This window comes from Nocardiopsis sp. NPDC055824, from assembly GCF_053616335.1.
Genome location: NZ_JBSHDN010000025.1, coordinates 1 through 49,499 on the forward strand (window position 1 = coordinate 1; position 49,499 = coordinate 49,499).

The following is a 49,499-nucleotide window of genomic DNA, read 5'->3' on the forward strand; positions in this document are numbered from 1 at the left end:
GTACCGGGCCGGGGCTCCGGCCGGGAGGGGCGGGCCGACCGCCCGCGCGGGCACGGCCCCCGCGGTGGGCGCGCTGTCCGGGTTCAGGCCTTGGCGATCGGCCACGAGCCGTCGACAACCGCCTCGGGGTCCCGCCCCCTCCGCAGGTAGGCCTGGAAGGACGCCGCCTGGTCGGCCTTCCAGCCGATCTGGGCGGCGTGCAGGTCGTCCACGCCCATCTCGGCCAGCTCGGGGTGGGCGGCGGCGAGCTTCCAGGCCAGGCGGGCCGCGGCGAGCGCGTCGGCGGAGGCCCCGTGGGCCTGCTGCTCGTCCAGCGGCACGCCGTGGTGCGCGCACACGTCCACCAGCTTGCGCCCGCCCCTGCGGTAGGGGTCCATCTGCTTGTCCAGCACCAGGGGGTCCACGACGCGCAGCTGCCCGAAGAAGCTCACCCCCGAGCCGTGCCGTTCCAGTTCGGCGGAGAGCAGGCCGAGGTCGTAGGGGGCGTTGTAGATCACCACGGGCAGCCCCTCCACGACGGCCCGCTCCAGGGAGGCGCCGATCTCGGCCACCACCTCCGCGGCCGGGCGGCCGTGCTCGCGGGCGTGCCCGGTGGTGATCCCGTGGATGGCCGCGGCCTCCTCGGGGATCTCGATGCCCGGGTCGGCCAGCCAGGTGGTGGCGTCCTTGGTGCGGGCGCCGGGGTCGATCCGCCACAGGGCGGCGGTGACGATCCGGTCGGCGGCCAGGTCCAGTCCGGTGGACTCGAAGTCCAGGGCGGCCATCGGTTGCATGTGCCAGGTCATGACGTCCTTCGGGTCGGCTGGTTCCTACCTTCCCGCACCTGGCGTCCCACACCGGGGACGCGGGGGTCCCGGGGCCGCCGCGGCCGGCCCTCCCGGGCGGGCGGCGCCTCCCGGGGAGGGCCCGCCCGTGGTCGCAGACCCGGGACGGCCTCCCGCGCCGGGAGGGGCCGCCGGGAGAACTCGCCGCCGCGCACTGCCGACGCGGGGAACGTCACCCCGGACAGGCGGGGGTGGCGGCCGGGAGCTGGGGTGGGGCCGCAGGGTGTGGAGCGCGGGCGGGGCCCGGGGCGCGCGACCGGGCCGGCCGTGCGAGGGCAGGCCGGAGCGGGCGGGCCCCTGGGGACCCCCCGTCTTCCAGTCAACCGGGGCGGGCGCTGGGGCGCCAGAGCCGGACGCGGCCTGTGGACGACCGTTGTCCGCGCGCTCACGTGTCCCGGCCGGCCCCTCCCCCCGTGAGCACCGCCGCGACCTCGCGCGCGATCCGGACCGCGGACTCCTCCGCGACCTGGGTGGACGCGCCCGCCAGGTGCGGGGTGGCGAAGACCCCCGGGCGCCGCAGCAGCGGGTCTCCCGCCGCCGGGGGCTCGGGGTCGAACACGTCCAGCACCGCTCCGCGCAGGTGCCCCGACTCCAGGGCCCGGTCCAGCGCGACCGCGTCCACCAGTTCACCGCGCGCGGTGTTGACCAGCAGTGATCCCGGCCGCATCGCCGCGAGCGCCGCCGCGTCCACGATGTGGCGGGTCTCCTCCGTCAGGCGGGCGTGCAGGCTCACCACGTCCGACCCGGCCAGCAGCTCGTCCAGCCCCACCAGGCGGGCGCCCGCGCGGCGCGCCGTCGCGGGGTCGGCGTAGGGGTCGTGGGCGAGCACCGTCGCGCCGAAGGCTCCCAGCAGTTCGGCCACCCGCGCCCCCACCGCCCCCAGCCCGACCAGACCCACCGTGGCCGCCCGCAGCTCCGTGCCGGTGCGCTCGTACCGGAACCCCTCCGCGTCCCACCGGCCGCGCGCCAGCCCGGCCGCGGCGTCGGGCAGGCCCCGCATGGCGCAGATCATCGTTCCGACGCAGTACTCGGCGACCGCGCCCAGGTTGCGCCCGGGCAGGTGGACCACGGGCACCGACGCCTCGGCCGCCGCCGCGACGTCCACGTTGACGGGGCCGCCCCGGGTCACGCCGATGACCCGCAGGGTGCCGCGCCCCGCCTCGACCACCTCGCGTGTGACCGGCGCCAGGTGGGTGACCAGGGCGTGCGCGCCCCGGGTCAGGGCGGCCAGCGCGGCGGGGTCCCCGGAGGCCTCCCTGACCCCGTCCACGTCGGCGAAGGGCGCGGTGGGCCAGTCGGAGTCGACGCGGTCGATCGTGGCGGGGAGGGCGTGCCGCCGGGCGCCGCCCGCCAGTTCGGCCTCCAGCGCCCCGGCGAGCAGGTCGGCGGAGATGAACCTGTCCCCGGCGCAGACCAGGCGAAGGGTGTCGGTCATCGCAGTCGCTCCCCCGTTCCGGGGTCGAAGAGGTGGACGTGTTCGGGCCGTGCCCCGATCAGGACGGGGGCGCCCGGGTCGAGGGAGGCCCCGCCGGGCGTCTGGACGACGAACCGGCCCGGGCCCCCTCCTCCCGCCTCCGGCGGGTCCTGCCCGGCGAGGTCGACCGTGGCCAGTCCGAACTCCATGAGGTACTCGAACACGCCGACGGTCGCGCTCAGCGCGGGCCGCGCCGACCCCCGCCCGACGAGCTCGCAGTCCTGCGGGCGCAGCCCCACCTGGACCCGGGTGCCCGCACGGGCGCGGGAGGCCGTGGGCAGGGTCCCGGCCCCGCCGATGCGGACGGCCCCGCCGCCGTCCGCGACCGTGCCCCCGACCAGGTTGATCGAGGGTTCGCCCACGAAGTCGGCGACGAACCGGTCGGCGGGGTCGTCGAAGACCTCGTCGGGGGTGCCGAACTGCCGGATCACACCGCCGTCCATGACCGCCATCCGGTCCGCGAGGCTGAGCGCCTCCAGCTGGTCGTGGGTGACCACGATGGTCGTGTAGCCGAACTCGCGCTGGAGCACCTTCAGTTCGCGCCGCACCCGCTGGCGCTGCCCGGCGTCCAGGTGGGACAGGGGCTCGTCCAGCAGCAGGACCGGCGGGTTGCGGACCAGGGCCCGCGCCAGGGCCACGCGCTGCTTCTGGCCGCTGGAGAGGCCGGCGGGGCGCAGGTCCAGCAGGTCGGTGATCTCCAGGCGCTCGGCGATCGCGGCCACGCGCGGCCCGACGTCGCGGGCCCTCCGCGCGCGCAGCCCGTACGCCAGGTTCTCCCGCACCGACAGGGGCGGGTAGAGGGCGTAGCCCTCGAAGCCGACGCCGACGTCGCGCCTGCCCGGGGGCAGGTCGGTGACCGCGCGTTCGCCGATGAGGACCTCCCCGGAGGTCACGGTCTCCAGGCCGGCGATCATGCGCAGGGTAGTGGTCTTGCCGCAGCCGGAGGGGCCGAGGAGGGCGACCATCTCCCCCGGTTCGACGGCGAGGTCGATGCCGCGCACGGCCGCGAACGGCTCGCGCCCGCGCGCGGTGTAGGTCTTGTGCAGGTTGCGCAGGGTGAGGCTCCGGGCGGCCCGGGGCGCGGTGTCCGGCGCGGCCGTCATCGCGTCCCCCCGACCGGCAGCGCACTGCCCACCCGGGGCGGGTGCGGGGACCCGTCCCCCGCCGGCCCCGCGAAGACGTGGACGCGTCCCCACGCGACCGCGAGGGTGACGTCGTCCCCCTCCCGGACGCGCGAGTCGTCGGTGACCGTGATGACGGTCCGGCCGGCCACGTCCACGCTCAGCTCGCGGGAGCGGCCGAGGCGTTCGACCAGGACGACCCGGCCGCGCATGGTGAGCTCCCGCCCCGCGCCGTCCGGAGGCGCGGACGGTCCTGCGATCCGCAGGTCCCGGGGGCGCAGCCCGAGCAGGACGCCGTCGGCGCCGTGCGCCTCCTCCGGGAGGGCGACGGTGGCTCCCCCTCCGTGGGTGGTGGCCAGTCCTCGGTGCACGCGGGCCTCCAGCAGGTTCGTCTCGGGCTGTCCCAGGGAGCGGGCGACGAAGGCGTCCGCCGGGGTCTCCCACACCTGGGCCGGGGTGCCGACCTGGACGAGCCGCCCCTCGCGCAGCACCCCGATGCGGTCGCCCAGGGCGAGGGCCTCCTGATAGTCGTGGGTGACGTAGACGGTCGTGGTGCGCGCCATCCCGCTGAGCTGCTTGAGCTCCGCCCGCATGGCGGCGCGCAGTTTGGCGTCCAGGTGGGAGAGGGGTTCGTCCAGCAGGTAGACGTCGGCCGGCCTGACCAGCACGCGGCCCAGGGCCGTGCGCTGGCGCTGGCCGTTGGACAGCTCGCGCGGATAGCGGCCGAGCAGGTGGTCGATGCCCAGGGTCCGGGTGACCTCGCCGATGCGTGCGCCGCGCTGCTCGGGCGTCCAGGTCCCCAGGCGCCCGGAGCGCAGGGGCGAGGCGAGGTTCTCCGCCACGGTCTTCTGGGGGTAGAGGGCGTAGCTCTCGAAGGCCATCGCCACGTTGCGCTCGTAGGGCTCCACCCCGGTCATGTCGCGACCGCCGATGAGGACGGCGCCGGTGGCCCCCTCCACGAGGCCGGCGACGCACTTGAGGGTGGTGGTCTTGCCCGCCCCCGAGGGGCCGAGGACGACGAAGAACTCGCCGTCGGCGATCTCCGCGTCCAGGCCGTGGAGGGCGGTCTTCCTTCCGTAGCGGGCGCCGAGCCCGCGCAGTTCCAGGGAACTCACGACTTCACCGCCCCGAACGACAGGCCGCGCACGAGATAGCGCTGGATGGACAGGGCCACCAGGAGCGGTGGCAGGGCCGCGATGAGCGCGGCCGCGGCTGTGAGGTTGTAGAACGCCTGCCCGCCGCCGCCGAGGAACCGGGTCACGGCCACGGTCACCGTGGGGTTCTGGCCGCCGGTGAGGATCAGCGGGAACACGTAGTTGTTCCACGCGAAGACGAACGCCAGCAGCGCCGACGCCGCGATGCCGGGCCGCACCAGCGGGAGCGCCACCATGAGGAAGGCGCGGGTGCGGGTGTAGCCGTCCAGGAGGGCCGCCTGTTCGAGCTCCTCCGGCATGTCCTGGAAGTAGGACCGCAGGATCCACACGATCAGCGGCAGGGTGACCAGCTGGAGCACCCAGATCGTGCCGGCGTCGGAGTCGAACAGCCCGAGCTGGTTGTAGATGACGAAAAGCGGCACGATCACCATCAGCTCCGGCGCGAACCGGAACGACAGGATGGTGAACATGATGTCCCCGGACCCCCGGTAGGCCCAGCGTCCGGCCGCGTAGGCCGCCGGGACGCCGATAGCGAGGGACAGCAGGACCGCGCCCAGCGAGGTGACCAGGCTGGTGAGCAGCGCCCCGGTGAAGTCGACGCCGGTGAGGCGGACCCCCTCCTCGCTCAGGACGGTGGCGAAGTTGTCCGGGGTCGGGGTGAACACGAAGTAGGTGGAGGTCTGGTCCGCCCTGGACTTGAGGGACAGCAGGACCATCCACAGGATCGGGAACAGCGAGAAGGCGAACCACAGGACCAGCAGGAGGTCGGCCCCGGCGGAGGCCGGGGAGAACCGGCGCCGTCCCGGTCGGCGGGTGGCGGTCACGGTTCAGTCCTCCGATCCGGCCGCGCGGCGCTGGGCCCGGCCCAGGACGGCGACCAGGTAGCGGGCGGTGATGAACACGATCACCCACAGCAGCAGCATGTAGGTGCTGCCGAGGGAGAAGTTCAGGTTGGTGATCGAGTTCTGGAAGGCGCCGATCTGGAGGGTGCGGGTGGCCCCTCCCGGCCCTCCGGCGGTGAGCACGTACACGTGGTCGAAGACCTTCAGCGAGTCCATGAACCGGAAGATCACGGCGACGAGGATGTAGGGCCACATCATCGGCAGCATGAGGCGCCGGAACATGTAGAACCAGCCCGCGCCGTCCACGTCGGACGCCTCGAAGGGCTCCCGGGGCAGCGAGCGGAGCCCCGCCAGGACGAGGACCGCGACGAAGGGGGTGAAGATCCAGACGTCGACCAGCATCACCGACCACAGGGCGCGGTCCTCGCTCAGCCAGTCGAAGGTGGAGCCGAGTCCGAGCATGTGGTTGAGCACGCCGAACTGGGGGTTGAACATCAGCCCCCAGATGACGCCGGCGATCACCGGGGCGATCATCAGCGGCAGGATCAGCAGGCGTTCCAGGAGCCTGCCCACGAGGCCGGCGCGGAAGAGCAGCAGCGCGATGCCGACGCCCAGGACCGTCTCGACGGCCGTGGCGGCGAGGGCGTAGGTGGCGGTCACGCGCACGCTGGACCAGAACACCGGGTCGCCGAGGGTCCCGGTGATGTTCCGGAGGCCGACGAACACGGGCTCGGGGACGACGGCCGCGTAGTCGAGGAAGGCGTAGTAGGCGCCCAGGGCGAACGGGTACAGGATGCCCGCGATGACGAGGACGGCGGGGACGGACAGCAGGTAGGGCCGGAGCCCGCGCCGCCAGGCGGGCACCCGGCGGACGGGGGCGCCGCCCCCGGGCCCGTCCCCCTCCGCCTCCGGGGGTGCGGTGGTCGTGCTCACGTGCTCGTCCCCCTCACTCGGTGTCGAGCGCGTCGGTGCTCGCCCGCGCCAGCGCGTCGAGCCGTTCCCCGGCGTCGTCGCCCGCGTAGATGTCCTGGAGCGCCACCGCCCAGTTCTCGGTGTTCTCGAAGAACTGCGTCTGCGGTGTGAAGTGGATCCTCGTGGAGTCGATGACCCTCTCGAAGGTCTCCTGGTAGCCGGAGAACTCGCCGAGGCCCGCCTTGAACGCGTCCTCGAACACGGACTCGCGGGTGGGGTCGGCGAACCCCAGCTCGCCGGTCTGGACGGCCTGGCTCTGGGCGTCCCTGCCCGTGGCCCACTGGATGAACAGCCAGGCGGCGAGCTTGTTGCGGGACGCGGAGCTCATGGCCAGCGACCACGTCCACAGGTTGGTGTCGTAGTTGCCGTCGGGTCCGGCCGGTCCCGGGTGCCAGGCGAGGTTGCCCGCCTCGGCGCTGTTGCCCGCGATGTTCTGGGGGTAGGTGGCCGAGTCCGCGTCGTAGACCATCATGGCCGTGCCCGACCCGAGGTCGGCGGTGCAGTCGGGGTAGTCGTAGGTGGTCCAGGAGGTGGGGCCGGCGTCGCGCGCGAGGTCGACCCACTTCCGGGTGAAGTCGACGGCGGCCTCCGAGTTCATGGCGGCCACGAGCCGGTCGCCCTCCAGCGTGTAGTCGACGCAGCCCTCCCTCGTGAACTGGGTCATGAACCCGGGGTGGATGGTCGCCCAGGAGCGCGATCCCCGGAAGGCGAGGCCGTAGGTGTTCTCCGAGCGGTCCGTGAGGTCGACGGCCAGTTCGCGGAGTTCGTCGAAGGTCTCCGCCGGCCGGATGCCGCGCCGGTCGAACTCGGCCTTGTTGTAGCAGATCACGTTGGTCTCGAAGCCCCACGGGACGGCCCACTGCCCTCCTGTGCCCAGCGGGCTCCCGGTGGTGAAGTCCCAGGAGGTGGAGGTGCGCAGGCCCTCGTAGATGTCGTCGAAGTCGTACTCGTCGCTCGTGGCGGACTCGTTGTCGATCCAGGGGCGCAGGTCCTCCATCCAGCCGGGCGGGCCGTAGGTCCAGATGAAGTAGGCGCCGGTCATGAACGCGTCGTAGTTGCCCGCGCCGCTGGCCAGCTCGGTGTTGAGGCGCGTGTAGTAGTCGGCCTCCGCGACGAGGTCGGCGTTGACGGTGATGCCGGTCAGCTCCGTGAACTGCGCGAGGAGGGGCTGGAAGGCCACCTGGTAGGGGTGCGGGGTCTGGAGCACGGAGATCTCGGCGCCCTCGGCCTTGCGCCAGTCGAACGCCCCGGTGACCTCGCCGGCCCCGTTCTCGCCGCCGGCGATGCTGCCGGTGCCCAGTCCGCACCCGGGCAGCAGGACCGCTCCCGCCGCGGCCGCGCCGCCCGCGCCCAGGAGGCCCATGGCACGGCGCCGGGACAGGTCCGGCGCTCCGGGCGGGCCGGGGACGAGGGGGGATCCGGGGGTACGCGGGGGGCGGCGGTTCCTTCTGGGGTTCATGGTGCTCTCCAGTCGGTGGTGGGGGGTGGCGCCGTCCGGCGGGGCCGCCGGTCGGCCGCGCCGGGGGTCAGTCGGAGGGGCCGGGGTCCCGTCGCGTGTCCGGACCGGGGCTCGCCGGGGGCGCGGAGGTCCGCGGACGCGCCGGGTCGGAGGGGCGCCGGGGGCTCACCGGGGAGGCGTGTGTCCGCGGGTCCGTGCGGGTTTCCCGGCGCGTCGGGAGGTTGAGCGCCAGCAGGGCGGGCGGTTCGGCGGGGTCGGCGGGGACGCGCAGCCGGGTGACGGCGCCGTTGTCCAGCCGGGGGAGCACGCGCCGGTAGTGGGCCAGGGGGATGCCGAGCCAGGAGCACAGGGCCAGGCGCAGCGCCGTGTTGTGGGCGACGACGAGGACGCGCCGCCCGGGGTACTCGTCGGCGAGGCTCCGCAGGGCCGCGCGCACGCGGTCCGCGACCGCGGCGGGGTCCTCCGCCCCGGGGAGCGGGTGGGCCGCGGGGTCGGCGCGGAAGGCGTGCGCCGCGCCGGGGTGGCGCGCGTCGGTCTCGGCGAGGGTCAGTCCCTCCGCCAGCCCGAAGCCGGCCTCGGAGAGGTCCCGCAGGACGACGGGCTCCACGCCGAGCGCCGCGGCGGCGGGGAGGGCCGTGGCCCTGGCGCGGCCGAGCGGGGAGCAGGCGACCGCGTCGTGGGGGTGGTCGCCGACCCAGAGGGCGAGGGCGCGGGCCTGGTCGCGGCCGGTGCGGTCGAGGGGGATGTCGGAACTGCCCGCGTACCGGTTCTCGGCGTGCCAGACGGTGCGGCCGTGGCGGACCAGGGACAGCTCGGTGTGCGCGGGGATCATGCCGTGGCCCCCTCCGGGGTCCGGGGGCCGCCGAGCCACCCGCGGTCGCGGAGGGCCTCGACGAGGCGCCGGTACCCGTGTGCGAGTTCGTCCGCGCGGGACGGATCGGGTTCGTAGCGGTGGGCGACGCGGACCATGGCGCGCGCGGTCTCGGCCAGGCGGCCCGCCGGGGCGCGGGCGATCACGGCGGAGCCGAACGCCGACCCGGTGTGCGCGGGGACCAGCACGGTGCGGCCGAGGACGTCGGCCCGCAGGGCGGTGAGCCAGTGGTTGCGGACCGCGCCGCCGACGGCGGTGACCGGTCCCGCGGTGTCGGCGCCGAGCGCGGCGAGGGCGTCCAGGGAGAGGCGTTCGACGTAGGCCAGCCCGTGGGCGATCCGGTTGAGGCGCGCGGCGGGGTCCGCCGGGCCGCTCCCGGGGCCGATGTCGAACCCCCGCGCGCCGGGGGCCGCGAAGGGGAACCGTTCGCCGGTGCCCGCGAGCGGGTACGTGGCTCCGCCGGGGACGCCGAGGCGGAGCGCCTGCGCGGTGAGCAGGTCGAGGTCGTGGCCGCCGAGGTCGGTGTCGAGCCGTCCGGTACCGGTGCTGGACGCGCCCCCGGGCAGCCAGCCGCCGTCCGGGTTGCGGTGGTTGTAGACCACACCGGAGGGGTCGCGGAGCGGGTGGGGGCTGGCGCCCTTGAGGACGAGCGTGGTGCCGAGGGACGAGCACCAGAGCCCCGGTGCGAGGGCGGCGGTGGCGACCTGGGCCGCGCAGCCGTCGGTCATGCCGGCCCGGACGGGGGTGCCCTCGGGGATGCCGGAGGCGCGGGAGGCCGCCGCAGTGACGTGGCCGACCGTGGCGCCGGGGGCGACCACGGGGGGCAGGACCGCCGGATCGATCCCGAGGCGGTCCACGAGGGTGTGCGGCCAGCTCAGGCTCCGCGGGTCGTAGCCGGTCTTGAGGGCCTGGCTGGTGTCGGTGGGCACGGCCGCTCCGGCGAGGCGCCCGGAGACGTGGTCGCCCTGGTGGGCGACGAGCAGTCCCGGGGCGAGGCGGCCCTCGCGGGCGAGTCCGACCAGGCGGGGAAGGGCCCAGGTGGGCTGGACGTGGTCGGCGCCCAGGGCGTGGATCGCCGCGGTCCGGGAGGCCGCCCTGGCGTCGTCGTACATCTGGGCCGGTCCGACGGGCAGCGCGTCGGCGGTCTGGAGCAGGAGGGTGCCGGAGGTGCCGTCGACGCTGACGGCGCCGACCGGGCGCCCGTCCCCGGGGTCCCGCGCGGCGAGGGCGGCGCCGGTGGCCCGGCAGGTGGCGCTCCACCACTCCTCGGGGTCCTGTTCGTGGCGGGGCCCGTCGCGGTGGTCGCGGAGCAGGGCGGCCTCTCCGGAGCCGACGACGGCGCCGTGGTCGTCGACGAGGACGGCGCGGACGCCCTGGGTCCCCAGGTCGACGCCGAGCCAGAGGGCGTCGCGCCGGTCGGCGGGGTCGGGGGGAGCTTCGCGTGGTGAACCGGCAGCGCGCACCGCGGATCCTCTGCTCGGAGGCGCACAGGGATGTGACCTGCTTCACCTTCGGACGTGGTGACGGCCAACGTAGAACCGGTCTCTTCTCATGTCAAGGTGTGTTCGTCACACCTTTTCCGGTGATGTTCACGGACGGCCTCGCCGGTTTCCGGTGGTTCCCCAGTTCAGCAGGGCGTGGCCCTCCACACCCGCCGCGTCGCGACGAGTGATCTTCACACCGAGGGTTGACACACGCGGGCCGCCCGGTTGAGATGTTCGGCAACAGAGACGACGAACGACGGGGGACACGCACCGTGGCGGCCAAGGCGGACCCGAGCGAGCACGACCGGGTCGAGGACGAACGGCCCCCGGGGCCGGGGGACCGGCGTTCCCTGATCACAGGCCTCGTCCTGGACAGCGGGTCGGTGTCCGCCCAGGAGCTGGCCGAACGCTTCGGGGTCTCGGTCATGACCATCCACCGCGACCTGGACGAGCTCCAGCGCCAGGGGGTGCTCCGCAAGGCGCGGGGGGTGGCCACCGCCCAGCCCAGCGGCACCTTCGAGTCCAACGTCGAGTACCGGAGACGGGTCAACGCCGACGCCAAGCGCGCCATCGCGGCGCGGGCGGCCGGGCTGGTCGAGCCCGGCATGTCGGTGCTCGTCGACGACTCCACCACCGCCGCGCACCTCATCCCCCACCTGGCGGAACTGGCCCCGCTCACCGTGGCCACCAACTACCTGCACGCCCTCACGGAGCTGTCCCGGCTGCGGGACGTGCAGGTCGTCGCGCTCGGCGGCACCTACGACGTGCAGCACGACTCGTTCCTCGGAACGACCTGCGTGGAGGCCATCCGCTCGATGCGCTTCGACGTCGCCTTCGTCAGCACCTCCGCGGTGACGGCGGGCCACGCCTTCCACCAGGAGGACAGGATCGTGGCGGTCAAACGCGAGATGGTCGCCGCCGCCGAGAGGTGCCACCTGCTCATCGACCACTCCAAGCTCACCCGTAGCGCGCTCCACCGCCTCCTGCCGCTGGAAGGGTTCACGTCCGTGATCGTCGACTCCGCGACCCCCCGCGAACACCTCGCCCGACTCCGCGAACACGACGTGCCGGTGGAGGTGGCGGGCGATGACGGCTGAACCCGGCCGGCGGGGCCCCTCCGGCCGGACCGGGTCCCCCTCCCCGGACGGGCACGGGACCCCGGTGGGCCGCCCCGTGGTCGTCTTCGACCTCGACGGGGTCGTCGTGTGGACCGAGCACCTGTGGGAGGAGTCCTGGGAGGTGTACTGCCGGCGCCACGGCGCACCCTGGTCCCGCGACGACACCCTCCGGGTGCAGGGCATGAGCAGCCCCGAGTGGTCGCGGGACGTGGCCGGGCGGATCCGGAGCCGCACCGGCGCCCGGGTCGACCCGGAGCACGTGTACGAGTCCTGCGTCGCGCACATGCGCGACGCCCTCCTGGCCGGCCGCGGCCCCCTCCTCCCCGGCGCCCGCGACCTCCTCACCGACACCGCCGCGGCGACCGTGATCGGCCTGGCCTCCTCCGCGGCCCGACCCGTCATCGACACCGTCCTGGAGCGCGAGGGGCTGGCGGGCCTGTTCGCCGCCACGGTCTCCAGCGAGGAGGTCGCGCGCGGCAAGCCCTCGCCCGACGTCTACACCGAGGCCCTGCGCCGGCTCGGCGTCCCCCCGTCCACCGCCGTGCCGCTGGCCGTGGAGGACTCGGCCAACGGCATCCGCGCGGCCGACGCGGCGCACATGCGCGTCGTCGCCCTTCCCAACCGCGACTACCCGCCCGGCGAGGACGCGCTCGCCCTCGCCGAGCACGTCGCGGCCGACCACGACGACGCCCGCGCCTACCTGCGGTCGGCCCTGGATGCCGCGCCCTGACGCCGCCGGGGCCCACCGGACACGGGCCCCTCGGCGGCCGCCCCGCAGTTTCCCGCAACCACCGGAGCACCGGCACTTCCCGCAGTCCCCGACGGCGTGAGGAGACCCGTCCCATGTCCCGACCGCTCGACGAAGCCACCGCTTTGCGCGAGGGTGCGCCCGCCTGCCCGGCCCGGGTCCGCCGACGGCTCCCCGAACAGGTGGACGGCGGGGGTTGCGCGGCGGCGGGGCCCCCGCCGGACGCGCGGCCCCCGGACACAGCCGTCCCCCCGCCCGCCCCCGGGGCGCCGGCCTCCCCGGGGGAGGCCGCTCCGTGAGCGGCGGGCGGACCCTCCTCGGGGTGGACGCGGGCACGTCCGTGGTCAAGGCCGTCGTGTTCGACGAGACGGGCGCGGCGCTGGCCGTGCGCGGACGCGGCCTCGCGGTGGCCCACGGGCCGGGGGGCGCGGTCGAACAGGACCTGGAGCACGTCCTGGCGGGGGTGGCGGAGGTGGTCCGCGCCGTGGCCGCCGAGGTGGGCGCCCCGCCGGACCTGGTGGCGGTGACCGGGCAGGGCGACGGGTGCTGGCTCACCGACGCCGACCACAGGCAGGTGCGCCCCGCCATGTCGTGGCTGGACGGGCGCGCCTCGGAGATCCTCCGGCGGTGGAACAGCACGGGGGTGACCGAGCGGGTCTACCGCGAGAACGGCACGACCATGTTCCCCGGCACCGCAGCGCCCCTGCTGGCATGGCTCGACGAGCACGAACCCGGGTCCCTGGACCGGGCGGCGACGGCCGGGTACTGCAAGGACGCGGTGTTCGCCCGGCTGACCGGCAGGCGGGTCACCGACGCGAGCGACAGCTCGATGCCGTTCGGCGACGGCTCCGGGAAGGGGTACAGCGACACCGTGCTGGAGCTGACGGGGCTCTCCGGCCGGCGCGGCCTCCTGGCGCCCGTCTCGGCCGCGCCCCGCGCCGGGCTGCACGCCGACGGCGCGCGCCTGCTGGGGCTGCCGGAGGGGACCCCGGTCAGCTCGGGCCCGTTCGACTTCCCCGCCTGCGCGGTGGGGGCGGGCGTGCGCGACCCGGGCGACGCCCTGATGATCGTCGGCACCACCCTCGGGTGCATGGTGCTCGTCGACCGCCTGGAGACCGCGGGGACCCCGGCGGGGTTCCACGTCTCCACGGGCGAGCGGGGACGGTGGCTGCGGGCGATGCCGGCGATGGTGGGCACGGCGTCCGTGGACTGGCTGCTGTCCGTGCTCGGGATGGACGTGGAGGGCGTCGGCCGCTCCCTGGCCGAGAGCGCCCCGGGCGCGGGAGGGGTGGAGGTGCTGCCGTACCTGGCCACGTCGGGCGAGCGCGCACCGTTCGTCGACCCGCGGGCGGCGGGCCAGTTCACGGGGGTCAGGCTGACGACCTCGCGGGGCGACCTCGTGCGCGCGGTGTGCGAGGGGCTGGCCTACGCGGCCCGGCACTGCTTCGACACGGCGGGGTCTCCGGACCGCCTGCTGGTCTGCGGCGGGGGTTCCCGGTCCCTTCCGTGGCTCCAGGTCTTCGCCGACGTGCTCGGGATACCGCTGGAGACGGCGCGCGCCCCCGAGGTCGGCGCCCGCGGCGCCGTCCTCTCGGCGGTGGGCGACTCGGTGGACCGGGCCGGGTGGACCTTCCCGTCCGCGACCGTGGAACCGGATCCGGCCCTGCGCGCCCACTACGACGACGGCTACGGGCGCTACCTCGCACACCTGGAGGCGGCCCGCCCGCTGTGGCGGCCCCTCGCGGCGGGTCCCGCCCCCGGGCGGGTCCCGCGGCCCTCTCCCGCCGGTGACGACGCGGAGGTCACCCGTGGACTCTGAACCGCACCGGCTCTCCCCCGCCGACCGTGACCGGGTGCTGTCGCGGGCCGGGAGCGGGCACTTCGACGTGGTCGTGGTCGGCGGCGGCATCACCGGGTCGGGGTGCGCGCTCGACGCCGCGGCCAGGGGCCTGTCGGTCCTGCTGGTCGAGGCCGGGGACCTGGCGGGCGGGACGTCGTCGCGCTCGGGCAAGACGGCGCACGGCGGGCTGCGCTACCTCGAACAGCTCAACTTCTCCCTGGTCGCGGAGGCCCTGCGCGAACGGGACCTGATGATCGGCGTGACCGCCCCCCACCTGGTGGCCGCCGAGCCCTTCCTGCTCCCGACCACCCGCTGGTGGGAGCGCCCGTACTTCGGTGCGGGGGTGCTCGCCTACGACGCCATGGCGCTGGCTCGGCGGCGGGGGGCCGGGGTCCCCGCGCACCGGCACCTGTCCCGGCGCGGCACGCTCGCGCTCGCCCCGGGGCTGGACGCCTCCGTGGTCACCGGCGGCATCCGGTACCACGACGGGCGCATGGACGACGCCCGGCACACCCTGGCCGTGGCGAGGACCGCCGCCGGCCACGGCGCGCTCGTCCTCAGCCACGCCCGGGTCACGGGGATGCGCGTGGAGGGGGGCCGGGTGCGCGCGGTGGCCGTCCGCACGGCCGAGGGGGGCGAACTGGAGGTGTCGGCGGGCTCGGTGGTCAACGCCGCCGGAGTGTGGGCCGCGGACGTCCAGGCCATGGCGGGCGAGCCGGCCTTCGCCGTGCGCCCGGCCAAGGGCGTGCACCTGCTGGTGGAGGGCGGGGCCTTCGACTCACGGACGGGGCTCATCGCGCGGGCGGAGGACTCGGTGATCATCCTGCGGCGGTGGTACGGGCGGTGGCTGCTGGGCACCACCGACACCGCGTACGAGGGCGACCGGGCCGCCCCGGGGGTGGGCGCCGAGGACGTGGACTACCTGCTGCGCAACGTCAACCGCTACCTCGCCCGCCCGCTGACCAGGGCGGACGTGCTGGGCGCCCACGCCGGGCTGCGGCCGTTGCTCGCTTCCAGGGACACCTCGGCCACGTCGGCGCTCTCGCGCGACCACGCGGTGCTGAGCGGCCACGGCGTGGTGACGGTCGTGGGCGGCAAGTACACCACCTACCGCCTGATGGCACGGGACGCGGTGGACGCGGTCGGCCGGGTGCTGGGCCGGAGGCTGCCGCCGACCCCGACCGCGCGGATCCCGCTGGTCGGCGCCCGCGACCGGCAGGGCGCCGCCGGGCGGCCCGCCCCACCGGCCTCCGGGCACGGGGTCGCGGAGCACCACGTACGGCGCATGCTCCTGCGGTACGGCGACGAGACGCCGCGGGTGCTGGAGACCGTGCGGCGCGACCCGGCCCTGGGGGCGACCGTGGCGGGCTACCTGGCGGCGGAACTCCGGTACGCGGTGACCCACGAGGGGGCCCGGACCCTGGAGGACGTGCTCGCCCGGCGCACCCGGGTGGCGCTCGAAGCGCCCGACGGAGGCGCGGCCCTGGCGCCCAGGGCGGCGGCGCTGGTGGCGCCGCCGCTGGGGTGGGACGACGCGGACGTGGAACGGGAGGTGGCCGCGTACCGGGCCGCCGTCGTCCGCGACCGCGCCGCGCTGGGATGACGGGGAACCGGATGCGCCTGCCCCGTCCCGGAGCCCCGGAACCCCGGAGCCGCAGGCCGGCGGGCGTGCGCGCCGCACACGACCCCCGCGCTCCCCTCCGGCGCCGCGGACCCCGGGCCGTCCACAGGCCGTGGCCCGGGGTGGTGCGCGGAATCCCCGTGCCCTAGCTTCGAGGCATGAAATTCCTGGTACGCGAACGCGTTTTCGACATCGGTGACGACTACTGGGTGACCGACGAGGACGACCGCAAGGTCTTCCTCGTCGACGGCAAGGCCCTGCGGATCCGCACGACCTTCGAGCTCAAGGACACCGACGGCAACGTCCTCACCGTCATCCGCAAGAAGCTGTTCAAGGTCCGTGACCAGATGCGCGTCGAGCGCGACGGCGACACCGTCGCCACCGTGCGCAAACGCCTGGTCAACCCCCTGCGCGACAAGCTCGTGGTGGACATGGAGGGCGCGCCGGACTGGGAGGTCACCGGCGACTTCCTCGGCAAGGAGTACGTCATCGCCGACGAGCACGGCACCGTCGCGCACGTGTCCCGCAAGTGGTTCCGCGTCAGGGACACCTACGCGGTGGACGTCAACACCCACCGGAGCGACATCGGCGGCGACGCCGCCCTCGTGATCAGCGTCGCGGTCGCCGTGGACTCCCTCACCCGGGACGACGACGAGGAGGGCGGGGAGCAGGACTGAGCACCGCGTCCCGCCCCGGGCCGGACCCGCCTTCCCCGGGGTGCGGTTCGGCGCGGGCGGCGTCCGCGGGGACCGCGCCGCCGCCCGCCGGGGCGGCCCCGGAAGGGCTGCGCCGGAGCACCGCTCCGCGGACCGGGGACGGCCCCCGCTCCGGCGCCGCGTCCCGTCAGGCGGCCCTGCGCGCGAAGAGCGGCACGGCGACCGCCCACACACCCGCCACCCAGGCCGCCATCACGGCGCCGCCCCCGATCGCGGACAGGTCCGTCCTGTTGGGGCCGCCCCTCAGGAACATCTGCGCCCCCGCCCGGTCGGGCAGGAGGTCCGCCAGGCCGGTCAGCATCGAGAGGTAGAAGGACAGGGCCAGCACCAGACTGATCAGGAGGACCAGCGGCACCACCGTGTTGCGGAGGACGACGGTGATCCCGGCCGCCAGCAGGGCGAGGAGCACCCAGTACGCGACCGCGCCCGCCAGCGCTCCCAGGACGGGGCGGTCGAGCATGCCGGTCAGCGGGTACCCGTGCTCCCCCAGTCCGACCTGGGTGGCCGCGAAGGCCGCGGGCACGGTGGCCAGGGCGACCGCCAGTGCCGCCGCCGCGACCGCGGCGGCCTTGGCCAGCAGGAGCCGGGGGCGGTGCGGCACGGCCAGCAGGGAGGCGCGGATCTGCCCTCCCGTGTACTCGGTGCCGACCGCGAGCACGCCCAGGACCACCATGCCCGCCTGCCCGTAGGAGATCGCGTCGAAGCCGGACTGCTCCGGCACGACCTCCCCGACGAGGAGACCGGGGTTGTCCGTGAGGGCCCTCCCCACCGACCATCCCGACAGCCACGCCAGCCCGACCGTCAGCGCGGCCGTCGCCAGGCAGGTGAACAGGACCGAGGTGAGCGTGCGGAGCTTGAACGCCTCGGCGCGCACGGTGTCGATCATCGTTCTCCCCCGCCCCGGGCGGCGCCGCTGCCGCCGGGCCACCGCCCGAACCCCGTGTCCGCGCCGCCGGGGCGCCCGGTGAGGGCGAAGAAGGCGTCCTCCAGGGAGGCGTGGCCCGCGGCCACCTCGTCGGGGCGGCCCTCTGCGACCAGGCGCCCGCCGTCGATCACCACCAGGTGGTCGGCGATCCTCGCGATCTCGCCCATGAAGTGGCTGGACAGGAGGACGGTGCGCCCCTCGTCGGCCAGGGCCCGCGTGAACGACCGCACCCAGCGGATGCCCTCCGGGTCGAGGCCGTTGACGGGCTCGTCCATGACCAGCACCCCCGGGTCGCCGAGGAGGGCGGCGGCCAGGTCGAGCCGCCGTCCCATCCCCAGTGAGAAGGTGCGCACCCGGGCCCGGGCGGCCCCGCCCAGGCCGACGCCCTCCAGCACCTCCCCCACCCGGGAGGCGGGCAGGCCGTTCGCCCTGGCGATCCACCCGAGGTGGGCCCGGGCCGTCCGCGCGGGGTGCGCTCCTCCCCCGTCGAGCTGGGCGCCGACGGCGGTGGCGGGCCGGCGCAGCTCCGTGTAGGGCCTCCCGTCGATCAGGGCTGTCCCCCCGTCGGCGCGGTCGAGTCCGAGCAGCACCCGCAGGGTGGTGCTCTTTCCGGCTCCGTTGGGTCCGAGGAAGCCCGTGACCTGGCCGGGACGGGCGGTGAAGGTGAGCCCGTCCACCGCCGTCCGGGCGCCGAAGCGCCTAGTGAGTCCGCGTATCTCGATCATGGGACCCATCGTCGGGCCGGAAGGGTCCCGGGCGCGTCCGCCCTGGGAGGACAGTCCCGACGTCACCCCGGGAGGACGTCGCCCCCCGCGCCGGCGGCCCTGACGAGCCCGCTCTCGTAGGCGAACACCACCAGCTGGGCGCGGTCGCGGGCGCCGAGCTTGGCGAGCAGGCGGCTCACGTACGTCTTGACGGTGGCGCGGCTGAGGGTGAGGCGGTCGGCGATCTCGGCGTTGGACAGCCCGCGCGCGATGAGGGTGACGACCTCCCTCTCGCGCGGGGCGAGCGGCGTCCGCGCCCAGGCGGCGGGCGCCGTTCCGGCCCTCTCGCGCACGACGTGGGCGATCAGGCGGCCCGTGACCTCGGGGGCGAGCAGGGACTGCCCGTCGGCGACCACGTGGACGGCGCGGAGCAGTTCCTCGGGGGCGGTGTTCTTGAGCAGGAATCCGCTGGCCCCGGCCCGCAGGGCGCCGTACACGTAGTCGTCCAGGTCGAACATGGTCAGCACGACCACCCTGGTGTGCGGGGCGGCCGCGCAGATCTCCCGGGTGGCGGCCAGTCCGTCCATCTCGGGCATGCGGACGTCCATGAGGACGAGGTCGGGCCGGAGGCGGGCCGCCAGGTCCACCGCCTCCCGCCCGGTACGGGCCTCGCCGACCACGGTGAGCCGGGGGTCTCCGTCCATGAGCATGCGCAAGGAGCCGCGCAGGAGGTCCTGGTCGTCGGCCACCACGATCCGCACGGGTGCGGTCTCCCCCATGAGTCCTCCGGCCGTCGTGTCGCGAACGCGGTCGGGGCCCGTGCGCGCCCCGCGGGCTCTCCGGGGCGGCGGGGCGGCGGGGACGTCCCGACCGGGGTCCGGCCCGGAGCACCGCCTCCAGTGTCCCGGACGCCGGGCGGCCTCGGAACGGCGCCGCCCCTCCGCCCCCTCCTCCGGCCCCGCCGCGCCCTCAGCCGCCGGGGCCGGAGGGGACGCGGGCGCGGACCCGGAAGCCGCCGCCGGGCAGCGGGCCGGCCGTGAAAGTTCCGCCGTGGACCGCCACGCGCTCGCGCATGCCGACCATGCCGACGCCCCCTCCCGGTGAGCCGACGCGTCCCCGGGCCGGGCCGGTGTCGGTCACCTCGGCCTCCACGGCGTCCCCTTCCCCGGTGACGACCACCGAGCAGGAGCCGCCGGGAGCGTGCCTGATGACGTTCGTGACCGCTTCCCGGACGATCCTGTACACGCTGACGGCCACGGCGGGCGGTACCCCCTCCACGCCCGAGACCTCCAGCCGGCAGTCGATCCCGGTGCGGCGGGCCGTGTCCGCCAGGGCGGCCAGCCCGTCCAGCCCCGGTTGCGGCTCCAGCGGTGCGTCGGCGTCGGCGCGCAGTGCGCCCAGGACCCGGCGGAGTTCGTTCGACGCCTCCCGGCCGGCCTCCTCGATGTCGGCCAGGGCCGACCGCAGCTCCTCGGCGTCCCCGCCCGCGTACCGGGCCACCCCCGCGCGCATGCCGATGGCGCCCAGGGTGTGGGAGACGACGTCGTGCACCTCCCTGGCCACCCGCAGCCTCTCCCGGGTGCGGGCCTCGCGTTCGACGGCCGCCACCGCGCGCTCCTCCTGCTCGCGGAGCTCCCGGACGGAGCGTCCCAGCAACCACGAGAGCGCGAGGAGGACCGCTCCGACGACGAGGGCCCGGACGGGCTCCTCCAGCGGCACCGGGTCCACTCCCGCGGCCACCAGCACGAGGAGCGCACCCAGGAGGTAGGCCCAGTGCCGGGGCCGGAAGGAGCCGTGCCGCGAGGTCAGCGCCAGCGGGTACAGCGTCCACGCGGCCGCGGTGAACGGCTCCGCGGTCCATCCGGCGGCCAGGGCGGCGAGCGTGGCGGCGAGCACCGTGCAGAAGGACGCCGCGGGCAGCCGCCAGCGCAGCAGGATCCCGGCCGTGATCAGGGCGGACAGGGCGAGGCGGGCCCAGGGGAGCGGGTCGTCGGCGCCCAGGTCGCGGGGGTCGGGCAGTCCGCCGGCGAGGGCCAGGTGGACCAGCGAGGCCGCGGCGTCGGCCGCGAACCTCCGGGGGGTGGGGCCTCCCTCCGCCCGGAGGGCGGGCCAGGGCCGCCGGGGGGCCGGGGGCACGGGGGCGTCGGGCGCGGTGAGGGGGGCGGCCGGACCGGCCGGGGGGACGTCAGTCGCTGAGGACACCGAGCATGCTCCGCTCCCAGGGGAGGTAGGGCTGTCTGCTGCTGCGCAGCACCGGACGCGGATCCCGGTCCTCGGACACGCAGCGGGAGATCTCCAGGGCCGCGAGCTCCCCGGTCATCCGGAAGGCCCGGGGCGTGGAGTCCTCCCGGTGCCAGCGGGCGTCGACCAGGCGCACCAGGGCGACGATACCCGGTCGGGCGCCGTCCCCGGCGTGCCATGCCAGCCGCAGGCCCTGGGCGAAGGCCGCAGCCAGCTCCTCGGGGAGTCGCTCCCCCCGGGGTCCGACGGGCTGGACCGCGTTGACGAACTCGAAGCCGTCGGGGTGCCCGGCGGGCAGGGGCTCCGCCTCGGCCCACGCCGCGGCGAAGTGGCCGCCGCAGCTCTGGAGGACGTTGCGGACATAGATCCCGTGGACGGGGCGGGGCAGTGACGTGCGGTTCGGGAAGGGCATCGGCCTCTCCTTCCTGCGTGTGTGCGGCGGTTCAGGAGTCCTTCCCGGTCTTCGCCCCGAAGATGCCCATGTGTTGTCGATCGGTTGTCCGGGCCGCGTCCTGCCCGCCCGCCGACGCGTGGAGGGGGAACAGGGTGGCTGGCTGTAGTGCCGGGCACCTCCGGAATGCCCCAGACTGATCGTTGCCGAGGGGTTGCGACGTGAACGGGGAGTAACGAGGATGAACGAGGTCTGGGCTCGGGCGTTGCGGGCGGGCGGCTACCTCCTGGTGGCCTTCGCCTCCGGCCTGGCCGTGCTGGTGGCTCTGCCGCTGACCCTGGCCGTGGTGCTCACCGTGCCGATCGGCGGCCTCGGGTTCGTGCTGCTGCCGCCCTGGCTGGGCGTCGTGGGGAGGTTCGCCGCGTGGCACCAGGGGCGGGCCTCGGACCTGCTCCGGGTCCCGGTGCCGGAGCTCCCGGGCTCCGGGACCCCCGGTTTCCGCGCGCTGTGGCGCGAACCGTCCACCCGCAGGGTGCTGCTGTGGATGCCCGTGTTCACGGCGGTGAGCATGCTCGCCGGCCTCCTGGGCGTGGCCGCGGTCTCCCTGCCCGTCACCTCGGTGCAGTTCCCGTTCTGGTGGGCGCTCCCGGAGGGCATGGAGTTCCAGTTCCTCGGGATCCCGGCCGACGGCTGGGGTTCGGCCCTGCTCCTCATGGCCGCGCAGCTGGTGCTCGGGGTCGTCCTGCTCCGGTGGGCCGTGGTCCCGGCGGCCAAGGCGCACGCCCGCCTCAACCTGCGGCTGCTCGCCCCCACCGAGGCCGAGCTGCTGGCCGCCCGGGTGGACGAGCTGAGCCGGACCCGCGCCGAGGTGGTGGACGCCCACGGTGCGGAGCTGCGCAGGATCGAGCGCGACCTGCACGACGGCACCCAGGCGCGGCTCGTCTCGATCGCGATGCAGCTGGGCGTGGCCCGCGAGGCCCTCGCCGAGGACCCGCGGCTCGCCGCACTGCTGAAGAACGCCCACGAGGGCGCCGAAGAGGCGATGACGGAGCTGCGCGAGGTGATCCGCGGCATCTATCCGCCCATCCTCGCCGACCGGGGGCTGGCCGGGGCGCTGAGCGCGCTGGTCGCCCGCACCACGGTCACCACCCGGCTGGACGTGGGCGACCTGGGCACGCTGCCGGTGGCGGCGGAGACCGCCGCGTACTTCGTGGTCACCGAGGCGGTCACCAACGCGGTGCGGCACGGCGCCGCCGAGGAGATCGTCGTGCGCCTGGACCGTGTCGGCGGCGTCCTGCGCGTGTCGGTGCGCGACGACGGCGCGGGCGGGGTGGACGAGTCCCGCGGCACCGGGGTGACCGGCATCCGGCGCCGGGTGGCCGCCCTGGACGGTACCGTGCGCGTGGAGAGCCCGGTGGGCGGGCCGACCGTGGTCGAGGTGGAGCTGCCGTGCGGATCGTGATAGCCGAGGACAACGTGCTGCTGTCCGCGGGCCTGGAACTGCTGCTGTCCACGCGCGGGTTCGAGGTGGTGGAAATCGCCGTGGACGCGCCGGCCTTCGCCGACGCCGTAGATCGGCACGGGCCCGACCTGGCGATCGTCGACGTGCGGCTGCCGCCGAACTTCCGGGACGAGGGCATCCACGCGGCGATCGCGGCCCGGCGGCGCCACGAGGCGCTGCCGGTGCTGGTGCTGTCGCAGTACGTGGAGCGCGACTACGCCGGTGAACTGCTGGCCGACGGCCGGGGCGGGGTGGGCTACCTGCTCAAGGACCGGGTGGGCCGGGTGAGCGAGTTCGTGGACGCCCTGCACCGGGTCGCGGAGGGGGGCACGGTGATGGATCCGGCCGTGGTCCAGCAGCTCCTGGCACGGCGGTCCCGGGATCCCCTGGAGACCCTCACCCGGCGCGAGAGCGAGGTGCTGGGGCTGATGGCGGAGGGCCTGGGCAACGGGGAGATCGCCGAGCGGATCGTCGTGACCGAGAACGCGGTGCACAAGCACGTCGGCAACATCTTCGCGAAGCTGGGACTGTCGCCGTCCGACAGCGGGCACCGCCGGGTGCGCGCGGTGCTCGCCTACCTCGACGGCAGGTGAGGGCCGCGCGCCCGGCGGGTCCGCGCCTCAGCCCCCGGCGGCCCGTGCGTCCTGGCGGACGCCCCGCCGGTTGAGCAGGATGCCGGTGGCGGCGGCGGTGAAGAACATGAGCACGCCGTACACGGCCGAGGGGATCGCCATCTCCGTGCTGTCGAGCAGCGCGGGGCTGAGCGCGATGGCCAGGGAGAGCGTGGTGTTGTGCAGGCCGATCTCCATGCACGAGGCGATCGCCTCGGGCCGTCCCGTCCCGATGGCGCGCGGCGCCCAGTAGCCGACGACGAGGCCGGCGACGTTGAACAGCAGCACCATCGGGCCCACGGCGACGAGGTAGTCGACGAGGTCGGCGCGCTCCTGGAAGACCGCGACGGCGATGACACCGAACAGCGCCAGGACCGACGCCGCCTTGACCGGCCGCTCCATGCGCCGGGCGAAGGACGCGGCGCGGGCCCGGACGAGCATGCCCGCGGCGACCGGGACCAGGATGATCGCGAAGACCTGGAGAACCTTGTCGGCCTGGAGCCCGAGCGTGTCCCCGTCGCCCATGAAGTGGGCGATCGACAGGTTGGTGATCAGCGGGAGGCTCACCATCGCCGTGACGGAGTTGAGCGCCGTGAGGGAGATGTTGAGCGCGACGTTGCCGCGGAACAGGTAGCTGTACAGGCTGGCCGTGGTGCCTCCGGGGGAGGCCGCCAACAGCATCATGCCGACCGCCAGGGCCGGGGGCGGCTGGAAGAGCAGGACCAGGCCGAGGGCGAACAGGGGCAGGAGGAGGATCTGGCAGCCCAGGACGAGCGCGACCGTGCCGGGCAGTGCGGCGAGGCGGACGAAGTCTGCGACGGTCAGGCTCAGTCCGAGGCCCAGCATGATGACGGCGAGCGCGGCCGGGAGCGCGATCGTGGCGATGGCGGAATCCATGGGGACACCTCGGGATCGGGCCGCGCGGGGGAGGCGGCTCGGCGGTCGGGGGGGCACCGACCGGCGCGGGGCGCCGGCCGTCGTGGACCGCGTTCGGTGTCGGTGCCGACGTGAGCTCGCCTGGGGTGTTCCGGGCGGGGAGGCCCGGGCGGACCGGGATCGCGCCGTCCCGTGATCTGCGCCACCATCGCTACTCGTCGGTATGTTGGCACGCCCGCGGCGGCCCCGGCAAGGCCCCCGGGCGGGGCCCGGACACGGGTTCCGGGGGCGGGGCCCGGCGCGTCCCCGCCCCCGGGCCGTGGTCAGGCCGCGGGCCAGGAACTGCCGGTGAGGTCGTAGGCCAGGTGGAACCACACCTTGCGGATGCTCGGGTGCCCGTTGTCGCCCCACGCGGTGGCGAAGCTGTCGACCAGGGCCAGCCCGCGGCCGTTCTCGGCGGTGAGCCGGTCGCCCGCCAGCGGTCCGGCGCTGAGCGGGCCGTCCTCCCCCGAGGGGGAGCTGGTCGGCCTGCCGTTGTCGCGGCAGGCCAGGGTCAGGCCGTTGGGCCCCCGGGTCACCTTGAGCACGAACGTCTGGCCGTCCTCCCCCGAACGGCTGTGCCGGATGGCGTTGGTCGCCAGCTCGGTCCCCAGCAGCGCGAACACGTACCGGAACTCGGAGTCCCTGGTCGCCGCGCAGGTGTCCAGGAAGGCGCGGGCCAGGGGGATGCTGGCGGGCTCCCCGGCGAACTCCCAGTGGCGCTTGGCGAAGGGGACCGGAGGCCGGCCGTTGAAGTAGTGCCGGTACTCGTCCGGGACACCCGCGAGGAAGGAGTCCTCCTCCTTGGCCAGGGCGGGCACGGAAACGAGCGTGGGCATGGGTGACTCCTTCGGCGGGGCGGTTCGTGGACGGGCGGACCGCGGGAGGGGGCGGCTGCGGGAGCGTCCGGCGGCCGTTCGGGGGAGGTCCGGCGCGGAACGGCTACGACCTTACGCGATCAGGCCCCTGCGGGACAGGGGACGCGGGTGTGGCGAGAACCCGGATGCCCGTCCCGATCGCCCTTGCCCCGCCCCCTCCCCCGGTCCGCCTCCCCTCCGCGCCTCAGACCGCCGCGTCGACCGCGTCCTCCGCCGCGGCCAGCGCCTCGGCCCGCTCCGCCGGGACCAGCCCGATCCGGGTCCGGCGGTCCAGCAGGTCGTCCGCGTCCATGGCCCCCTCGTGGCGCACGCCGAACCGGAACTCGGCGCCCGTGACACCGCGCACGACCGGCTCCAGCAGGGCGGGGTCGCCGCCGGCCCCGTCCAGGACGTCGACGGCCTCGGTCCCGTACCGCTCGACCAGTCGGCGCGGGGCCTCCACCGCGTCCAGCTCCTCGCGGGAGGCGGCGCCCACCAGGGCCAGGAAGCGCGTCCGGCACGGTCCGGCGGGCAGCCGGCGGGCGCGCACGGCGGCGTCCACGGCCTCCTCCGCCATCGCCCGGTAGGTGGTGAGCTTCCCGCCGACCACGGTGACCGTCCCGTTGGGCGCGACGGAGACGGAGTGCTCGCGCGACAGGTCGGCGCTGTCGCCGACGCCCTCCAGCAGAGGGCGCAGTCCGGCGAACGCGCCGATGACGTCATCGCGCCCGATCCGGTTCTCCAGCGCCCCGTTGAACCGGTCGAGCAGGAAGTCCACGTCGCCCTCGGGCACGTCGGGGACGTGCGGCGCGGGGCCGTCCACGGGTTCGTCGGTGAGCCCGGCGAACACGCGCCCGTCCGTCTGGGGCAGGGCGAAGACGAAGCGGCTGACACTCCCGCCGACGGGCACGGTGAGCGCGGCCCGGGGGCGGCCCAGGGCCGCGCCGTCGAGCACGAGGTGGCTGCCCCTGCTGGGCCGGAGCCGCACGCGGGGGTCCAGGAGCCCCGCGTGCACACCGGTGGCGTTGACGACGGCGCGCGGGCGCACGGGGACGATCCTGCCGGTGGCCGCGTCCCTCAGCACCGCGCCGTCGGCGGTCACGCTCTCGGCCGAGCAGCGGGTGATGACCCTGGCCCCCTCGCGCGCGGCGGTGCGCGCCAGAGCGACGACGAGCCGGGCGTCGTCCACGAGCTGCCCGTCGAAGGACAGGATGCCGCCGAGCAGGTCCCGCCTGGCGGCGCCGGGCAGCAGGCGCAGGGTCTGGCGGGCGTCGAGCAGCCGCGGGCGGGGCAGCACGCTCCCCGGGGTCCCCGCCATCACGCGCAGGAGGTCGCCCATGCCCATGCCCGCGCGCACGGACAGCGCCCTGGCCAGGCCGCTCCCCCTGTACACGGGCACGACCATCGGCATGGGGCGGACCAGGTGGGGCGCGGTCACCCGCATGAGGAGGTCGCGTTCGCGGGCGCTCTCGTAGGCGATGCCGAACTGCCCCCGGGCCAGGTAGCGCAGGCCCCCGTGGACGAGCTTGGAGCTCCACCGGCTGGTGCCGAAGGCCAGGTCGTGGCGTTCGACCAGCACGGTGGAGAGTCCGCGCGAAGCGGCGTCGAGCGCGGCTCCCGCCCCCGTCACGCCGCCCCCGACGACCAGGACGTCCACCTCGGGCCGGGCCTCCAGCCCGGCCAGGTCGGCGGCTCTCCGGGCGGCGTTCAGCGAGGGGGACGCGGGACTGGCAGTGCTCATGTGAGCGGTCCTTTCCGGGGGACGGTGCGGCGGATGGGCCGGCGCGCGGCCCCGCCCGGCCCGTCGGGGCCGCGGCGCTTCAGGGTGCGAGGTAGCCGTCGAGGAGGACGGCGAGTTCCCCGACGAGCCGGTCCTCGTCGAGGACGTCGGCGAACAGGCGGCGCGAGGTGACCGTGCCCTGCACGGTCACCAGGACGAGGCGGGCCAGGGCCTCGGGGTCGCCCGCGCGCACGGAGCCGTCGCGCTGCCCCTCGGCGACGACGGGCTCCACCAGGTCGAGGGCGGCCCGGTGGCTGGTCCCCAGCCGGTGGAAGGTGTAGGTCGCCAGGAGTTCGGGCTCGGTGTCCACGATCCGGGTGAACAGCGGGTGGGCCAGCATCGCGCGGGCGACCCTGGCGGCGTGGCGGACCAGGCGCGGGCGCACGCCCTCCCCCTCCGGGTCGTCGGCGGAGGCCGCGCCGGCCTCGGCGAGGATCTGCCGCAGCTCGCGGGTGAGCAGGTCCGCGACGAGCGCGGTCGCGTCGGGCCAGCGGCGGTACACGGTGGGCCTGCTGACCCCGGCGCGGCGCGCGACGTCGGTCAGCGTGGTGCGGCGCACCCCGAAGGCCTCGACGCAGGCGCGGGCCGCGTCCAGGATCCGATCCTCTACGTTACGTTTTGACGCCATATGTAAAACTGTAGGGCATGGCTCACGAGAAGACACCGCCCGGCGACGGGAACGGCCCCGGCCCGGGCACAGGCCCCGCCCCGGGCACGGACACCGCACCCGACATGAGCTGGTTCGCCTGGGGCGACCCCGCCAGGGCGCCGGAGCTGGACCCCGGTCTGCGCGACCTCGTCGCGCAGGTGCTCCGGGCCCGCCTCCAGGACATGCCCCCGGTCCCGGAGGAGCTGGTGGAACTGCCGCCCAGCAGGCTCGGCCCCCGGCTGCGCGAGCTGTTCGCCGGGGTGGTCGGCCCCGGGCACGTGAGCACGGAGGACCCCGTCCGCCTGCGCCACTGCGGCGGCAAGAGCACGCCCGACCTGCTGCTGCGCCGCGCGGGCCGGGCGGACCCGGCTCCGGACGCCGTCCTCTACCCGGCCGACCACGGCGAGGTGGAGCGGCTCCTCGCGGTGTGCTCGGAGGAGCGGGTCGCCGTCGTGCCCTTCGGCGGGGGCACCAGCGTGGTCGGCGGCGTCACCCCGCTGCGCGGGGGCTTCCACGCCGTGGTCTCCCTGGACCTGCGCCGCCTGGACCGCCTGGTGTCCGTGGACCCCCTGTCGTCGACGGCCGTCCTGGGCGCGGGCGTGCGCGGTCCGCACGCGGAGGCGATGCTGGCGGAGCACGGGCTCACCCTGGGGCACCTCCCCCAGAGCCACGAGTACGCGACGATCGGCGGCTACGCGGCCACCCGTTCCAGCGGACAGGCCTCCTCCGGGTACGGCCGGTTCGAGGACATGGTCGTGTCGCTGCGGGTGGCGACCCCGCGCGGCACCCTGGAGGCGGGCGGTCCGCCCGCGTCGGCCGCCGGCCCGGACCTGCGGCGCCTGCTGCTGGGCTCGGAGGGCACGCTGGGCGTCATCACCGAGGTGGGCGTGCGCGTGCGGAGGGCGCCCGAGCGCGTGCTGGACGAGGCGTGGTCGTTCCCCGACTTCGCCTCGGGCGCGGACGCCCTGCGCGTCCTGGCGCAGTCGGACGCCCGGCCGACCATGGCGCGCGTGCTCGACGAGTCGGAGACGTTCGTGGGCGCGGCGATGGGCGGGCGCGAAGCCGTCCCCGGGTGCCAGGCCGTGCTGGGCTTCGAGGGGGCCCCCGCGGAGGTGGAGGCCCGCGCCGCCGCGGTGCGGGAGGCCATGGCGGAGGCCGGCGGCACCCCGCTCGGCCCGGAGCCGGTGGCGCACTGGCGCGAGAACCGGTTCTCCTCGCCCTACCTGCGCGACACCCTGCTGTCGGCGGGGATCCTCGCCGAGACGCTGGAGACCGCCGCGTCGTGGACCGGCCTGCTGCCGCTGTACACGGCCGTGTCCGAGGCGCTCACGGGGGCGCTGGAGGGCGACGAGGGCGGCGCCGTGGTGATGTGCCACGTGTCGCACACCTACCCGACCGGCGCGTCCCTGTACTTCACGGTGGCGACGGCGGCCGGGCCGGACCCGGTGGCGCGCTGGGGCCGGGCCAAGCGCGCCGCGTCGGACGCGATCGTCGCCAACGGCGGGACGATCACCCACCACCACGCGGTCGGGTCGGACCACCGGCCGTGGATGGCGGCGGAGATCGGTCCCCTGGGCGGCGACGTGCTGCGCGCGGTCAAGGCCGCGCTGGACCCCGAGGGCGTGCTCAACCCGGGCAAGCTCATCCCCGACGCGGACTAGCGGACCGCCCGCGGCGCGGCCGGGTCGGCTCCGGCGGCGCCGCGGGCCCGGACGGGCCCGTCCTCACGCCCTCTCCGCCTCGCGGGAGAGGCTGCGCTCGACCTGCCCCGCCATGTCCTCGAGGAGGTCCAGGGCCTCGCCCTCCCCGATACCGCCGTCCTCCACCGGCAGGCTGATCATGACCGCCACGTTCACGCTGGTGAAGGAGGCCGTCGCGACGACCGCGTCGGAGTACTCCCCGTCGCGGTACAGGACCGCGAAGCCGCCGTCCCCGGCCCGCACGGACCGCCAGTCGAGGACCTCCCCCTGCATGCCCTCTGGCGCCCTGTCCCCCTCCAGGTCCTCCCGGGCGTCCGCCATGTCCTCGCGCAGGTCGGCGAGGGTCTCACCGCCGTCCTCGAACTCGTACAGGGAGACGAAGACGTCGAGGAGGAAGACGTAGGAGTCGTTGACGGAGCAGGCGAGGTAGCCGATCTGGCCGTCCTCCGCGTAACCCGCCTCCTCCGCCGAGTAGTAGTCGCCCTCGGCCAGCGGGCTGTCGGCCCCGGGGATGCCGGCGACCACGTCCTCGGACAGCAGCTGACGGCAGCCGGGCAGGTCGGCGTAGGGGCGGCCGCCCGCCGCCTCCCACACCACGACGCCGAGGGAGGCGACCACCGCCAGGGAGGCGGCGGCCACCCCGACCAGCACGGCCGGTCCGCGCCGTGCCGGGCCTCCGGGGCGGCCCGGTACGGGCGGCTGTCCGGGCGGGACTCCCCCGGGAGCGCCGTGGCCCGGCCGGACGGGCGGGACGTACCGCTGTCCCGGAGACCCGCCGTGGGGCGCTTCGGGCGGTCCGTGGGGCCCGGGCGGGGGCTGCCGTCCGGGGTGGGGGCGGGGCGGCCGCCCCCGGTGGGGCCCGCCGGGGAACGGCCGGCCTCCGGGGGGACCGGGGAACGAAGCGTCGTCGGGGGGATGGGTCATCGGTCTCGCGGCTGGGGGCGCACCCGGCCCGGGGCGGGTGGTCGCCGCGCCTCCTCACAGGTGGTCTCGTGTCGCACGGAACGGCCCGGGCCGGCGTGCGCACCGTGCGCGCGCCGGGACGCCACACCAAGTATCGCCAACCGCGGCTTCCGCGCCAGACCCGGGACCGGAACCGGACGCGACCCTTCCCACGGCGCGAAACCGCCCCGGGCGCCCCCGCGTGCCCCGACAATGGATGCCGTGGCACGAGGAAAGCTCCGCATCTACCTGGGTTCGGCCCCCGGGGTCGGCACCACGCACAACGTGCTGGTCGAGGCCCGCCGACGGGCCTCGCACGGCACCGACGTGGTGGTCGCCGCCGTCCACACGCACCGGAGGGAGCGCACGTCCGCCCTCCTGGAGGGGTTGGAGTGCGTGCCGCCGCACCCGTCCGGCTCGGTGGACACCGCGGCGGTGATCTCGCGGGCGCCCGGCACGGCCCTGGTCGACGACCTCGCCCGGTCCAACCCGCCTGGGGCGCCCAACCCGACCCGCTGGCAGGACGTGGAGGAGCTGCTGGAGGCGGGGATCGACGTCCTGTCGACCGTGGGCATCCACCACCTGGAGTCGCTCAACGACGTCGTCCACCAGATCACCGGGGTACGCCCCCAGCAGACGGTCCCCGACCACGTGGTGCGCCGCGCGGCCGAGGTCGAACTCGTCGACATCACCCCGCAGGAGCTGCGCCGCCGCATGGCGCACGGCGACATCCACCCCGCCGAGCGGGTCGACGCCGCCCTGGCCGACTACTACAGGGAGGGCAACCTGGCGGCGCTGCGCGAGCTGGCGCTGCTGTGGACCGCCGACCGCGTGGAGGAGGGCCTGTCCCGCTACCGGGGCGAGCACGAGATCCAGCGCACCTGGGAGGCCCGCGAACGGGTCGTCGTGGCGCTCACCGGCGGCCCCGAGGGCGAGACGCTGATCCGCCGGGCCGCCCGCGTCGCCGCCCGGTCGCGGGGCGGGCACCCCCAGCCGAGCCACCTCCTGGCCGTGCACGTCGTGCCGCCGCAGGGGATCTCGCAGACGCCGCCGGAGGACCTCCTGCGGCAGCGGCGCCTCCTCGCCGAGCTGGGCGGGACGTACCACCAGGTGGTCGGCAACGACGTCCCGACAGGCCTGCTGGAGTTCGCCCGGGGCGTGCACGCCACCCAGATCGTGCTGGGCTCGTCGCGCCGCCGGACCTGGCAGTACGTGTTCGGTCCCGGGGTCGGCGCGATCGTGGCCCGCGACTCCGGCGACATCGACGTGCACATCGTCACCCACGAGAGGGTGGGCAGCGGCCGGTGGCCCCTGCCGCCCCCGGGCCGAGGGCTGGGCGAGCACCGCCGTGCGGCCGGGTGGACCCTGGCGCTGCTGGCGCCCACCCTCGTCTCGCTGTTCCTGGCCCTGCCGCTGTTCTCGGACGTGGGCCCGGCCTCGGACACCATGCTCCTCCTGCTGATCACCGTCGCCACCGCGGCCGTGGGCGGGCTGCGCCCCGCGCTGGTGTCGGCGCTGTGGAGCGCGGTCCTGCTCACCGTCCTGGTGTCACCGCTGCACGGGCGACCGTCGGTGTCGCTGGACAACGTGGTGGCGCTGACCGCGTTCACGCTGGTGGGAACGCTGGTCGCGATCGTGGTGGAGATGGCGGCCCGGCGCTCGGCGCAGGCCGCGCGGGCCCGCGCCGAGGCCGACGCGGTGACCCTCCTGGCGGGGAGCATCCTGTCGGGCAAGGAACCCCTCCAGGCGCTGCTCCGGCGCATCAGGGAGACGTTCGGGCAGCGGTCGGCGACGCTCCTGGAGCGGTTGGACGACGGCCGGTGGCGGCCCGCCCACAGCGTCGGAGCCCCGGCCTGCGACTCCCCCGACGAGTCGGACGTGCTGGTGTCGGTCTCCGACAACCTGGCGCTGGCCCTGCGCGGCCGGGTGCTGCCCGCCGCCGACCGGGGCGTGCTGCGCGCGTTCGCGGCGCACATCGGCATCGCCCTGGAGCACCAGAGGCTGGAGTGGGACGCGGCCGAGGCGAGGAGCCAGGCGGCCGGCAACCGCATCCGCACCGCCCTGCTGGCCGCGGTGTCGCACGACCTGCGCACCCCGCTGACGTCGATCAAGGCGAGCCTGGCCAGCCTGCGCGCCACCGACATCACGCTCACCCCGGAGGACCGGGAGGACCTCCTGGAGACCGCGGAGGAGTCCACCGACCGGCTCAACCGCCTGATCGACAACCTGTTGGACATGAGCCGCGTGCACACCGACAACGTGCGCCCCAAGCTCCGCGCGGTGGGCCTGGAGGAGGTCGTCCCGATCACCCTCCTCGGCCTGCCCCACGAGGCCGTCACCGTCGACGTCCCCGACGGCCTGCCCCGGGTCCTGGCCGACGCCGGACTCCTGGAGCGGGCGGTGGCGAACGTGGTCGCCAACGCGGTGCGGTACAACCCCGATCCGCGCCTGCCCGTCCTGGTCGCCGCGAGCGCGCACGGCGACAGCGTGCAGCTGCGCGTGGCGGACCGGGGGCCGGGTGTCTCGGACGAGGGCAAGCAGCGCATGTTCGAGGCCTTCCAGCGCCTGGGCGACGCCCCCCAGGGCACGGGGGTGGGGCTCGGGCTCGCCGTCGCCCGTGGTTTCGTTGAGGCGATGCACGGCAGACTCGACCCCGAGGACACCCCTGGAGGCGGGCTGACCATGGTCTTCACCCTGAGGGCGACAGAACTCGATATGACGGACATCGATGGCGAGAGGGGGTCCCATGCGGGTCCTGGTCGTTGACGACGACATGCAGATCATCCGGGCCATGCGGATCAACCTCCGTGCGCGCGGGCACGACGTGGACACGGCCGCCGACGGGGCCACGGCCCTGCGGCTGGCCGCCGAGAACCACCCGGACGTGGTCCTCCTCGACCTGGGGCTGCCCGACATGGAGGGCCTGGAGGTCATACGGCGCCTGCGCGGCTGGTCCCAGGTGCCGATCATCGTGCTGTCCGCACGGCACTCGGCCGGGGAGAAGGTGCGCTGCCTGGACTCGGGCGCCGACGACTACGTCACCAAGCCGTTCGGCATGGACGAGCTGCTCGCCCGGATGCGGGCCGCCGAGCGCCGGTCGGTCCGCGCGGAGGAGGCGCCGGTCGTGCGCACGCAGTGCTTCACCGTGGACCTGGGCGCCAAACGCGTCCTGCGCGACGGCGGGGAGGTGCGGCTGACCCCGACGGAGTGGCACATCCTGGAGATCCTCGCACGCCACGCCGGACAGCTGGTGAGCCAGCGCCAGCTGCTCCACGACGTGTGGGGGCCCGCCTACCAGAGCGAGACGAACTACCTGCGGGTGTACATGGCGCAGCTGCGCCGCAAGCTGGAGCCGGACCCCGCCCGTCCCCGGTTCCTGATCACGGAGGCGGGCCGGGGCTACCGCTTCGAGGGGGCGGGCTGACCCCGCCGCCCGCCCCGCCGGGGTCAGCGGGTGACGGCGGCCCCCTCGGCCAGCTCCATGAGCGCGTCGAACTCCTCGGTGCCGACATGTCCCCGGTTGGCCTCGGCCACCGCCCGGCAGGGGGCGAAGGCGCGCACCCACTCGAACAGCCGGTCGGCGTCCACGCCCATGGCCTCGGAGAGCACGCCCACACGGCGCTCCACCTCCGCCACGCCGGTGGTCCTCCACAGCGCCCAGTCGACGGCGTCGACCGCGCCGTCGCCGAGGCAGGCACGCGGGTCGAGGGCGACGAGGCCCCGCCCGCCCCCGTCGATGACGTTGCCCGGGTGCAGGTCTCCGTGCACCGGCACCACGTGGACGTTCCCGTTGGCCAGGTCCCGCGCACGGCAGAAGCCCTGGTGCATGGCGGAGACGGGCACCACCTCGGCGGCGGGGCCGTCGGCGCGCTCGCGGTTCCAGAGGTCGAAGACGAACTGCACCCGCGACGTCAGCGGGCGGAGCTCGTCGAGCTCCGCGCGGGGCACGGCCGTGGCGTGGAGCTGGGCGATGAGCGCGCCCACGGTCTCCATCCGCGGCACCGTCCCGCTGTCGGCGACCGTGATGCCGTCGACCCGCTCCATCAGGACGGCCCCCCGTTCGGCGTCGAGACCCCACACGAGCGGCACGCGGCCGGAGTCCCCCCACATGCGCAGCAGCCGGGCCTCGGAGACGGCGAGCCCGCTGTCCGGGGACAGCTTGAGCACCCCCGCGGACCCGTCGGCGCCGCGCACGTGGATCACCACGGACGTACGGCCGCGCGGTGCGGGGCCCTCGACCGTCAGCCGCCACTCGGCGGCGAGCTTCTCGACGATCCCGGGGAGCTCGGCCAGCCACTCGCCCACGTGGCTGCCGAAGCGCCGTTCCAGACGGCGGCGCTGTCGGCTGTCGACGAACTGCGCTGTGCCGTGGTTCATAGATCCACCTTAGGTTCGCTCACGACGATGCCTGTCGGGGTCGAGCCCCGTCGCGGCTCGGCGGCCGTCCGCTCCGCACCGCGCGGGCGCCGGTCGGGACCGGGCCGGTCGCGGGAGTCCGCCTCGCGGGCGGGGAGTGCGCGGCTCCTGAGGGGCCGGGCCCGGGCCGTTCCGCGCCGCTCCGGTGCGGTCGGGTACGGGTACCGCGTTGTGGGTGCGGGGAGTTCCCGCCCTTCCGACCCCTACCCGTCCCGGTGGTCCCGGTAACGGAACAGCCGCACCCCGAGCCCCCTTCGTTACCGAACGGTGTCGCCATGTCACCCCCCGTGGGTACGCTTCCCGGCTTCCGGAGACCCCGGCCCGGGTCAGGCCAGCCGCCCCTTGGCCGCCCGGTGCTGGGCCAGGAGCGTGTCCACGACCAGCTCCGAGGGCCACAGCGGGGTGGTGAGGGCCGTGACGTCGAGCCCGCGCAGCAGCTCGAAGTCGGGCCCGTCGACGAGCCTCCACGCCGCGACGGCGACGTTGTCGCGGCCGTCCCGGCGCAGCCGGTCGACGGCGTCGAACACCGAGGGCGCCCAGGTGCGCAGGTAGCCGACCTGGACCGGGGAGCCGAGGCGGCGGCTGAGCATGCGGGCCACGTCCATGACGACCTGGCGCTCCTCCGTCCCGGTCGTGCCGTCGGCGGCCAGCACCACGCCGTCGCCGGGCCTGCGGCCCGAGTCGACGAGGCGGCCCGCGAGGTCGGCGACGATGGACGGGACGGCACCGAGGGGCGGTGTGTGCCAGGCGTTCCCCAGACGGCCGAGGTCGAGCCTGGAGAGCAGGTGGGCGCTGGCGACGTCACCTCCCGCGACGAACGCGGGGACCACCACCTTGGGGCCCCTGACGGCGCGGATGGCGGCGGTGACCTCGGCGGGGCTGCCGAAGGCGGGGACGACCGGAGCCTCTCCCCGTCCGGCCACCGCCTCGGCCAGGCCGCACAGGGCCTCACGCCGGTGGGCGTCACGTGAGTCGTCGGCCACGAGGACCATCGTCGGGACCATGAAAGGCTCCTTGAATCGCGGTGAGATCTACCGTTGTCCGCCGAGAGTAAAGGGGCACCGTTTCAGGGGAGTGCTCTCGTGTTACATGGAGGAAAACAGCAGACAATGGCTATGATGGTTATCGCCTGAACGAGTCTTGGTGAACCATAACAATCTCGGAAAAACTGTGATGTGTCCACTTTTCCGGGGAGTGGCGTGCGCCTCAGTGCGACCACCCGACAGAGGGGTCGGCGGGCGGAACCGCGGGTAGGACATCCCCCACCAGGACCGACGGCCGGACAGCCATGACAGGGCCGGAACCCTCCGACCTGTCGGACATGTCCGACACCACACCCCCATAGCCACTCCGGGGGGAAACCGATTTCACCCCGAAGTTCTGTAGAGATATACCCGGCAAAAAATTTCCTATGCATTCGCCCGGTGCGGATGCACGTGCCGAGGAATGTGCCCCGAGGGGCGCAGCCTGACGCGGGGCCGTTTTCGCCGTCGTTTCCGCGGTTCCGCGTTCCGGGGCTCCGGAAATCGCGAGAACGACGACTCCTGCCACATGCGACCCTCGCGTGTCAAGGGTGCGCACTCCCCTACCGCGTCATAGCCGCACACCACCTGACGTGGGGGGACAGGATGCCGGTCCGGCGCGATCACTTGCCATGGGCCACGGGCCCGCCCACACTTGGAACCGAGCGGACCATATCCCGGCAGGCCCACGCGCCCCGGGACCGTTCACGGGCAACCGCCCGCCGGATCCACCACCGGCAGCGGACCCGCGACCCACACCGCACCGTGCAGACTGGAGTGAGCATGGCCGTCCACCCTCGGGTGCAGACGCTGGCCCAGACCTTCCTCGCCCACGCGGACCAGGAGGCCCCCGGCCTGGTCGAAGGCCTCTACCTGACCGGTTCGGTCGCCCTCGGCGACTTCCGCCCGCACGCGAGCGACGTCGACTTCGTCATCGTCACGAGGAGCACGCCGGACGGCGACGAGCTGGAGCTGCTGCGCGGCGCGCACGCGCGCACGCGCGCGGCCGTCCCCCGCCCCCAGTTCAACGGCATCCACGTCACCTGGGACGACCTGACCCGCGACCCCGCCGCCTGCGGAGCGGTCCCCTCCGTCATCGGCGGCCGGTTCCGTTCGCGCGCGAGCGCCGACGTCAACCCCGTGACCTGGCACATCCTCGCCGAGCACGGCGTGACCATGCGGGGCCCCCACCCGGTCGAACTGGACGTGTGGGACGAGCCCGAGAGCATGCGCGCCTGGTCCCTGGGCTCCCTGGACGAGCAGTGGCGCCGCTGGCGCGAGAAGGCCGGCCGCCTGGTCACCCCGCGCGGCCTGGCCGTCCTCGGTTCCCTGGCGCCCTCCTGGAGCGTGCTGAGCGTCAGCCGCCTGCACTTCACCCTGAAGACCGGGGAGATCACCTCCAAGTCTGGCGCGGGCGCCTACGCCCTGCACGCCTTCCCGGAGAAGTGGCAGCACATCGTCAACGAGTGCCTGCGCGTGCGCCGCAACGCCGGCGCGCCCTCGCTGTACGAGAGCGCGCTCGCCCGCCGACGGGCCGCCCTGGACTACATCGAGATGGTCCTGGACGACTCCCTGCGCCCCGGCCTGGCCGCCTGAGCGCTCCACTCCCCCGCTCGCACCGGTCCCGGGGGACGGTGGGCGCTTTTCCGGCTCGCCCGACTAATCTGGGATTCATGACCATGCGCCCCATCGTCCGCTTCGGCGACCCCGTCCTCGTCACTCCGACCACCCCCGTCACCCGGTTCGACCAGCACACCGAGGCACTGGTCCGGGACCTCCTCGAAACGGTCGAGGCCCCCGGCCGGGCCGGCCTGGCCGCCACCCAGATCGGGGTGGGGCTCCGCGTCTTCAGCTACAACGTGGAGGACCGGATCGGCTACGTGATCAACCCCGAGATCGCGGAGCTCTCGGAGGAGGTCCAGGACGGCGAGGAGGGCTGCCTGTCCGTCCCCCGGCTCTGGTACCCGACCAGGCGGGCCGAGCGCGCCGTCGTCACCGGGGTGGACCTGCGCAACGAGCCGGTCACCGTGGAGGGCACCGGGCTGATGGCCCGCTGCCTCCAGCACGAGACCGACCACCTCGACGGCATGGTCTACGTCGAGCGCCTCGACCCCGACACCCGCAAGCGCGCGATGCGTGACATCCGCCGCTCCGACTGGTTCATGCCCGCCTCCCCGGACGCTCCCCCGGCGCCCGTCGGCCTCCGGCTCCCCAGCGCCTTCGGCGGAGCGGGCTGAGGCCGCCGCCCCGCCGTGCGGTCCGGACCGGCAGGGGGTGCCGGTCCGGTCCCCCGCTCCGGGTATCTTCGGACACATCCCCCTACCCCCCGCAGTCACGTGAGTCAACGCACTAGGCACGTCACGCCACGATCTCGTAAGGTCTGCTGAGCATCCGGCACCCCGCGGCGCCCCCGCACCGCGCCGCAGGCCCACCGGACGCACCCGGACCGCCCTCGGAGCACACATGACGACCACTCCTCCCCGCAACCCGCGCGGCACCCGTGCCGCCATGTCCCTCGCCGCCGTCACGACGGCGCTCCTCATCGGCCTGCCCGGCACCGCGCAGGCCGAGCCCGGCGACGACGAGGTGGACATCGACGAGCTGACCCAGCGGGCCGAGGAGCTGGAGGAGAGCTACGACGGGGAACTGATCCAGTTCACCGAGATCAAGGGGCGCGTCGAGCAGGCCGAGGAGGACCTGGAGGAGGTCGAGTCCCGCCTGGACGCGTCGCGGGCGGGTGTGTCGACCATCGCCTCCGCCCAGTACAAGAACGAGACCGGCCTCGACCCCGCGCTCCACGCCATGTTCTCCAGCGACCCGGAGGAGATGTTCAGCGACGCCGCGACCCTGTCCTACCTGGGGCAGAGCCAGTCGGAGCAGATCGCCGAGCTGATCGACACCCGCGACGAGGCGGCGGAGGTCGCCGAGGGCCTGCGGACGGAGATGGCGGACGCCGAGGAGCTCATCGAGGACCTGGAGGCGCAGCGCGAGGACGTCGAGGAGCGCATCGCCGAGTACGAGGAGGAGCAGGTCCCCGAGACCCCGGGCACCGGCAGCATCCCCGACAGTGCGATGGGCTGGGGCTGGAGCGGGGCGACCCCGCGCATGGCCGCCATCCGCGACGAGATCGTCATGCGGTTCGGCGCCCCCTACCCGGTGGGCTGCCTGCGCTCCAGCGCGGACGACCACGGCGTGGGCCAGGCCTGCGACTTCATGATGAGCTCCGGGGGCGCGATCCCCTCGGCGGAGAACCAGGCGCTCGGCACCCAGATCTCCCAGTACGCGATCGACAACGCCGACAGGCTGGGCGTCAAGTACATCATCTGGGAGCAGCAGATCTGGCAGGCCGGTTCGTGGACCTGGATGAGCGACCGGGGCGACAACACCCAGAACCACTACGACCACGTGCACATCTCGTCGTACTAGTGGCGGGCCGGCCTCCCGGCCGACCGGCGGGGCACGGCCCGAACCCGGAACTCAGCGGTTCCGGCGGCGACAGCGCCCACCCGCCGACGGCTACGGCGCCGAGCCCCTCGGACCCGGCGAGTCCCGTTGGGCGGCGGGGCGCGGACCGCGGCGCGTGAACGCGAACGGGACGGCCGCCAGGAGCGCCACCGCCGTCAGCGCGAACGCGGGAACGTAGCCGAACAGCTGGATCAGCAGCCCCAGGAGCATCGCCCCCGCTCCCGAGCCCGCGTCGTAGCCGATGTTCCACACCGCGCTGGCCCGGCCGTAGCCCGAGGGGCCGGCGCGGTTCAACATGAGGGTGACGGTCTCGTTCTGGACGGCGCCGAAGCCGAGACCGAACACCATGGCTCCCAGGAGCACCAGCAGGACCGTCCCGGCGCCCAGCCCTCCCCCTCCGTCGCCGTGCGACCACAGCGCCGCGGTGACCAGGGCCATGCCGAGGGCCGCGCCCGCGGTGCCCGGCAGCAGCAGGAGGGTGCGCCGGTGAAGGTCGTGCAGCATCCCGGCGGTCCACCGGCCCGCGACGACCGCCAGGGCGTAGGCGGCCAGGGCCCCGCCGACCAGCCACGCGGCCTGCTCGAACGGGATCGCCAGGAAGGTGATGACCGCACTGGCCGCGGAGGCGGTCAGCAGCATCAGGACCAGCGGGGCGGCGAGCGCCAGCAGCAGCGGCAGCCCCGAGGGCGCGTCCGCCGTGGCCGCGGCGGCCCGCGCGGGGCTCCGCAGCGCCGCCCGGTTCCGGCCGCCGTCGGCGAACCAGACGCCCCAGGCCAGCAGGGCCCCCACCACCGAGCACAGGCCGGTGATCCAGAACGCGGCGGCGAAGCCGGCGTTGAGGGCGAGGGCCACACCGCCCGGCAGGATGAGCACCTGCGGCAGGCCGACCGCGAGCCCGTAGTAGCCGGTGGCCCGCCCGACCTGGCTGTGCGGGACCAGCCGCGCGGCGAGCGCGGTGCCCGCGACGCTGACCATGCCGAAGCCGACGCCGCGCACCGCCGAGACGGCGATGAGCGGCCCCAGGTCCGCGGTCAGCGCGAACAGCGGGGTCGGCAGGCCCATGACCAGGGCCCCCACGGGGAACGCCCAGCGGTAGCCGCCCCGCTCCAGCAACCAGGGCATGGCGAGCTGGGTGAGCACCGTCGTCAGCATGAAGGCGCCGGTGGTGCTCCCGGCCCCGAACTCGCCCGCTCCCCCGCGCGTGGCCCACAGGGGCACCAGGGGGAGGACCGCCGCGAACCCGCAGAGGGCGAAGGCCGTGGCCGCGATGAGCAGCGCGAAACCCCTGCCCCGGAGGCCGGGCAGGTCGGCGGTGGTGAACTCGGCGGGTGTCGACCCGTTCCCGGAGGAGGACGAAACAGATCGGATCATCCGTCCTTTGTAGTGCACGGGCAGACGCCTGTCGATGCCGCCGCCGACCGGTCGGCGCGGCCCGCGCCGGGGCCGCGGGGTCAGTCCCCGGGGGCGATCCGCTCGCCGATCCAGTCCCTGAGGCGTACGGCCAGTTCGGGGGTGACGGCGCGCTCGGCGTGCCCCATCCCCGGGACGAGCCACAGCTCGCGGGGCTCGCGGGCCGCGTCGTGGATGGCGGTGGCGTGGGAGACGGGGAAGTAGCTGTCGGCCTCGCCGTGCACGACCAGGAGCGGTGTCGGGGAGACCTCCCCGGCGAGCTGGCGGGGTTCGGCGGGCTTGGGGTCCCAGTCCCGGTCGATGACCCTCACCTTGCGGAAGCTGCGCAGGAAGAAGCGGCCCGCGGCGCGCCCGATCCCGAGGTGGAGCAGGCGCATCCTGCGCGTGCCCCGGTAGTACCAGCGGCTGGGGCCGCTGACCGAGACCGCGGCGGCGATCCCGCCGTAGATGGCGGCATGGCGTACCACGACGGCGGCGCCCATGGAGAACCCGACGGCCGCGACGGACGTGTAGCCGAGCTCCCGCAGGCGGGCGACGACCGCCTCCAGGTCGTGGATCTCCTCGTTGCCGACGGTGCTGCGCCCGCCGGAGCCGTGGTGGCCGCGGAAGTCGAAGGTCATCACGTCGCCGACGGGGAGGAACGCCTCCGCGATGGCGCGCGTGTACGGGCTCCGGTGGGTACCGGTGAACCCGTTGGCGAGGACCACCGCCGCGGTGCGGGACCCGGTGCCGTGCAGGAGCACGGCGTCGATCCCGACCCCGTCCGCCGTGGTCAGCCGGAACCGGCTCTCGCGGGGACGGTCGACGGGGGCGTCAATGGCATCGGACACCCCTCCATCGTGCCCGATCACGTCCGGGGGCCGGCGTCCGGCCCCCGGTTGTGGCCCCCGTCGCCGTACCTGTGCTCGATCCACTCGTCGGGGTACAGGTGTCGTCCGCCGTGCTCCGGGGCCTCCGGGGCGCGGCCGTGCGCGCCGCCCGGCCCGCCGTGGGGGCCGGGGTCCCTGCGGTAGGGGTCCGCGGCGGACGGACCGTGTCCGCCGTGCCCGGACGCCTCGCCCCAGGACGGGGCGCCGTGCGCGGCGCCGCCGGTCGGCGCGGGCCCGCCCCATGCGGGGGTTCCGTGCGCTGGCCCGCCGCCGTACGGCCCGTTCCACCCCTGTCCGGCCGGGTCGCCGCCGTGCCGCGGCCCGCCCTGGACCGGCCCGCCCTGGACCGGACCGCCCTGGACCGGACCGCCCTGGACCGGACCGTCCCAGGACGGGGCGCCGTGCGCGGGGGTCCCGCCGACAGCCGGACCCTCCCACCCGCCCGACGCGTCACCGTACGGCCCACCGTTCAGTGCGGTCCCACCTGCGCCTGCCGCCGCTCCGGGGGGCGGCGGGCCGCCGGGGCCCGGCCCGCCCTGCGCGGAGCCGTCCGCCCGGTGGCCCTGCGCGGGGGGCGCCCCGAAGGCGCGGGCGCCGTGCGGCGGGGTGCCTCCGTGCCCGCCGGGCGGGGTCAGGTGGTGGTGCTCCGAGGGGGCCGGGAGCTCGTCGCCGACCGGGGGCACCGCCCCGGTGCCGCCGGAGGCGGGCCCGTCCCCGTACCCGTCGTACCCGTCCTCGTAGCCGGCGTCCCCGTACCCGTCCTCGTAGCCGGCGTCCCCGTACCCGTCCTCGTAGTCGTCGCCGTAGTCGTCCTCGTAGTCGTCGCCGTAGTCCTCGTGGAGGCGCTCGCCCTCCTCCCGGACGGCGGGGGGCGGGAAGACCAGCGAGCGCAGGTCGAGCGCCACGTGCACGACGACCGGCACCCAGATGCTGCCCGTGCCCAGGTACAGGACCGTGAAGAGGGTTCCCGACGTGCCGGCGCTGACCAGGCCCCACCAGCCCTGGTAGAGGTGCGCGACGGAGAAGAGGGCGACCGACAGCACGGCCGCCATCCACAGCGGCGCCCCCAGACCCGCGACGAGGGCGATGAACAGGCCCCGGTACAGCAGTTCCCCGAACACGCCCCCGGTGACGGCGACTCCGCCCGCCATCGCCCGCTCCGCGGTGGTACGCGGCACGAGGAGCCCGCGCCCGCGCTCCGGCTCGGGGAGGGTCATCGGGGCCGCGGCGGCCCTGCGCCCCCGGTGTCCGGTGGCCCGTCGGCCCGCGGCCGGGTTCCCGGCGTCCGCGCCGGGCCCGGTCCGCTCCGCGTCCTCAGGCCCCTCCGGGTCTCCCGGAGAGGCCCCCTCCCGGGCTCCGGGCAGGTCCGCGCGTCCGTTCCCGCGCCCCCGCCGGCCGCCCGCGGCCCGTCGGCCCCCGCCCTTGCGCGAGGAGCGTCCGGCCGTCCCCGGCAGGTTCACGGGCAGCCCGTTGACCAGGACCCACATCGCGGCGAGGGCGACCAGGCCCCCGACCGCGCCGCCGACGACCGGCCCCCAGGCGTCGGGCAGCCTCAGCCCGAGGTCCGAGGGGAGCAGGTCCGGCGAGAGCAGCAGGACGAGGAGGACGACCAGGCCCCAGAGGACGTGGACCGCCATGGTGACGGCGTGCACCTGTGTCAGCGCGCGTACGTCACCGCCCCGCCTGCCGGAAAGCCACGTGAAGGCCTTCCTGCCGAGGAGGGGCTCGCCGACCGCCGCGAAGAGGAGCAGCAGGACCGTGAGGACGGTCCCGGCGAAACTGAAGTGAGGAAGAGTCTCCGACCATGGCACGGGGCAATAGTAGGGGTCCGAAACACGTCATAGTGCACATGCCGGATTCCGAAGCCGCCGCCCCCTTGCCGTTGAGCCCGGGAAGAGTGACGGTAGAAGTGTCACAGGTCACCTTGCGGACGGTGACGTCCGGCCCGCCGTGACCACCGCCCCACGGATCCCGAAGGGCTGGGCAGCAGGGATGGCAGACCGAGCCGTACACGTGCCGGAGGCCGACAGGCCCCAGGACATCCGCAACATCGCGCTGGTCGGTCCGCCCGGCGCCGGGAAGACGAGCCTGGTCGAGGCGCTGCTCGTCGCCGCGGGGGAGATCGGCCGCCCCGGCAGCGTGGAGGAGGGGACGACGGCGAGCGACCACGACGGCGTCGAGGTCCGCCAGAAGAGGTCGGTCCACCTGACGCTCAACCCGGTGACGGTCGACGGGGTCAAGGTGAACCTGCTGGACACCCCCGGGTACGCGGACTTCATCGGGGCGATGCGCGCGGGGCTGCGCGGCGCGGACGCCGCCCTGTTCGTCGTCTCCGCCCTGGACGGCGTGGACGGCCGCACGCGCGTGCTCTGGGAGGAGTGCGCCGCGATCGGCATGCCCCGGGCCGTGGCCGTCACCAGGATCGACCACCCCCGCGCGGACTACGACGACGTGGTCGCCCGGTGCCGGGAGTCCTTCGGCCCCGGCGTCCGCCCCGCCTACCTCCCGGCCTACGAGGGGAGCGGGGACGACCGCCGCGTGGTCGGCCTCTGGGGGCTCGTCTCCGAGCGCTACCACGACTGCCAGGGCTCCCCTGCGGGAAGCGGGACCGGTGGCGGGACGGCGCCGTCCCCCGCCCCGCGCCCGGTCCCGGACCGGGTCCGGGAGGCCGCGGGACCGCTCCGGGAGGCCCTGGTCGAGGAGGTGATCACCGGGAGCGGGGACGAGGTCCTCATGGACCGCTACGTGGAGGGCGGCGAACTCGACCCGGACCTGCTCGTCGCGGACCTCCAGAAGGCCGTCGCCGCGGGCGGCCTCCACCCTGTCATCGCCGTCAGCACCACCACGGGCGTGGGCGTGCGGGAGCTGCTGCACGAGCTGCCGCTGTCGTGCCCGGACCCCACGCGGCGCCCGTTCCCTTCGGTCGCGACCCCGGAGGGCAGGCCGGTGCCCGGGCTGTCCTGCGACCCCGGCGGCCCGCTCGTCGCGGAGGTCCTCAGCACGGCGGCCGACCCGTACGTGGGCAGGGTGAGCCTGGTACGCGTGTTCTCGGGGACGCTGACCCCGGACTCCGCCGTCCACCTGCACGGCCACGGGGTCCCCTGCGGGCTCACGGGCACGGTCGAGCTGGACCGGGTCGGCAACGACGAGCGCGCGGGCGCCCTGGCGGTCCCGCTGGGGCGGGGGAGCCGACCCGTCGGACGGGCCGTCGCCGGGGACCTGTGCCTGGTGGCGAGGCTTCCGGACGCACGCACCGGCGACACGCTCTCCGATCCCGGCCGCCCGCTGCGGGTGTCGCCGTGGCGGTTCCCGCAGCCGCTGCTGCCGGTGTCGCTGGCCGCCGCGTCCTCCGCCGACGAGGACAAGCTCTCGCAGGCGGTGGCGCGGCTGGTGGCGGAGGACCCGTCGCTGCGGGTCGAGGTGAACCCGGAGACCCGCCAGATGGTGCTGTGGAGCCTGGGCGAGGCGCACCTCGACGCCGCCCTCGACCGGTTGGAGCACCGGCACGGGGTGCGGGTGGAGACCGGTGGGGTGAGGGTCCCGCTGCGGGAGACCTTCGCGGTCCCGGCCCAGGGGCTGGGCCGCAACGTGAAGCAGAGCGGCGGGCACGGCGAGTTCGGCGTCTGCCGGATCCGGGTGGAGCCGCTGGCCCCGGGTTCGGGCCTGGAGTTCGTGGACGAGACCGTCGGCGGCGTGGTGCCCCGGCAGTTCGTGCCGTCGGTGGAGAAGGGCGTCCGCGCCCAGATGGCGGACGGCGTGGAATCCGGGTATCCGCTGGTGGACATCCGGGTGACGCTGTACGACGGCAAGGCGCACCCGGTGGACTCCTCGGACGCGGCCTTCCAGAAGGCGGGGCGCCTGGCGCTCAGGGACGCCGCCGCGGCCGGCGGGCTGGCGGTGCTGGAGCCCGTGTCCGATGTGGCGGTGGAGGTGGACGACTCCTACCTGGGCCCGGTCCTGAGCGACCTGTCGGCCCGGCGGGGCAGGGTGGTCGGCACCGGGACGGCGTCGGGCGGCAGGGCGGTGGTGCGGGCGGAGGTCCCGGAGCTGGAGATCACCCGGTACGCGGTGGAGCTGAGGTCGGTCTCGCACGGCACCGGGGTGTTCACCCGGGAGTACCTGCGCCACGAGCCGCTGCCGCCGCAGGCGGCGGCGAGGCTGTCCCGGGCCGGCCGGGGCTGACGCGCGGCGGCCCCTCCCCGGGGGCGGACGGGCGCCCGCGCCGCCGCACGCGGCCGGACCGCCTCCCCGCCGGGCGGGCCCGGACGCCCCTCGGGGCCGGGGAACGGCACGGCGCCTAGAAGACGCGCCCCGGGCGGCTGCGGTCGGCCAGCGCCGCGAACCGGAACGTGTTCACCGGGTGGCTGGACAGGAGGTTGACCAGGAGCACGAAGAACCCCGTGTCGGTCCGCGCCCGCGCGGCGATGTCGTCGAAGTCCACCGACGGGTACAGGTACTTGCCCACCGCGAGGGCCCTCAGCCCCTGCATGCCCTCGGGGCAGAACGCGTAGGCGTGGTTGTCCGCCGTGTACTCCTGGGCGCGTCCCAGGGAGCTGCCGACGCCGGGGATCACGTTCGCCACCGAGACGCCGAAGTGCCGCCAGAACGACGTGTGGCCCGCCGCGATGTGCCCCACCTCGTGCCCGATCACGAACCGCAGGGCGTCGGGGTCGGCGAGGCGTCCGCCCACCTCGAACAGGTCGCTGTTGATCGCCACGTAGCGGCGGAACCCGTGCCCGGAGGCGTAGGCGTTGATCACGCCGTTGCCGAGCACGACGTACGCCTCGGGCGCCTGCGGCATGCGGAACGCGGCGGCGGCCTCGACGACCATCCGGTACGCCTCGGGGAACTGGTCCTCGGTGATGCGGACCCCGTTGACCCTCTGCCTGGCGTACAGCTGCCCGCGCACGAAGTACACGAGCGCGGGCAGGCTGAGCAGGAGCAGCGGTTCGTTCGGGTCGCCGGAGTAGGCGCGGCTGACCGCGCCCACCACGGCGAACACGGTCACCGCGACGCAGGCCACGAGGACGGGGATCTCCCGGGGGTGGCGCAGGGACCCGCGCAGGCGGCGGTCGGCCCACCGCCAGGGGCCGTGCCCCATCCGCCGTCAGAGACGGTACTCGGCGTCGGGCAGGTCGTCGTCGGGCCCGTGGGGCGGCGGAGCGTGGTGGGCGCTGCCCCGGGGCGGCGGACCGCCGTAGGACGGTCCCGCGGGAGGTCCCTGGGGCGGGCCCTGCGGGACGCCGTCGTCGTCGAGGATCGAGGCCATGTCCGTCGACAGGGTGGACTCCTCGGCCTTGTCGCTGCGCCACTCGTCGCGCAGCTCGTCGTCCTGCGCCCCCATCACGGCGTCCATGTCGGCGTCGTAGGTGGACTTGGCCGGGTCCTGCGCGGGGTCGGGCCAGGAGGAGGCCAGGAACGCGCTGTCGTAGGCGTCGTTGGGCTCGGGCGGCCCCGCCTGGGCCGGGCGGCCCCCGGGGGCGGGCAGGCCCTGCGGCGGACCGAACGGGTCGGACAGGGGGTCGGAGAGCGGGGCCGCCGGCTGCGGGGCGGTCTCGCCCCGGGCGGGGGCGCCGCCGAACGGGTCGACCGGGTCTCCGGCGACCGCGCGCGGCTCGTGGACCGCGTCGGGGGCCGGCCCCGGGAAGGCCGCGCCGGCCGGGGCCGAGGAGGCCCCGCCCTGCGCCCCGTCGGCGCCCAGGTAGGACAGGGCGGCGACGGTGATCGCCGCGAGCCCCGCGCGCAGGGTGGGTTCGCGCGCGGGCGCGAAGAACGGCGAGTGGTTGCTGGGGACGTTGCCCATCTTCTCGTACGGGGTGTCGCCGGGCGCCGCCTCCCACACGTCGTGGGGCGTGGCGCCGACGAACCAGAACACGTACGGGATGGGCTGGGGGTCGCCGGGGAGGCCGAAGTAGTTGAAGTCCTCCGTGCCGGGCGAGGGGTCCGGCAGGTGGATCACGTAGTCCTCGCCGAAGTAGGCGTGGTGGGCCGCGGCCACCTCCGCCGAGCAGGTGGCGTCGTTGCGGGTGACGCCGCAGGAGACGAACATCTCGATGTCGGGCTCGCGGGCGGCCCCGGACGCCGCGGCCTCGGCGCGCACGATCCGCTCGATGGCGGACTCCAGCTGGTCCGCGACGTTGTCGTTGAGGGCCCGGGTGTTGATCTCCAGGTAGGCCTCGTCGGGGATGATGTTGGCCTTCGTCCCGGCCTGGATCCTGCCGACGGTCAGGACCGCCATCTCGCTCGGGCTGATCTCCCGGGAGACCACGCCCTGGAGGCGGGTGACGATGTTCGCGGCGATGACCACCGGGTCGACGGTGGTGTGCGGCTGGGAGGCGTGGCCGCCCTCGCCGTGCACGCGCACCCGGTAGGCGCGCGAGGCGCCCAGGATGATCCCGGCGCGGTGGGAGATGAGTCCGGCGGGCTGCGGGCCGAGGTGCTGGCCGAGGATGACGTCGGGGCGGCCGAAGCGGTCGTAGAGGCCGTCGGCGAGCATCGCCTGGGCGCCGTCGAGGGTCTCCTCGGCGGGCTGGGCGACGATCATGACGGTGCCGGCCCACTCGTCGCGGGTCTCGGAGAGGAGGTCGGCCGCTCCCACGAGGCAGGCGGTGTGGGCGTCGTGTCCGCAGGCGTGCATGACGGGGACCTCGACGCCGTCCTCGTCGGGGGCGCGGGTCGTGCTCGCGTACGGGAGGCCGGTCTTCTCCTCCAGGGGGAGCGCGTCCATGTCGGCGCGGAGCATCACCGTGGGTCCGGGGCCGTTGCGGAGAATGCCCACGACACCGGTGCCGCCGATCCCCTTGTGGACCTCGTACCCGGTCCGGGTGAGCCACTCGGCGACGCCGCTGGCGGTCCGCTGCTCGGCGTGGGAGAGTTCCGGGTTCTTGTGCAGATCGACGTAGAACCCCTCCACGAGCGGGAAGAGCTCGTCGAGGAGTCGCATGACCACGCTCCCGTGCTGGGCTGCACGGTCGGGGTCCACCGCGTGCGGCACGGTTTCCACCGCCTTCTTCCGTATCTCGACTGGACGGGCACTGCCTGACGGCTCAGCCTAGCGGCGCGGTCGTCACGGCCACACACCGACACGTTCACCCAGCGTCCGCCACGGTCCCGCAGATGGGTTAGGGTCTGCACACGGAAAGCCATCCCCGCCCGAGCCGGTCACATTACGTGTGTCCCGCTCGTCCCGTCCTCACCGTGCGTACGGAAGGACCCGGGGAACTTTCCACAGATTTGGGAGAACCGCTGGCGTACCTTGCAACATCACAGTAAGGTAACGCAGCACATGCTGATTCATCCGACCTTCCGGTGCCTCCCCTCGCGCGCCAAGCGGCACCCTCTCATCCGAGCCCCGGCCCCCGAGGCCGGCCCAGACCCCTTCCACGGGGTCCGTCGGACCACGAACCCGCCCGAGAAAACAGTGATCTACGGAGTCCACTCGTGGCCTCATCCATGACCAGTCCGGCCTCCCGCCCTCCGGAACCCGGGCAGGGCGCGACCACCGGGGGTCCCGCCCCCGAGACCGTCCAGGCACCGGGGCGCGACGCCCGGCTGGACAACGCCAAGTTCATCCTCATCGCGCTGGTCGTCGTCGGCCACGCGATCGAGCCCCTGAGGGACCACGGGCCCACGGGCGCCCTGTACTACTGGATCTACTTCTTCCACATGCCCGCGTTCATCATGATCAGCGGGTACCTGTCGCGGTCCTTCGACGCCTCGTCGAACCGCGTGGAGAAGCTGGTCCTGACGGTGGCCGTCCCGTACCTCATCTTCTGGACGATCCACCAGACCATCTACTTCTTCGAGCGCGGCGGCCTTCCCGACGCGGCCTCGGTGCTCAAGCCGACCTGGACCCTGTGGTTCCTGGTCGCGCTCTTCCTCTGGCGCCTGAGCGTGCCGGTCTGGAAGCAGCTGCGCTGGCCCGTGCTCATCGCCGTGGTCGTCTCGATGTTCGGCGCCACCGCGAGCCTGGGCGAGACGCTCTCCATGGGCCGCGTCGTCAGCTTCCTCCCCTTCTTCGTGCTGGGGCTGAGCCTGCGGCGCGAGCACTTCGCCCTCCTGGACCGGCTGTGGGTGCGGATCCTGTCCGTGTTCGTGCTCGGCATGACGGCCGTGCTGGCCGTGCCCATCTCCGACCGGCTGAGCCGCGACTGGCTCTTCTGGAAGGACAGCCTCACCGACCGGGACATCGACCCGCTCCTGCCCAGCTTCGGGATCCGGCTCGCCTTCATGGGCCTGGCCCTGCTGATGACCGTCGCGGTGCTGGCGCTCACGCCCAAGCAGCGCACCTGGTTCACCTCCCTGGGCGCGTACACCCTCTACATCTACCTCGGCCACTCGGTGGTCCTGCTCCTGCTCAAGGCCTCGCCCTGGTACGACGTGGTGGGCGGGCCGACGGGCACGGCGATCACCGCCGCGGGTGCGGCGGCCCTGACACTGCTGCTGTGCACCCCGTGGGTGCGCAAGTGCATGCAGTGGGCGGTCGAACCCCAGCTGACGTGGTTCCTGCGCAAGGACTCCACGCTCCGCCCGGAGAACCGCGAGCGCGCGCGCAAGGACGGCGGCCCGGGCGACCCGAAGAAGAAGGAGACCGCCGGGGTCTGAGGCGGGCCCCGCCGGCCCGACAGGACGGCGTCCGGGCCGCCGCGGAGCGGGATCGCGGAGGCCGGGCCGTCCGTCGGTTGCCATGGGGCGCGAGGGGAACACGGGGACACAGGGAATCGGATACGGGGAAGGGGCGGTGGGGGGTTTGGGCCCCCCCCCTGGTTGGGCGCGGGGACCGGCGGGGTTAGGGCCCCCCCGCGGGCGGGGGCCGCGGGGGCCGCGCGGCCGGGCCGGGCGGGGGCCCCCGGGGGGC

The 49,499-nt window shown here is 75.0% G+C and carries 41 protein-coding genes; 15 read left to right on the top strand and 26 right to left on the bottom strand.

Features of this window, described 5'->3' with window-relative positions; translation table 11 throughout:
- Window positions 1-83: 83 nt before the first annotated feature.
- The 9 genes from ACWGL3_RS08420 to ACWGL3_RS08460 all read right to left on the bottom strand — a co-directional run bounded on the left by ACWGL3_RS08420 (window position 84) and on the right by ACWGL3_RS08460 (window position 10,180).
- Window positions 84-785 carry an exonuclease domain-containing protein gene (locus ACWGL3_RS08420; protein WP_344182752.1) on the bottom strand — a complete coding sequence of 234 codons (702 nt, stop codon included), beginning with the start codon at window positions 783-785 and terminating at the stop codon, window positions 84-86.
- A 424-nt stretch (window positions 786-1,209) separates the two neighbouring features.
- Window positions 1,210-2,259 (bottom strand): NAD(P)-dependent oxidoreductase, encoded by a 1,050-nt coding sequence (locus ACWGL3_RS08425; RefSeq protein WP_452461093.1) that lies wholly within the window; start codon window positions 2,257-2,259, stop codon window positions 1,210-1,212.
- Entirely contained in the window at window positions 2,256-3,401 is a 1,146-nt protein-coding gene (locus ACWGL3_RS08430; RefSeq protein WP_452461094.1) for an ABC transporter ATP-binding protein, read from the bottom strand. The genes ACWGL3_RS08425 and ACWGL3_RS08430 overlap by 4 nt, the downstream gene beginning before the upstream one ends.
- A complete protein-coding gene (locus tag ACWGL3_RS08435) occupies window positions 3,398-4,534 on the bottom strand; it encodes an ABC transporter ATP-binding protein (RefSeq protein WP_452461095.1) in 1,137 nt (378 codons plus the stop codon). The genes ACWGL3_RS08430 and ACWGL3_RS08435 overlap by 4 nt, the downstream gene beginning before the upstream one ends.
- Window positions 4,531-5,397 carry a carbohydrate ABC transporter permease gene (locus tag ACWGL3_RS08440; RefSeq protein WP_267946359.1) on the bottom strand — a complete coding sequence of 289 codons (867 nt, stop codon included), beginning with the start codon at window positions 5,395-5,397 and terminating at the stop codon, window positions 4,531-4,533. Before ACWGL3_RS08440 ends, ACWGL3_RS08435 begins: the two co-directional genes overlap by 4 nt.
- A 3-nt stretch (window positions 5,398-5,400) precedes the next feature.
- Entirely contained in the window at window positions 5,401-6,348 is a 948-nt protein-coding gene (locus ACWGL3_RS08445; RefSeq protein ID WP_267946360.1) for a carbohydrate ABC transporter permease, read from the bottom strand.
- Window positions 6,349-6,361: 13 nt separating this feature from the next.
- Entirely contained in the window at window positions 6,362-7,846 is a 1,485-nt protein-coding gene (locus tag ACWGL3_RS08450) for an extracellular solute-binding protein (RefSeq protein WP_355013238.1), read from the bottom strand.
- 67 nt (window positions 7,847-7,913) lie between these two features.
- On the bottom strand, window positions 7,914-8,678 hold the full coding sequence (locus ACWGL3_RS08455; protein WP_267946362.1) for a histidine phosphatase family protein: 765 nt from the start codon (window positions 8,676-8,678) through the stop codon (window positions 7,914-7,916).
- The gene (locus ACWGL3_RS08460; RefSeq protein WP_267946363.1) at window positions 8,675-10,180 is read right to left on the bottom strand and encodes an FGGY-family carbohydrate kinase; all 1,506 of its coding nucleotides are present in this window, start codon (window positions 10,178-10,180) and stop codon (window positions 8,675-8,677) included. Before ACWGL3_RS08460 ends, ACWGL3_RS08455 begins: the two co-directional genes overlap by 4 nt.
- A 251-nt stretch (window positions 10,181-10,431) precedes the next feature.
- Here ACWGL3_RS08460 and ACWGL3_RS08465 point away from each other — a divergent pair, with 251 nt between their 5' ends.
- The 5 genes from ACWGL3_RS08465 to ACWGL3_RS08485 all read left to right on the top strand — a co-directional run bounded on the left by ACWGL3_RS08465 (window position 10,432) and on the right by ACWGL3_RS08485 (window position 16,205).
- Window positions 10,432-11,298: a DeoR/GlpR family DNA-binding transcription regulator gene (locus tag ACWGL3_RS08465; RefSeq protein ID WP_452461096.1), complete on the top strand. Its 867-nt coding sequence runs from the start codon at window positions 10,432-10,434 to the stop codon at window positions 11,296-11,298.
- Window positions 11,288-12,049, top strand: a complete 762-nt coding sequence (locus ACWGL3_RS08470; RefSeq protein WP_452461097.1) for an HAD family hydrolase — start codon at window positions 11,288-11,290, stop codon at window positions 12,047-12,049. The genes ACWGL3_RS08465 and ACWGL3_RS08470 overlap by 11 nt, the downstream gene beginning before the upstream one ends.
- Window positions 12,050-12,362: 313 nt before the next feature.
- Window positions 12,363-13,886, top strand: a complete 1,524-nt coding sequence (locus ACWGL3_RS08475) for an FGGY family carbohydrate kinase (RefSeq protein WP_452461098.1) — start codon at window positions 12,363-12,365, stop codon at window positions 13,884-13,886.
- Window positions 13,876-15,510: a glycerol-3-phosphate dehydrogenase/oxidase gene (locus ACWGL3_RS08480; protein ID WP_267946367.1), complete on the top strand. Its 1,635-nt coding sequence runs from the start codon at window positions 13,876-13,878 to the stop codon at window positions 15,508-15,510. Before ACWGL3_RS08475 ends, ACWGL3_RS08480 begins: the two co-directional genes overlap by 11 nt.
- Before the next feature lie 176 nt (window positions 15,511-15,686).
- Window positions 15,687-16,205, top strand: coding sequence for an LURP-one-related/scramblase family protein (locus tag ACWGL3_RS08485; protein WP_267946368.1), 519 nt, complete (start codon window positions 15,687-15,689; stop codon window positions 16,203-16,205).
- Window positions 16,206-16,371: 166 nt separating this feature from the next.
- Here ACWGL3_RS08485 and ACWGL3_RS08490 read toward each other — a convergent pair whose 3' ends face one another.
- From ACWGL3_RS08490 to ACWGL3_RS08510, 5 genes are all read right to left on the bottom strand, one after another.
- Window positions 16,372-17,130, bottom strand: a complete 759-nt coding sequence (locus ACWGL3_RS08490; protein WP_267946369.1) for an ABC transporter permease — start codon at window positions 17,128-17,130, stop codon at window positions 16,372-16,374.
- Window positions 17,127-17,894 carry an ABC transporter ATP-binding protein gene (locus tag ACWGL3_RS08495; RefSeq protein ID WP_267946370.1) on the bottom strand — a complete coding sequence of 256 codons (768 nt, stop codon included), beginning with the start codon at window positions 17,892-17,894 and terminating at the stop codon, window positions 17,127-17,129. The genes ACWGL3_RS08490 and ACWGL3_RS08495 overlap by 4 nt, the downstream gene beginning before the upstream one ends.
- Before the next feature lie 62 nt (window positions 17,895-17,956).
- Window positions 17,957-18,652, bottom strand: a complete 696-nt coding sequence (locus ACWGL3_RS08500) for a response regulator (RefSeq protein WP_267946371.1) — start codon at window positions 18,650-18,652, stop codon at window positions 17,957-17,959.
- A gap of 190 nt (window positions 18,653-18,842) precedes the next feature.
- Window positions 18,843-20,075 carry a sensor histidine kinase gene (locus tag ACWGL3_RS08505; RefSeq protein ID WP_267946372.1) on the bottom strand — a complete coding sequence of 411 codons (1,233 nt, stop codon included), beginning with the start codon at window positions 20,073-20,075 and terminating at the stop codon, window positions 18,843-18,845.
- Entirely contained in the window at window positions 20,059-20,526 is a 468-nt protein-coding gene (locus ACWGL3_RS08510) for a hypothetical protein (protein ID WP_267946373.1), read from the bottom strand. The genes ACWGL3_RS08505 and ACWGL3_RS08510 overlap by 17 nt, the downstream gene beginning before the upstream one ends.
- Window positions 20,527-20,746: 220 nt before the next feature.
- Between ACWGL3_RS08510 and ACWGL3_RS08515 the strand changes: the two genes are divergently transcribed.
- Together ACWGL3_RS08515 and ACWGL3_RS08520 are read left to right on the top strand one after the other, a co-directional pair.
- Complete coding sequence (locus ACWGL3_RS08515; RefSeq protein ID WP_267946374.1) at window positions 20,747-21,967, top strand: sensor histidine kinase; 1,221 nt, start codon at window positions 20,747-20,749, stop codon at window positions 21,965-21,967.
- Window positions 21,955-22,599 (top strand): LuxR C-terminal-related transcriptional regulator, encoded by a 645-nt coding sequence (locus tag ACWGL3_RS08520; protein WP_267946375.1) that lies wholly within the window; start codon window positions 21,955-21,957, stop codon window positions 22,597-22,599. The genes ACWGL3_RS08515 and ACWGL3_RS08520 overlap by 13 nt, the downstream gene beginning before the upstream one ends.
- A gap of 27 nt (window positions 22,600-22,626) precedes the next feature.
- Here ACWGL3_RS08520 and ACWGL3_RS08525 read toward each other — a convergent pair whose 3' ends face one another.
- The 4 genes from ACWGL3_RS08525 to ACWGL3_RS08540 all read right to left on the bottom strand — a co-directional run bounded on the left by ACWGL3_RS08525 (window position 22,627) and on the right by ACWGL3_RS08540 (window position 26,797).
- Window positions 22,627-23,514, bottom strand: a complete 888-nt coding sequence (locus tag ACWGL3_RS08525; protein WP_452461099.1) for a bile acid:sodium symporter family protein — start codon at window positions 23,512-23,514, stop codon at window positions 22,627-22,629.
- A gap of 302 nt (window positions 23,515-23,816) precedes the next feature.
- A complete protein-coding gene (locus tag ACWGL3_RS08530; RefSeq protein WP_267946377.1) occupies window positions 23,817-24,371 on the bottom strand; it encodes an ATP-binding protein in 555 nt (184 codons plus the stop codon).
- A 223-nt stretch (window positions 24,372-24,594) separates the two neighbouring features.
- Window positions 24,595-26,130 (bottom strand): glycerol-3-phosphate dehydrogenase/oxidase, encoded by a 1,536-nt coding sequence (locus ACWGL3_RS08535; RefSeq protein WP_267946378.1) that lies wholly within the window; start codon window positions 26,128-26,130, stop codon window positions 24,595-24,597.
- Window positions 26,131-26,209: 79 nt separating this feature from the next.
- Window positions 26,210-26,797, bottom strand: a complete 588-nt coding sequence (locus tag ACWGL3_RS08540) for a TetR/AcrR family transcriptional regulator (RefSeq protein ID WP_267946379.1) — start codon at window positions 26,795-26,797, stop codon at window positions 26,210-26,212.
- Window positions 26,798-26,901: 104 nt separating this feature from the next.
- Between ACWGL3_RS08540 and ACWGL3_RS08545 the strand changes: the two genes are divergently transcribed.
- Window positions 26,902-28,479: an FAD-binding oxidoreductase gene (locus ACWGL3_RS08545; RefSeq protein WP_452461104.1), complete on the top strand. Its 1,578-nt coding sequence runs from the start codon at window positions 26,902-26,904 to the stop codon at window positions 28,477-28,479.
- Between the two features lie 63 nt (window positions 28,480-28,542).
- Here the strand turns inward: ACWGL3_RS08545 and ACWGL3_RS08550 are convergent, their stop codons facing one another.
- Window positions 28,543-29,169 carry a hypothetical protein gene (locus tag ACWGL3_RS08550; RefSeq protein ID WP_267946380.1) on the bottom strand — a complete coding sequence of 209 codons (627 nt, stop codon included), beginning with the start codon at window positions 29,167-29,169 and terminating at the stop codon, window positions 28,543-28,545.
- 504 nt (window positions 29,170-29,673) lie between these two features.
- Here ACWGL3_RS08550 and ACWGL3_RS08555 point away from each other — a divergent pair.
- On the top strand, window positions 29,674-32,226 hold the full coding sequence (locus tag ACWGL3_RS08555) for an ATP-binding protein (RefSeq protein ID WP_452461100.1): 2,553 nt from the start codon (window positions 29,674-29,676) through the stop codon (window positions 32,224-32,226).
- A complete protein-coding gene (locus ACWGL3_RS08560) occupies window positions 32,207-32,884 on the top strand; it encodes a response regulator (RefSeq protein ID WP_267946382.1) in 678 nt (225 codons plus the stop codon). The genes ACWGL3_RS08555 and ACWGL3_RS08560 overlap by 20 nt, the downstream gene beginning before the upstream one ends.
- Window positions 32,885-32,907: 23 nt before the next feature.
- On the opposite strand, the gene ACWGL3_RS08565 is transcribed toward ACWGL3_RS08560, so the two are convergent.
- Together ACWGL3_RS08565 and ACWGL3_RS08570 are read right to left on the bottom strand one after the other, a co-directional pair.
- Window positions 32,908-33,837 carry an aminoglycoside phosphotransferase family protein gene (locus tag ACWGL3_RS08565; protein ID WP_267946383.1) on the bottom strand — a complete coding sequence of 310 codons (930 nt, stop codon included), beginning with the start codon at window positions 33,835-33,837 and terminating at the stop codon, window positions 32,908-32,910.
- Window positions 33,838-34,202: 365 nt separating this feature from the next.
- On the bottom strand, window positions 34,203-34,880 hold the full coding sequence (locus tag ACWGL3_RS08570) for a sirohydrochlorin chelatase (protein WP_267946384.1): 678 nt from the start codon (window positions 34,878-34,880) through the stop codon (window positions 34,203-34,205).
- Between the two features lie 801 nt (window positions 34,881-35,681).
- Here ACWGL3_RS08570 and ACWGL3_RS08575 point away from each other — a divergent pair.
- The 3 genes from ACWGL3_RS08575 (at window position 35,682) to ACWGL3_RS08585 (ending at window position 38,324) form a co-directional block, all read left to right on the top strand.
- Entirely contained in the window at window positions 35,682-36,494 is an 813-nt protein-coding gene (locus ACWGL3_RS08575; RefSeq protein WP_267946385.1) for a nucleotidyltransferase domain-containing protein, read from the top strand.
- A 77-nt stretch (window positions 36,495-36,571) separates the two neighbouring features.
- Complete coding sequence (gene def / locus ACWGL3_RS08580; protein WP_267946386.1) at window positions 36,572-37,135, top strand: peptide deformylase; 564 nt, start codon at window positions 36,572-36,574, stop codon at window positions 37,133-37,135.
- 226 nt (window positions 37,136-37,361) lie between these two features.
- Window positions 37,362-38,324 carry a coiled-coil domain-containing protein gene (locus tag ACWGL3_RS08585; protein WP_452461101.1) on the top strand — a complete coding sequence of 321 codons (963 nt, stop codon included), beginning with the start codon at window positions 37,362-37,364 and terminating at the stop codon, window positions 38,322-38,324.
- Between the two features lie 90 nt (window positions 38,325-38,414).
- Here the strand turns inward: ACWGL3_RS08585 and ACWGL3_RS08590 are convergent, their stop codons facing one another.
- The 3 genes from ACWGL3_RS08590 to ACWGL3_RS08600 form a co-directional block, all read right to left on the bottom strand.
- Window positions 38,415-39,734, bottom strand: coding sequence for an MFS transporter (locus ACWGL3_RS08590; protein ID WP_267946388.1), 1,320 nt, complete (start codon window positions 39,732-39,734; stop codon window positions 38,415-38,417).
- 80 nt (window positions 39,735-39,814) lie between these two features.
- Window positions 39,815-40,603 (bottom strand): alpha/beta hydrolase, encoded by a 789-nt coding sequence (locus tag ACWGL3_RS08595; RefSeq protein WP_267946389.1) that lies wholly within the window; start codon window positions 40,601-40,603, stop codon window positions 39,815-39,817.
- A 17-nt stretch (window positions 40,604-40,620) separates the two neighbouring features.
- The gene (locus tag ACWGL3_RS08600) at window positions 40,621-42,453 is read right to left on the bottom strand and encodes a CPBP family glutamic-type intramembrane protease (protein ID WP_452461102.1); all 1,833 of its coding nucleotides are present in this window, start codon (window positions 42,451-42,453) and stop codon (window positions 40,621-40,623) included.
- A gap of 181 nt (window positions 42,454-42,634) precedes the next feature.
- On the opposite strand from ACWGL3_RS08600, the gene ACWGL3_RS08605 reads away from it, so the two are divergent.
- On the top strand, window positions 42,635-44,824 hold the full coding sequence (locus ACWGL3_RS08605; protein WP_267946391.1) for an elongation factor G-like protein EF-G2: 2,190 nt from the start codon (window positions 42,635-42,637) through the stop codon (window positions 44,822-44,824).
- A 115-nt stretch (window positions 44,825-44,939) separates the two neighbouring features.
- Here ACWGL3_RS08605 and ACWGL3_RS08610 read toward each other — a convergent pair whose 3' ends face one another.
- Both ACWGL3_RS08610 and ACWGL3_RS08615 read right to left on the bottom strand, forming a co-directional pair.
- Window positions 44,940-45,743 carry a M48 family metallopeptidase gene (locus ACWGL3_RS08610; protein ID WP_267946392.1) on the bottom strand — a complete coding sequence of 268 codons (804 nt, stop codon included), beginning with the start codon at window positions 45,741-45,743 and terminating at the stop codon, window positions 44,940-44,942.
- A gap of 6 nt (window positions 45,744-45,749) precedes the next feature.
- Window positions 45,750-47,645 (bottom strand): amidohydrolase, encoded by a 1,896-nt coding sequence (locus tag ACWGL3_RS08615; RefSeq protein WP_452461103.1) that lies wholly within the window; start codon window positions 47,643-47,645, stop codon window positions 45,750-45,752.
- Between the two features lie 449 nt (window positions 47,646-48,094).
- Here ACWGL3_RS08615 and ACWGL3_RS08620 point away from each other — a divergent pair, with 449 nt between their 5' ends.
- Window positions 48,095-49,246 carry an acyltransferase family protein gene (locus ACWGL3_RS08620; RefSeq protein WP_267950501.1) on the top strand — a complete coding sequence of 384 codons (1,152 nt, stop codon included), beginning with the start codon at window positions 48,095-48,097 and terminating at the stop codon, window positions 49,244-49,246.
- The last annotated feature ends 253 nt before the right edge of the window (window positions 49,247-49,499 follow it).

Coding starts and splice junctions, on each gene's coding strand:
- ACWGL3_RS08530 (WP_267946377.1), bottom strand. CDS start 24,371: ATGCCCACGCTCGTTTCCGTGCCCGCCCTGGCCAAGGAGGAGGACTCC.
- ACWGL3_RS08605 (WP_267946391.1), top strand. CDS start 42,635: ATGGCAGACCGAGCCGTACACGTGCCGGAGGCCGACAGGCCCCAGGAC.
- ACWGL3_RS08610 (WP_267946392.1), bottom strand. CDS start 45,743: ATGGGGCACGGCCCCTGGCGGTGGGCCGACCGCCGCCTGCGCGGGTCC.
- ACWGL3_RS08585 (WP_452461101.1), top strand. CDS start 37,362: ATGACGACCACTCCTCCCCGCAACCCGCGCGGCACCCGTGCCGCCATG.
- ACWGL3_RS08575 (WP_267946385.1), top strand. CDS start 35,682: ATGGCCGTCCACCCTCGGGTGCAGACGCTGGCCCAGACCTTCCTCGCC.
- ACWGL3_RS08555 (WP_452461100.1), top strand. CDS start 29,674: ATGGATGCCGTGGCACGAGGAAAGCTCCGCATCTACCTGGGTTCGGCC.
- ACWGL3_RS08430 (WP_452461094.1), bottom strand. CDS start 3,401: ATGACGGCCGCGCCGGACACCGCGCCCCGGGCCGCCCGGAGCCTCACC.
- ACWGL3_RS08455 (WP_267946362.1), bottom strand. CDS start 8,678: ATGATCCCCGCGCACACCGAGCTGTCCCTGGTCCGCCACGGCCGCACC.
- ACWGL3_RS08500 (WP_267946371.1), bottom strand. CDS start 18,652: ATGGGGGAGACCGCACCCGTGCGGATCGTGGTGGCCGACGACCAGGAC.
- ACWGL3_RS08565 (WP_267946383.1), bottom strand. CDS start 33,837: ATGAACCACGGCACAGCGCAGTTCGTCGACAGCCGACAGCGCCGCCGT.
- ACWGL3_RS08545 (WP_452461104.1), top strand. CDS start 26,902: ATGAGCTGGTTCGCCTGGGGCGACCCCGCCAGGGCGCCGGAGCTGGAC.
- ACWGL3_RS08450 (WP_355013238.1), bottom strand. CDS start 7,846: ATGAACCCCAGAAGGAACCGCCGCCCCCCGCGTACCCCCGGATCCCCC.
- ACWGL3_RS08490 (WP_267946369.1), bottom strand. CDS start 17,130: ATGATCGACACCGTGCGCGCCGAGGCGTTCAAGCTCCGCACGCTCACC.
- ACWGL3_RS08465 (WP_452461096.1), top strand. CDS start 10,432: ATGTTCGGCAACAGAGACGACGAACGACGGGGGACACGCACCGTGGCG.
- ACWGL3_RS08525 (WP_452461099.1), bottom strand. CDS start 23,514: ATGGATTCCGCCATCGCCACGATCGCGCTCCCGGCCGCGCTCGCCGTC.
- ACWGL3_RS08560 (WP_267946382.1), top strand. CDS start 32,207: ATGCGGGTCCTGGTCGTTGACGACGACATGCAGATCATCCGGGCCATG.
- ACWGL3_RS08495 (WP_267946370.1), bottom strand. CDS start 17,894: ATGATCGAGATACGCGGACTCACTAGGCGCTTCGGCGCCCGGACGGCG.
- ACWGL3_RS08420 (WP_344182752.1), bottom strand. CDS start 785: ATGACCTGGCACATGCAACCGATGGCCGCCCTGGACTTCGAGTCCACC.
- ACWGL3_RS08590 (WP_267946388.1), bottom strand. CDS start 39,734: ATGATCCGATCTGTTTCGTCCTCCTCCGGGAACGGGTCGACACCCGCC.
- def (WP_267946386.1), top strand. CDS start 36,572: ATGACCATGCGCCCCATCGTCCGCTTCGGCGACCCCGTCCTCGTCACT.
- ACWGL3_RS08425 (WP_452461093.1), bottom strand. CDS start 2,259: ATGACCGACACCCTTCGCCTGGTCTGCGCCGGGGACAGGTTCATCTCC.
- ACWGL3_RS08620 (WP_267950501.1), top strand. CDS start 48,095: ATGACCAGTCCGGCCTCCCGCCCTCCGGAACCCGGGCAGGGCGCGACC.
- ACWGL3_RS08515 (WP_267946374.1), top strand. CDS start 20,747: ATGAACGAGGTCTGGGCTCGGGCGTTGCGGGCGGGCGGCTACCTCCTG.
- ACWGL3_RS08570 (WP_267946384.1), bottom strand. CDS start 34,880: ATGGTCCCGACGATGGTCCTCGTGGCCGACGACTCACGTGACGCCCAC.
- ACWGL3_RS08510 (WP_267946373.1), bottom strand. CDS start 20,526: ATGCCCTTCCCGAACCGCACGTCACTGCCCCGCCCCGTCCACGGGATC.
- ACWGL3_RS08485 (WP_267946368.1), top strand. CDS start 15,687: ATGAAATTCCTGGTACGCGAACGCGTTTTCGACATCGGTGACGACTAC.
- ACWGL3_RS08535 (WP_267946378.1), bottom strand. CDS start 26,130: ATGAGCACTGCCAGTCCCGCGTCCCCCTCGCTGAACGCCGCCCGGAGA.
- ACWGL3_RS08540 (WP_267946379.1), bottom strand. CDS start 26,797: ATGGCGTCAAAACGTAACGTAGAGGATCGGATCCTGGACGCGGCCCGC.
- ACWGL3_RS08470 (WP_452461097.1), top strand. CDS start 11,288: ATGACGGCTGAACCCGGCCGGCGGGGCCCCTCCGGCCGGACCGGGTCC.